General features: G+C 68.2%; 40 protein-coding genes and 4 pseudogenes (2 of these 44 running past the window's edge). 12 read left to right on the top strand and 32 right to left on the bottom strand.

The genetic code is table 11. The annotated features are described in order from the left end of the window. The 4 genes from sbnB to ACZ7L9_RS22175 all read right to left on the bottom strand — a co-directional run. Window positions 1–575 carry the 5' portion of a 2,3-diaminopropionate biosynthesis protein SbnB gene (gene sbnB / locus ACZ7L9_RS22190; RefSeq protein WP_471417282.1) on the bottom strand. 427 nt of this gene lie to the left of the window's left edge, so 575 of the gene's 1,002 nt are visible here — the first part of the coding sequence; it begins with the start codon at window positions 573–575; its stop codon lies beyond the left edge, outside the window. A 91-nt stretch (window positions 576–666) separates the two neighbouring features. Then, complete coding sequence (gene sbnA / locus ACZ7L9_RS22185) at window positions 667–1,638, bottom strand: 2,3-diaminopropionate biosynthesis protein SbnA (protein ID WP_471417280.1); 972 nt, start codon at window positions 1,636–1,638, stop codon at window positions 667–669. Continuing rightward, window positions 1,639–3,354: an ATP-binding cassette domain-containing protein gene (locus ACZ7L9_RS22180; protein ID WP_471417278.1), complete on the bottom strand. Its 1,716-nt coding sequence runs from the start codon at window positions 3,352–3,354 to the stop codon at window positions 1,639–1,641. It lies immediately after the preceding gene. After that, window positions 3,351–5,051: an ABC transporter ATP-binding protein gene (locus ACZ7L9_RS22175; RefSeq protein ID WP_471417276.1), complete on the bottom strand. Its 1,701-nt coding sequence runs from the start codon at window positions 5,049–5,051 to the stop codon at window positions 3,351–3,353. Before ACZ7L9_RS22175 ends, ACZ7L9_RS22180 begins: the two co-directional genes overlap by 4 nt. Before the next feature lie 513 nt (window positions 5,052–5,564). On the opposite strand from ACZ7L9_RS22175, the gene ACZ7L9_RS22170 reads away from it, so the two are divergent. From ACZ7L9_RS22170 to ACZ7L9_RS22160, 3 genes are all read left to right on the top strand, one after another. After that, the gene (locus tag ACZ7L9_RS22170) at window positions 5,565–7,232 is read left to right on the top strand and encodes a B12-binding domain-containing radical SAM protein (protein ID WP_471417275.1); all 1,668 of its coding nucleotides are present in this window, start codon (window positions 5,565–5,567) and stop codon (window positions 7,230–7,232) included. A gap of 361 nt (window positions 7,233–7,593) precedes the next feature. After that, window positions 7,594–15,747 carry an amino acid adenylation domain-containing protein gene (locus ACZ7L9_RS22165; RefSeq protein ID WP_471417273.1) on the top strand — a complete coding sequence of 2,718 codons (8,154 nt, stop codon included), beginning with the start codon at window positions 7,594–7,596 and terminating at the stop codon, window positions 15,745–15,747. Further along, on the top strand, window positions 15,737–22,777 hold the full coding sequence (locus ACZ7L9_RS22160) for an amino acid adenylation domain-containing protein (RefSeq protein WP_471417271.1): 7,041 nt from the start codon (window positions 15,737–15,739) through the stop codon (window positions 22,775–22,777). The genes ACZ7L9_RS22165 and ACZ7L9_RS22160 overlap by 11 nt, the downstream gene beginning before the upstream one ends. Before the next feature lie 54 nt (window positions 22,778–22,831). Here the strand turns inward: ACZ7L9_RS22160 and ACZ7L9_RS22155 are convergent, their stop codons facing one another. After that, the gene (locus ACZ7L9_RS22155; RefSeq protein ID WP_471417269.1) at window positions 22,832–23,527 is read right to left on the bottom strand and encodes a thioesterase II family protein; all 696 of its coding nucleotides are present in this window, start codon (window positions 23,525–23,527) and stop codon (window positions 22,832–22,834) included. 197 nt (window positions 23,528–23,724) lie between these two features. Here ACZ7L9_RS22155 and ACZ7L9_RS22150 point away from each other — a divergent pair, with 197 nt between their 5' ends. From ACZ7L9_RS22150 to ACZ7L9_RS22135, 4 genes and pseudogenes are all read left to right on the top strand, one after another. After that, window positions 23,725–24,174 carry a 4'-phosphopantetheinyl transferase family protein gene (locus tag ACZ7L9_RS22150; protein ID WP_471417266.1) on the top strand — a complete coding sequence of 150 codons (450 nt, stop codon included), beginning with the start codon at window positions 23,725–23,727 and terminating at the stop codon, window positions 24,172–24,174. 401 nt (window positions 24,175–24,575) lie between these two features. Beyond that, entirely contained in the window at window positions 24,576–24,746 is a 171-nt protein-coding gene (locus tag ACZ7L9_RS22145; protein ID WP_471417264.1) for a hypothetical protein, read from the top strand. An 87-nt stretch (window positions 24,747–24,833) separates the two neighbouring features. Then, window positions 24,834–25,961: a tyrosine-type recombinase/integrase gene (locus ACZ7L9_RS22140; protein WP_471417263.1), complete on the top strand. Its 1,128-nt coding sequence runs from the start codon at window positions 24,834–24,836 to the stop codon at window positions 25,959–25,961. A gap of 122 nt (window positions 25,962–26,083) precedes the next feature. After that, window positions 26,084–26,248: pseudogene (locus tag ACZ7L9_RS22135) on the top strand (pirin family protein); the annotation flags it as partial. A gap of 260 nt (window positions 26,249–26,508) precedes the next feature. On the opposite strand, the gene ACZ7L9_RS22130 reads toward ACZ7L9_RS22135, so the two are convergent. Beyond that, complete coding sequence (locus ACZ7L9_RS22130) at window positions 26,509–26,637, bottom strand: hypothetical protein (protein WP_471417261.1); 129 nt, start codon at window positions 26,635–26,637, stop codon at window positions 26,509–26,511. A gap of 238 nt (window positions 26,638–26,875) precedes the next feature. On the opposite strand from ACZ7L9_RS22130, the gene ACZ7L9_RS22125 reads away from it, so the two are divergent. Then, complete coding sequence (locus tag ACZ7L9_RS22125; protein WP_471417259.1) at window positions 26,876–27,841, top strand: S1 family peptidase; 966 nt, start codon at window positions 26,876–26,878, stop codon at window positions 27,839–27,841. A gap of 251 nt (window positions 27,842–28,092) precedes the next feature. On the opposite strand, the gene ACZ7L9_RS22120 is transcribed toward ACZ7L9_RS22125, so the two are convergent. The 17 genes and pseudogenes from ACZ7L9_RS22120 to ACZ7L9_RS22040 all read right to left on the bottom strand — a co-directional run bounded on the left by ACZ7L9_RS22120 (window position 28,093) and on the right by ACZ7L9_RS22040 (window position 45,241). Beyond that, a complete protein-coding gene (locus tag ACZ7L9_RS22120) occupies window positions 28,093–28,986 on the bottom strand; it encodes a serine hydrolase (RefSeq protein WP_471417258.1) in 894 nt (297 codons plus the stop codon). A gap of 53 nt (window positions 28,987–29,039) precedes the next feature. After that, window positions 29,040–30,296 carry an MFS transporter gene (locus tag ACZ7L9_RS22115; protein WP_471417257.1) on the bottom strand — a complete coding sequence of 419 codons (1,257 nt, stop codon included), beginning with the start codon at window positions 30,294–30,296 and terminating at the stop codon, window positions 29,040–29,042. A gap of 140 nt (window positions 30,297–30,436) precedes the next feature. Further along, window positions 30,437–32,092 (bottom strand): PucR family transcriptional regulator, encoded by a 1,656-nt coding sequence (locus tag ACZ7L9_RS22110; protein ID WP_471417256.1) that lies wholly within the window; start codon window positions 32,090–32,092, stop codon window positions 30,437–30,439. A gap of 76 nt (window positions 32,093–32,168) precedes the next feature. Further along, window positions 32,169–33,272, bottom strand: a complete 1,104-nt coding sequence (gene menC / locus ACZ7L9_RS22105) for an o-succinylbenzoate synthase (protein WP_471417255.1) — start codon at window positions 33,270–33,272, stop codon at window positions 32,169–32,171. Then, window positions 33,269–34,120 (bottom strand): GNAT family N-acetyltransferase, encoded by an 852-nt coding sequence (locus tag ACZ7L9_RS22100; RefSeq protein ID WP_471417254.1) that lies wholly within the window; start codon window positions 34,118–34,120, stop codon window positions 33,269–33,271. The genes menC and ACZ7L9_RS22100 overlap by 4 nt, the downstream gene beginning before the upstream one ends. Before the next feature lie 130 nt (window positions 34,121–34,250). Then, complete coding sequence (locus ACZ7L9_RS22095; protein WP_471417253.1) at window positions 34,251–35,363, bottom strand: M20 family metallopeptidase; 1,113 nt, start codon at window positions 35,361–35,363, stop codon at window positions 34,251–34,253. Beyond that, the gene (locus ACZ7L9_RS22090; protein WP_471417252.1) at window positions 35,360–36,835 is read right to left on the bottom strand and encodes an amidohydrolase family protein; all 1,476 of its coding nucleotides are present in this window, start codon (window positions 36,833–36,835) and stop codon (window positions 35,360–35,362) included. The genes ACZ7L9_RS22095 and ACZ7L9_RS22090 overlap by 4 nt, the downstream gene beginning before the upstream one ends. Window positions 36,836–37,622: 787 nt before the next feature. Next, complete coding sequence (locus tag ACZ7L9_RS22085) at window positions 37,623–38,657, bottom strand: NUDIX hydrolase (RefSeq protein ID WP_471417251.1); 1,035 nt, start codon at window positions 38,655–38,657, stop codon at window positions 37,623–37,625. Window positions 38,658–39,210: 553 nt separating this feature from the next. Beyond that, window positions 39,211–39,501, bottom strand: a pseudogene (locus tag ACZ7L9_RS22080) (PIG-L deacetylase family protein); the annotation flags it as partial. After that, complete coding sequence (gene fxlM / locus ACZ7L9_RS22075; RefSeq protein ID WP_471417250.1) at window positions 39,494–40,762, bottom strand: methyltransferase, FxLD system; 1,269 nt, start codon at window positions 40,760–40,762, stop codon at window positions 39,494–39,496. The gene fxlM and the pseudogene ACZ7L9_RS22080, both read right to left, overlap by 8 nt. A gap of 186 nt (window positions 40,763–40,948) precedes the next feature. Then, window positions 40,949–41,809, bottom strand: a complete 861-nt coding sequence (locus ACZ7L9_RS22070) for a bifunctional class I SAM-dependent methyltransferase/NUDIX hydrolase (RefSeq protein ID WP_471417249.1) — start codon at window positions 41,807–41,809, stop codon at window positions 40,949–40,951. Window positions 41,810–41,842: 33 nt separating this feature from the next. Beyond that, window positions 41,843–41,935: pseudogene (locus tag ACZ7L9_RS22065) on the bottom strand (M15 family metallopeptidase); the annotation flags it as partial. An 89-nt stretch (window positions 41,936–42,024) separates the two neighbouring features. Then, a complete protein-coding gene (locus ACZ7L9_RS22060) occupies window positions 42,025–42,333 on the bottom strand; it encodes a DUF7701 domain-containing protein (RefSeq protein ID WP_471417321.1) in 309 nt (102 codons plus the stop codon). Beyond that, window positions 42,330–42,737, bottom strand: a complete 408-nt coding sequence (locus ACZ7L9_RS22055; protein ID WP_471417248.1) for a RipA family octameric membrane protein — start codon at window positions 42,735–42,737, stop codon at window positions 42,330–42,332. The genes ACZ7L9_RS22060 and ACZ7L9_RS22055 overlap by 4 nt, the downstream gene beginning before the upstream one ends. Continuing rightward, window positions 42,661–42,879: pseudogene (locus ACZ7L9_RS22050) on the bottom strand (hypothetical protein); the annotation flags it as partial. The gene ACZ7L9_RS22055 and the pseudogene ACZ7L9_RS22050, both read right to left, overlap by 77 nt. Continuing rightward, a complete protein-coding gene (locus ACZ7L9_RS22045; RefSeq protein ID WP_471417247.1) occupies window positions 42,879–44,879 on the bottom strand; it encodes a hypothetical protein in 2,001 nt (666 codons plus the stop codon). The pseudogene ACZ7L9_RS22050 and the gene ACZ7L9_RS22045, both read right to left, overlap by 1 nt. A gap of 107 nt (window positions 44,880–44,986) precedes the next feature. Then, on the bottom strand, window positions 44,987–45,241 hold the full coding sequence (locus tag ACZ7L9_RS22040) for a hypothetical protein (protein ID WP_471417246.1): 255 nt from the start codon (window positions 45,239–45,241) through the stop codon (window positions 44,987–44,989). A gap of 149 nt (window positions 45,242–45,390) precedes the next feature. On the opposite strand from ACZ7L9_RS22040, the gene ACZ7L9_RS22035 reads away from it, so the two are divergent. Continuing rightward, window positions 45,391–45,624, top strand: coding sequence for a hypothetical protein (locus ACZ7L9_RS22035; protein ID WP_471417245.1), 234 nt, complete (start codon window positions 45,391–45,393; stop codon window positions 45,622–45,624). A gap of 48 nt (window positions 45,625–45,672) precedes the next feature. Here ACZ7L9_RS22035 and ACZ7L9_RS22030 read toward each other — a convergent pair whose 3' ends face one another. Then, window positions 45,673–47,274: a peptide-N4-asparagine amidase gene (locus ACZ7L9_RS22030; RefSeq protein WP_471417243.1), complete on the bottom strand. Its 1,602-nt coding sequence runs from the start codon at window positions 47,272–47,274 to the stop codon at window positions 45,673–45,675. Between the two features lie 433 nt (window positions 47,275–47,707). Here ACZ7L9_RS22030 and ACZ7L9_RS22025 point away from each other — a divergent pair, with 433 nt between their 5' ends. Both ACZ7L9_RS22025 and ACZ7L9_RS22020 read left to right on the top strand, forming a co-directional pair. Continuing rightward, window positions 47,708–47,881 (top strand): hypothetical protein, encoded by a 174-nt coding sequence (locus ACZ7L9_RS22025; RefSeq protein WP_471417241.1) that lies wholly within the window; start codon window positions 47,708–47,710, stop codon window positions 47,879–47,881. 534 nt (window positions 47,882–48,415) lie between these two features. Beyond that, on the top strand, window positions 48,416–49,927 hold the full coding sequence (locus ACZ7L9_RS22020) for an AAA family ATPase (RefSeq protein WP_471417239.1): 1,512 nt from the start codon (window positions 48,416–48,418) through the stop codon (window positions 49,925–49,927). Window positions 49,928–50,003: 76 nt separating this feature from the next. Here ACZ7L9_RS22020 and ACZ7L9_RS22015 read toward each other — a convergent pair whose 3' ends face one another. From ACZ7L9_RS22015 to ACZ7L9_RS21985, 7 genes are all read right to left on the bottom strand, one after another. Then, complete coding sequence (locus ACZ7L9_RS22015) at window positions 50,004–51,338, bottom strand: cation:proton antiporter domain-containing protein (RefSeq protein WP_471417237.1); 1,335 nt, start codon at window positions 51,336–51,338, stop codon at window positions 50,004–50,006. 132 nt (window positions 51,339–51,470) lie between these two features. Further along, on the bottom strand, window positions 51,471–52,346 hold the full coding sequence (locus ACZ7L9_RS22010) for a universal stress protein (RefSeq protein WP_471417235.1): 876 nt from the start codon (window positions 52,344–52,346) through the stop codon (window positions 51,471–51,473). 91 nt (window positions 52,347–52,437) lie between these two features. Beyond that, window positions 52,438–53,109 carry a CBS domain-containing protein gene (locus ACZ7L9_RS22005; RefSeq protein ID WP_471417233.1) on the bottom strand — a complete coding sequence of 224 codons (672 nt, stop codon included), beginning with the start codon at window positions 53,107–53,109 and terminating at the stop codon, window positions 52,438–52,440. A gap of 12 nt (window positions 53,110–53,121) precedes the next feature. Next, a complete protein-coding gene (locus tag ACZ7L9_RS22000) occupies window positions 53,122–53,430 on the bottom strand; it encodes a BON domain-containing protein (protein WP_471417231.1) in 309 nt (102 codons plus the stop codon). A gap of 243 nt (window positions 53,431–53,673) precedes the next feature. Beyond that, window positions 53,674–54,366, bottom strand: coding sequence for a CBS domain-containing protein (locus tag ACZ7L9_RS21995; RefSeq protein ID WP_471417229.1), 693 nt, complete (start codon window positions 54,364–54,366; stop codon window positions 53,674–53,676). Between the two features lie 28 nt (window positions 54,367–54,394). Further along, a complete protein-coding gene (locus tag ACZ7L9_RS21990; RefSeq protein ID WP_471417227.1) occupies window positions 54,395–55,264 on the bottom strand; it encodes a universal stress protein in 870 nt (289 codons plus the stop codon). Window positions 55,265–55,382: 118 nt separating this feature from the next. Beyond that, window positions 55,383–56,069: a CBS domain-containing protein gene (locus ACZ7L9_RS21985; protein WP_471417225.1), complete on the bottom strand. Its 687-nt coding sequence runs from the start codon at window positions 56,067–56,069 to the stop codon at window positions 55,383–55,385. 271 nt (window positions 56,070–56,340) lie between these two features. Between ACZ7L9_RS21985 and ACZ7L9_RS21980 the strand changes: the two genes are divergently transcribed. Next, the gene (locus tag ACZ7L9_RS21980; protein WP_471417223.1) at window positions 56,341–57,243 is read left to right on the top strand and encodes a universal stress protein; all 903 of its coding nucleotides are present in this window, start codon (window positions 56,341–56,343) and stop codon (window positions 57,241–57,243) included. 151 nt (window positions 57,244–57,394) lie between these two features. Here ACZ7L9_RS21980 and ACZ7L9_RS21975 read toward each other — a convergent pair whose 3' ends face one another. Further along, window positions 57,395–57,671 carry the 3' end of a CBS domain-containing protein gene (locus tag ACZ7L9_RS21975; protein WP_471417221.1) on the bottom strand. Its footprint extends 347 nt past the window's final position, so the window shows 277 of its 624 coding nt (coding positions 348–624); its start codon lies beyond the right edge, outside the window; it ends in the stop codon at window positions 57,395–57,397.

Below are 57,671 nucleotides of genomic sequence, written 5' to 3'. Positions count from 1 at the left end.
AAGCCGGCATTCTCCCCGAGCCCATCCTTCAGGTGGCCGACGAGCGCTTGCCCGGACTCGGCATGCAGGTCGTGCACCACGTACGCGTCGGGCGTGCACCCGGCGGCCTTGAGGTACTCGCACACGTTGCGGGCGATGATGCCCGCGCCGATCACGGCCACGCGTGTGCCTCGGTAGCCGCCCGGCCGTAGCGCGGTAGCTGCGACGGCCGCAGAGGCGGCAGTACGGGCAGCGCTAATCTGAGCCGCCTCCAGGCAAGCGATCGGGTAGCCCGTCTCGTAGTCGTTGAGGATCAGCAGGGCCGACGCACGCGGTATGGACTTCTTCGTGTTGGACGGAAAGCTGGAGATCCACTTGATGCCGGCGAGCTGCACATCCGAGCCGAGGAAGGACGGCAGGGCGATGATGCGCGCGTCGGGCTTCTCGGGGAAGCGCAGGAAGTAGCTATCGGGGTTGACTGACTGGCCGGCCTCATGGTCCAGGTAGGTCTGCTTCACGACGTCCAGCACCGCAGGGCGGTTGCCGGTCAGGATCTCGTGGACCGCCGGTCCGGGGACCAAATCGAACTCGAACATGCAGGTGTTCCCTCTCTGCGGTCGTAGTGGGATCGCCGCCGCTCGCGCGGGAACGCGGTTGCCGTCGCGGCCTTTGTGCCCTGGGTTGTTGTTACGAACTGGGCACGGATGCGAGCGCCTTCGGCCCGAAGTGTTCAAGGACCCAGGCGTCGTTGTACACAGTGTCGAGGTAGCGGTCGCCCATGTCCGGGGAGATGCACACCGTGCGCAGGGTCCGCTGAGGGTCGTTGAGTTCCAGCCAGGTGCAGGCGCCGTCGACGACGGTTCCGGTGGAGCCGCCGAACAGCAGACCCCGTGCCGAGAGAGCGCGGCACATCCGGAGTGCGGCTTCCTCGGGGACGAGCACCACGTCGTCGAAGGCGTCCGGGTCGAGCAGCGGTGGCATGACGCCTGCGCCGACACCCGGTATCAGGCGGTTTGCGGCGGGTGAGCCGAAACTGACGGACCCGACCGAGTCCACGGCGACGACGCGGGCGGTGCTGCCGATGTCGCGAATGTAGCGCACGCAGCCCATCGCAGTACCCGCGGTACCGACGCCGGCAAAGAGGACATCGAGGTCGGGAAAATGCTTGAGGATGCCTTGCGCCGTATTCTTGTAGTGGGCCATCCAATTGGCCTCGTTGCTGTACTGGTTCAACCAGACGTAGCGGTCGTCCTCGTCGCAGTGGCGGCGGACCAGGTCGAGCCGGGCCTTGAGATATCCGCCCTCGGCGTCCGGTTCGTCGACCACCACCACCTGTGCGCCGAGCGCCCGTATGACCGACGCGGTGAGGTCATTGCACCGGCGGTCGGTCACGCAGATGAAGGGGATCCCCTTCGCTGCGGCGATGATGCTCAGAGCGATGCCGAGGTTGCCGGACGAGGACTCGATCAGGATGGAGTCCTCGCGGATGACGCCGCCCCGCTCGGCGTCGGCGACCATGGCGGCCGCCGCCTTCATCTTGATGGAGCCGCCGAAGTTGAGACCTTCGCACTTGACGTAGAGGTCACGCCCCAGGACGGAGTTGAGGTCGACGTAGAGATCCGAGTCGACCAGTTCGTGCGGTGACCTGATGATGGGCACTTACGGCTCACTCACTCCCGTGGTGACGGACGGCTCGATACGGCGGGTGACGCGCACAACGGTGTCTGCGAGATCGAGCAGGTCCGGATTGTGCGACACCACCACCCATGCGCCTGGCCAGTCACGGGTCACGGTCTGCCAGATGTCACGTGCGGTGGGGCCGTCCAGTGACGAGTCGCAGTCGTCGACGACGTAGACCTCGGCCGGACGGCACAACATGCGGGCCAGGGCGAGGCGCTGCCGCTGACCGCCCGAGAGGCGGCTGGCCTCACCGGAGTCCAGCAAGGTGTCCAGCCCTTCGGGCAGTTCGGGGGTGCCGGGGCTCATACGGACCGCGGTCAGCGCCCGGTTCATGTGCTCTTCGGCGATGGAGTCGTCGCCGAGCCTCAAATTCTCGCGGACGGTGCCGGCGACGAAGCGGGGCGACTGACGGGCGTAGCCGATGTGCGGTGCGCCCAACCGGTCCCGCACACCGGTGACGGCGCTGCCGTTCCAGCGGACCTCCCCCGCCGCGTCGGGCTGCAGTGCGAGCATGGCGCGTACGGCGGTGCTCTTGCCTGCGCCGAGGGAACCCGTGATCGCCACGAGTTCGCCGGGGCGGACGGTGAAGTCGATCGGCTCGGGGGTGGGGCCGCCGTCCGGGGCCGTGCGGGTGAGGCTGCTGACCGTCAGCTCGCGCAGGGGCTCCACGACGGTGTCCTTCGCCGCGGCGGGTTCCGTACCGCTGCTTATGTCGGCCAGGCGCTGGTAGGACACCTTGCCGCCCTGATAGCGGGCGTAGATTTTGCCGAAGAAGGACATCTGCTGGCCCAGCCAGCTCGAGTACGTGATGAAGAGCACTAGCTTGCCGACGGTGAAGTCACCGGTCGTGATCCGCACGCTCGCGGTCAGCAGGACCACTGCGATCCCGATCATGACCAGGTTCCGGAACAGATCGGAGAGCAGGTCTGCGAAGACCTGGTGGTGCTGCTGGAGACGGCGCCGTCCGGCGAAGTCCTTCTCCAGCCGGGCCATGTTGCCGGAGATGGCGCCGGACAGGCGCAGGTCCCGGATCCCGGTCAGGGTGTCCGTTATCGCGCCGCCGATCCGGCCCTGCTCCGTACGGATCTGCGCCTGCAGGGTCGCCACCCGGCTCTTCAGGAAGACCGAGGCGAGCAACCCGCCGAGCAGCAGAAGCAGTGGAACGGTCATGACGAGGTCGGTGGTGGCGAGCACGGTGACGGCGATGACAAGCAGCACCGACCGGTAGGTGAGGTCGGTGGTCCACTCCAACAGACCGCCGATCTCCTCGGTGTCGTCGCGCAACCGGTTGATCGTCTCGCCGTTGCTCACGGCCTTGTCGCGCGCGACGGGGCGGTTGAGGAGGCCGCGCAGTACCCGTGTCTTGAGCCATGCGCTGGTCTTGAAGATCAGGACGAAGGTCAACTGGAGACCGCCCCAGAGCACGACGGCCCTTAGCGCCATCAGCCCGACAGCGACTGCGAGCAGCCGCCAGGTCACGGAGTCGACGAGGCCGTTCCCCGCACGGTCGATGAGCCGGGAGATGGCCAGGCCGATGACGAGCGGGAGGGCGTACATCACCGTCCAGGCCATGATGACGACCATGTAGAGGCCCTTCACCTGGCCGGCCGCGTGCATCAGGAACCGGCCGAACGGCTGTGACCCTAGGGTGTGTTCGTACGTCCCCGGCGCGGAAGGGGCGGTGTGAGGCGTCACCTGGTGACTCCTTCGCTGGAACGGTTGACGTACGTGATCCGGCCGCCCGCCATCGCGGCGACCCGGTCGACGCCCTTCAGGGCGGCTTGGCGGTGTTCGACCATGATGACCGTGCGGTCCTGCATCACGGTGTCGAGGAGGGCCGACCAGACCCGCTCCGCCTCCGGGTCGAGCTTGGAAACCCCCTCGTCGACGACGAGCAGGCCCACCGGGCGGATCAGAGCGCGGGCACAGGCGATGACCTGCATCTCTCCTTCGGACAGGGAGCGCCCGGCCGCGCCGATGACGGTGTCGAGCCCGTCGGGCAGCACGCGTACCCAGCCGTCAGCGTCGAGGTGTTGCAGAACCTGCCAGACCCGGTCGTCGTAGACCGAGTCGTCGAAGAGGGTGATGTTGTCCCGTACGGAGCTGGCGAAGATGTGTGCGCGCTGGCTGAGCACCGTGAGCCGCGTGGCGAACTCGGCGGGATCGATGCGATCGACGTCGACCCCACCGATCCGCACGTGGCCCTCATCGGGAGAGACGAGACCGCACAGCAGGTTGAGCAGGGTGCTCTTGCCGGCGCCGGTCTGGCCGACGATGCCGAGGCTCCGCCCGGCCTCGATCGTGAAGGACACGTCGCGGACCACCGGGACGTCACCGTAGCCGAAGCTGACGTGCTCGAAGACCACGTCGAGCGGTCCGTCGGGGAGGGCGCCGGGCGGCAATCTGTCCGGGCCCTTGTCGGCGAGGGGTTCACTCAGCGTGCGGGCGGCCGTGCCGAGGACGGCCATGGTCTTCTGCAACTCGCCCCACTGGGACGACATGTCCTCCACCGGAATCTGCAGCAGGTCCACGTAGAGATAGATCATCATCAGCGTACCGACGGACAAGGAGTCCTGCCCCAGGGCCTGGAGGCCGAAGCCGAAGCCGAGTCCGAATGCGAGGGCGAAGAAGAGCTGGGTCAGCGGCCAGAACGCCCGGCCGCTGATGTAGGCGCGGCCCTCGGTACGCAGCAGTCGGGTCAGCTTGTCCTGGATGGTGGTCATGGCCCAGCGGGACTTGCCCAGCGGCAACAGGTCCTCCCGCGCGGCCAGGGCGTCGCCGATGAACCCAAAGAGCTCTGCCTGTTGCTCCCGGGCCGATTCCCAACGGGTGACTGCCCGTCGGGCGAGGCGGGTGAGCAGCAGGCACACTGCGACGATGAGTACCGCGATGCCGGCACCCGCGGCGGGAACCGTGACGACCATGACGGTGAGCGTGCCGACGACGACCGCGACGTTGCCGATCAGCTGGAAGCCTGACTCGGCGATGGACCTGCCGACGATGTCGCAGTTGCCCTCCACCTTCTCCAGCACTTCACCCACCGGACGGCTCTCCACCTCGAGCACTGGGCGCTCGACGGCGGTCCGGCGCAGCAGTCGGATGCGCAGGCTGTCCGCGATCCGCCAGGCGCAGCGCACGGCCAGGTATCCGGCTCCCATGCGGGCCGCGCCTCCGACCAGGGCGACGGCCAGATAGATCAGCGCGATGGTCACGAGCGCCGACGAGGTGGCCCCTCCGGTGGCGCGATCGACGAAGTGCTGGACGACCAACGGGCCCGCCAGCATGGCGAGGACGCTGACGACCAGCACCCCCAGGGCAGCGGCCACGGCGGGCCGGACGGGCCGGATCTCCTGACGCAGCAGGCGCGTTGCCGTGCTGTCTGTACGCGTCATCCGGTCGACGCTTCGGCGTGCTGCGACGTCATGGCTACTCTCCCTGTCGCGGTGCGGGTTTCGGGACTGGTACCAGGTGGCTGAAGGAAGGAGAACAAAGTCGTTCTGCGGGTTTCAAATGCCATCGGGGATGCCTATCGAAGTGCCGTGGCCGTTGACCGGCCTGCGTGGGCCGGCGGAGCCTCAACACGCCCTCGGGCGGCCGGAACGAGGCGCTAGATCGAAGCTAGCGGTTCGCAGTTCGCACGTGTACTGTCGCCTCCAACTGTGCCGCCCGGCCTACCGGTTCGAGGTCTCCGAGCTCCTCAGGTGAGCATGGCGCGGGCTGATGGCGGTACAAATCAAGATTTCCGGCCCCGAGTGCGCGTTCGCTTGATTCGACTTCACCTCAGCCCATCCACCTGGCAGAGGGTTTCGCGTTCTCCTTTTCGTGCCGCGACGGATCGATTACCGAGTCAAGGTTTCGAACCGGATCCGTCCCACTCAAGCAATCTGGTGAGAGGCGTAGACACCATGATGAACCTTGAACCCGTTGAGGAACTGGTTTCGAGTTCAGACAGTCGCTACTTCTGGTGTGACCGCAAGACGTTCCCTGCCATTGAGGGCGGTACCACGAGGAAGAAGGTCTGGTATGTGGCACTTCCTCTCACCACCGCTCATCGCGGAAGCCATTCGGGTGGAGGCGCGGCCATAGCCGAGGCGGGTGACCAGTCGCGCTACGCGAACGAGGGAACGGTCTATCCCCACTCAGCACTGGTGGAAATGATCACGTACCAGGAGGTGTTCTTCCCCTCGCACAGTTGGGAATACATCGATGTCAGCCACACAGGATGGGAGGCCGTGCAGGAGCGCCTCGCCTCCGACCCGCCCGATGTCGTGGCGATGAGCGTGTACTCCGCCACGGCGACATGGAGTCTCATCCTGGCGGCCGAGCTGAAACGAGTGAATCCCGATGCCGTAGTGGTACTCGGTAACGATCACGCGGGCATCTTGAACCGAGAGATCCTCACCGGCGATTACGGATCTCGCATCGTCGACTTCGTCAGCACGGGGAACAATGGGCCCTTCACCATGATGGCCCTTCTGGCGGCCCTCGACGGGAAACTCCCCATCGAGAAGGTGCCCTCGATAGCCTACCGAAAAGACGGCCGGGTGCTCAATCAGTCGGCACCCACCTATCCGCTGAATCTTCGCATTCTCCCGGACTACAGATTGATCGAGCGAGAGCTGGAGTTGTACTACGACCCCGCCTTCGCCGTCTGGTATTCCTCGCACTACGAGATGCAGAGGATGGTCACGTTTCCGATCGACAGCGGCTGCAACTGGGGGAAGCGGCCTGGTCGGCGATGCCGGCACTGCTCCATCCAGGGCCTGACGCCCAAGGCTGCTGATGTCGCATCGATCATCGCGTCCATGGAGACCCTGGTAGGGGATCTGCAGGCGAATATCTACGCTGCAGGCGACTCGACCCTGGGCATGTCGAAGAGCCAGTGGGGTGGTGAATTCTCACTCCTCGACGACCTGGCCCTGGCTTGCAGCGAGTCGAGCATTCTGCAGAACAAGAGGTTCCTGCTCGCCTACGGCCTCGTCTACGAGTTCCTGAACTCTGCCGAACTCTGCAAGGGTTTCATCCGCACGTGGAACGTGGGCATTGAATCCTTCGACCCAAAACTGCTGAAGGGGAACTCGAAAGGGATCAACAAGGGTCCGGACAGGATCTACGAGGCTCTTGAGCTGGCGAAGAGTCTCGACTACAAGCTTTACCTTTCGGGCATCCTGGGCCTCCCCGGTACGACGATGCAGCAGTTGCGGGAGGAAGTCGACAACTGGCTGGCGATCGCAGAGACGTACGCCGGGCAGGTGACAACCATCTCGGTGGCTGCGCCGGCGATCATACCCGGATCACGAATGTACTTCGATTCATACAATTCGGATCCGAGAGTCAGGGAGTGGCACGGCGAGTTGCTGCCCACTCGGCGACTGTCCGAGCTCTACATCGAGCAGAACACCGAGGTGACGCTGAAGGACGTCGAGGCCGCCCTGCGTGAGCTCGGCAAGGGAGTCATCGCGCTGGACAATGCTGGAGCCAACATAAAATTCGGTGGCTACATGATGGGAGGGGTGGACGACGCGGAGGCTCGAGAGATGAACCTTCTGAATGAGGCGATGAAGCATCTCTAGTTCCCCGTAGCCGGGTCCCGTGCCCACGCGACACGACGACCGAGCCACCATCACGCCTGCGATCCAGCCCGCCAGTTCACCTGGCGGGCTGGATCGTCTTGCCGGGGGACTGCGACAGCCGGCCGGATTCCCGAGCCTCCGCGGAGGCTCAGGGCCGCGGCGTGGTGTTCGTGGCGCTCGTGCCCTTGAACAGCGGTCCGCGAGGACGGACAACCTCGTTTGATCGAGATGATCGATCTCAGTTGAAAGAGTCACCGAGGCTTTGCTGTCCTGGTGGCTACGGCGGCGGGCAATACGCCCCGCGGGCAACAGGTGACGCGCTGTTGCGCGCAGCCAGGTATGGACAGACAGAGGGGCCACCTTGATCGAGTCCAGTCGGTTGATACAACAGCTGATCGCGGAGCAGGCAACGGCCCGGCCCGACGATGTGGCCGTGGAGTACGGTGACGAGCGGCTCACGTACGAGCAACTGCTCACCCGCGTACGGTCGCTGGCCTGGCAGCTGCGCGTGGAGCACGGGGTCGGGCGGGACACTCTCGTGCCGCTGTTGTTCGAGCGCTCTCTGGAGATGGTCGTCGGCATCCTCGCCGTCATCGAGGCGGGCGGTGCCTGCCTGCCCCTGGACTCGAAGCACCCCGCCGCGCGGCACCGGTTCATCCTGGAGGACTGCGGGGCGCGCCTGCTGCTGGCGAACATCGACACGGACCCGGGCATCACCGAACTGGTCCACGTCCTGGACCTGCGCAAGGAACCCTCCTGGCCGGAGCGGGCCGCAGAACTATCGGTCGTCGGCACCGCCGACGACCTCATCTACTGCCTGTACACGTCAGGTTCCACGGGCGAGCCCAAGGGGGTGCTCCTCGAGCACCGCGGGGTGCGCAACGTGCTGCGGTGGGGTGAGGAGTACTTCAAGATCACCCCCGATGAACGGGTGCTGCAGAAGACGACCTACACCTTCGACATCTCCATCATGGAGCTGCTCCTCCCGCTGGTCAGCGGGGCCAGGCTCGTCCTGCTGGAGTCGGGCGCGGAGACGTCGCCGCACGCGATCCGCGATGCCGTTGCTCGGCACGGCATCACCCTGATCCAGTTCGTGCCGTCGGGGCTGGCTTCGTACCTGGCTGTCATGGACACCGTCGATCCGTTGCCGGGTGTGGTGCGCTGCCTCGTCGCGGGCGAACCCCTCAAACCGGGGCTGCGCACGGCGTTCTACGACGCCATCACCGAATGCGACCTGTTCAACCTGTACGGCCCCACCGAGACGTCGATCTACGCGACGGCCTGCCTCGTGGATCGGGAGGGACCCGTGACGGCGGGCCGGCCGCTCGCGCGTACGAGGCTGCTGATCGTCGACAAGGACAACGTGCCCGTCCCGGTGGGTGCCACCGGCGAACTGCTCATCGCGGGCGACGGACTGACCCGCGGCTATCTCAACCAGCCCGAACTGACCCGTGAACGCTACGTCCAGGCCCCGGACGGCAGCAGCGTACGCGTGTACCGCACCGGTGACCTGGCGATCCTGCTGGAGAACGGCCAGATCGACCTGGTGGGTCGCATCGACCACCAGGTCAAGATCCGCGGTTACCGCATCGAGCTCGGTGAGATCGACAGCGTGTTGTCCGCCCTGCCCGGTGTGCACAACAGCGCGGTGGTCGCCGCCGAGGTCAACGGCCGGAAGGAGTTGGTCGCGTACTGGGTCGGCGACGACCGTGCCGGCACCGCGTCGCTGCGCGCCGGTCTGTCCGCGTCGCTGCCCGCCTACATGGTGCCCGCCCGTTTCATTCGCCTGGACGCCTTCCCATTGACCTCCAGCGGCAAGATCCAGCGTGCGGCCCTGCCGGCGCCGGATCTGGACGCCGACTTCGACGGCACCGCCTACGTGGCGCCGGTCGACGAGGTGAGCCGCGAACTGTGCGCCGTTCTCCAGGACGTCCTCGGCTGGGGGCGGGTGGGCATGAACGACCGGTTCCTCGACCTGGGCGGCGACAGTCTCAAGGCCGTCCGCGTCGTCCTGACGACCCGCAAGCGTCTGCGGCGCGAGCTGGGTATGGACGCCCTGCTGCGCAACGAGACCGTCGCCGAACTCGCCGCCCGTATCTACGAGTCCGGGCTCCCTGACGCTTACGACGCGCTGCCAGAAATCACTCCCGTGGATCCCGCACCGTGGCACCCTCTGTCCTCCGGTCAGCTGTCGATGTGGCTCCTGGCCCAGGCAGGCGCCTCCTACGCGGCGTACACCGTGCCCGCCGTGTACGAGTTGCGGGGCACCCTGGACCGGGAGGCTCTGCACGGTGCGCTCGTGCGACTCCTGACCCGTCACGAGTCGCTGCGCACGGCCTACGGCGAGGTCGCCGGAGTTCCCATGCAACAGGCGCGGGAGGACTTCTCCGTCGACTGGGAGGTCGAAACAGTCGACGACGAGGACACGGCACAGAGCCTGATCACCGGGTTCGTCCAGCGGGACTTCGACCTCGCGACGGGCCGCCTCGTGCGCTTCCTGCTGGTCGAACGCTCCCCGGATCACCATGTCCTGGTCGTGAGCGCCCATCACATCGCCGTCGACGGCTGGTCGCAGACCGTGCTGACCGACGACGTCATCAGCGGTTACAACCACCTGGTCGGCGGGCGACGCTCCGAAGAGGCTCCGCGGAGCCTGCAGTACAAGGACTACGCGCACTGGCAGCAGCGGACGCTCGACCGGCCCGCCGCCGAGGAGTCGCGCGCCTACTGGAGCCGGAAGCTCGCCGACGCCCCCGAGCCCCTGGGCCTGCCCACCGACCGCTCGCGCCCCGCCGTACGCAGCTATCGGGGCGCCGTCCTGCGCCGCACGCTCCCGACCGAGGGCCTGCGGGGCCTCAGGTCGCTGTGCCGCGAGGAGGGTTCGACCCTGTACGCGGGCATCAGCGCGGCCCTGCGCGTGCTCTTCTTCCGCTACACCGGGCAGCGGGACGTCGTGCTCGGCACCTCGGCGCTCGGCCGGCCGCTGGAGTCCCTGCACGACCAGATCGGCTACTACGTCAACAGCCTCGCCCTGCGTGAGGAGGTCGCCGCCGGCACGACGTTCCGCGCGCTGCTGCGTACGGTGCAGGACTCCCTCGCCGAGTCCCTCCGGCACGGCGAGTACCCCTTCGACCGGGTCGTCCACGAGACCGGTGACGTCACCACGAGCAGTCACAACCCCCTGTTCGACGTCATGGTGATGATGGATCCCGCATGGGGCACGCCCACCTCCGAACCCGCCGGACTGCGGATCCGGCACCTCGACCACCCCGTCCAGCACAGCAAGATGGACCTCACGCTCTACTTCGAGGAGACGGACGACGGGCTGAGGGTCACCGCGGAGTATGCGACGGATCTGTTCGACGAGGTACGCGTCGAACGGCTGCTGACCCACTTCGAGACACTGCTCACGAGCGTCACCGCGGCCCCCGAGGCCCCCGTGGAGGAGCTGGAACTGCTGACCGGGACCGAGCGTGCGCTGGTGCTGACCGGTTTCAACGCCACGGACAGCGCGTACGAGACGGACACCCCGGTCCAGCAGCTCTTCGAGCGGCAGGCGGCCCGCACTCCGGAGCGCACCGCCACCGTCGACGAGCACCGCGCCCTGACCTTCGCCGAGCTCAACGCCAAGGCGAACGCCCTCGCGTGGGCGCTGCGCGAACACCATGGGGTCGGCGTCGGCACCCTGGTCGCCCTGCACCTGGACCGGAGCGTCGACATGACGGCCGCGGTCCTGGGTGTGCTCAAGGCGGGCGGCGCCTATCTGCCGCTGTCCACCACCGACCCGGCGGACCGCGTCGCTGCCGTCCTGCAGGACTGCGGTGCCACGGTCGTCCTGGCCGACACCGCCCGCGCCGGGGCGATGGCCGCGCCCGGCCGCACCGTCGTCGACGTCACGGCCTTCTTGGGGGACGCCGCCCGCGCCGACAACCCGCCGCCGCTGGCCGGGCCCGACGACCTCGCTTACTGCATCTACACGTCCGGCTCGACCGGTGTGCCCAACGGTGTCCTCGTCGAGCACCGCGGCCTGGTCAACCGGCTCCGGTGGATGGTCGAGCACCTGGGCCTGACGGACCGGGACGTCGTGCTGCAGAAGACGCCCTACGTCTTCGATGTGTCCGTGTGGGAGTTGCTGCTGCCGGGCGTGATCGGCGCCCGCCAGGTGATGCTCGCGCCCGGGGGTCAGTCCGACCCGGGGCTGATCCGCGACACCGTCGAGCGCCACGGCGTGACGCTGCTGCACTTCGTTCCGTCGATGCTCAGCCAGTACCTGTCCACGGTCGACGGGGGCTTCACCGACGTACACAACGTCGTGTGCAGCGGTGAGAAGCTCAGCAGGGACCTCGCCGACCGGTTCTTCGCGGCCACCGGAGACACCGGTACGCGGCTGCACAACTACTACGGCCCCACCGAGGCGACGGTCGACGTCTCCCTTCTGGAGGTCACCGACACACCGGGCCCGGTCACGATAGGCGGCCCCGCCGCCAACACCCGTTTGTACGTCCTCGACGACAGGGGCCGGCCCTGCCCCGTCGGTGTCCCCGGCGAGCTGTACATCAGCGGTGTCCAGGTGGCCCGCGGCTATCTGAACCGGCCGGAGAAGACCGCCCTCAGTTTCACGGCGGATCCGTTCCGGCCCGGGGCGCGCATGTACCGGACCGGCGACGTGGCCCGCTGGCAGGAGAACGGCGAGGTCCTCTACATCGCCCGCCGTGACCGCCAGGTCAAACTGCGCGGCTTCCGCATCGAACTCGGTGAGATCGAGGAAGCGCTGGCAGGCCAGGAGGGCGTCGGGCGTGCCGTCGTACTGATGCGGAAGGACGCGAACGGCGCCGACGCCCTGTGGGCGTACGTCGAGAACGCCGTGCCCGGCGCGCCGGCGGCTCCCGCGCAACTGCGGGAAGCCCTCGGTGCGTGGTTGCCGGAGTACATGGTGCCGACGTACTTCGTCTTCACCGACGCCGTCCCGGTCACGCGCAACGGCAAGGTCGACCAGCGTGCCCTGCTCGCGCTGAGCCACACGGCGCAGGTGTCCAGCAGCCGGTACGTGGCCCCGCGCACCGCGGCCGAGGAGCGGCTGGCCGCCATCTGGACGGAGCTTCTGCACCTGGAACAAGTAGGTGTAGAGGACGACTTCTTCGCCCTCGGTGGCAACTCACTCAGCGCGTTGCAGCTGTCCACCCGCATCGGCAAGGCCTTCGGTGTCGAGCTGAAGCTCGCCTCGCTGTTCACCCACCGGTCGATTGCCGCCCAGGCCGACCTGATCGCCGGCTCGGCGGCGTCGGCGCCGTCCGCGTCGCCGCTGCCGCGCGTCCCGCGCGGCGAACGGCACGTCCTGTCGTTCGCCCAGGAACGCATGTGGTTCCTGCACATGCTCGACCCCGACAGCGGCTCCTACAACATCCCTGTCCTGGCCCGCCTCAGCGGCCCGGTCGACGCCGGCGTGATGGAGCAGGCCGTCTCGAGCCTGGTCGCACGGCACGAGATGCTGCGCACGACGTTCGTCCAAGAGGGCGGCGAGGTCTTCCAACGGGTGCGTCACGACCTCCCCCTCCCCTTCGAGGTACGAGACCTGGGTGCTCTCCCGGACGAGGAAGCGCGCGACGAGGCTGCGCGACAGGTGCGGGAGACCAGCGCCGTACCGTTCCGTCTCGAGCAGTCCTCGCCGCTGCGTGTCGTGCTGTTCCGGCTCGGTGACGAGGAGTGGCAGCTTCTGGTGGTGGTGCACCACACCGCCGGCGACGGCTGGACGCTGCGCCTCATGATGCAAGAGCTCTCCAGCCTGTACGCGGGGCACGCGTCGGGCGAGGGAGACACGCTGCCTGCCCCCTCGGCGCAGTACATCGACTACGCGGCCGCCGTACGCGACCCCGCACACCGTGAGGACATCGAGGACGACCTGGCGTACTGGGTGGACCGCCTCGCCGACGCGCCGTCCCTGGACCTGCCCACCGACGAGCCCGGTGCGGTCGCGCGGAACCGGTCCGCGAGCCTCACGGTGCGAGTCGACCCCGGCACCGGCCGCGGACTGCGGGAGCTGGCGGCACGCACCGCGACGACCTCCTTCGAGATCACGATGGCTGCCCTCAACCTGCTCCTGTCCCGGCTGGGCGACCAGCAGGACGTGGTGGTGGGATTCCCGGTCGTGTCCCGACCCGGCATGGCCCTGGAGCGGACCGTCGGGCTGTTCCTCAACACCCTGGTGCTCCGCACGGACCTGACCGGAGCACCCCCCTTCACCGAGCTTCTGGAGCGGGTCAGCACGGGAGTGCGGCAGGCGTACGAGCACCAGGCCGCACCGTTCGAGCTGCTTGTCGAGCGCCTCAACCCGGAGCGCGCCCTGGACCGCAGCCCGGTGTTCGACGTACTGCTGAACTACCTGGGTGACATGGCTGAGGACCTGACCATCGACGGGGTCACCGCCGAGGTCGACGACCACGCGTTCGACCTCCAGGCCAAGTTCCCGCTCACGTTCTACCTCCGCGACAAGCCGGACGGCGGGATGCTGATCGAGCTGGTCTACCGGACCGATCTGTTCTCGCCCGAACGGGCCGAAACGATGGCCGCCCAGCTGGTCGAGGTGCTCGAACTGGCCGTGACGGACCCCGGGCGGCCCATCACGTCGTACGCCCTGGAGGCCGGGGCCGCCCGGCACCAGCGGGCTCAGCTCGCGGCACCGGTGGAGCAGCCCGACCAGCAGCCGGTGCCGGAGTTGATCGACCGCGTCGCCGCACGCCATCCCGACCGTGTCGCCGTCCGGCAGGGCCGCCAAACCCTGACGTACGGCGAACTGGTCGCCCGGAGTGAGGATGTCGCCCGTCGGCTGGTGGCACGTGGTCTCGGCGTCGGCGACGTGGTCGGGGTGACCGGCCCGCGAGGGATCGGTTTCGTCGTCGGCCTGCTCGGCGCGCTGCGCAGCGGGGCCGTCGCCTTCCCGGTGGACCCCGCACTGCCCGAAGGGCGCATCCGCCACCTCCTGGAGATCGGCAGGGCCGCCCTGTTCGTGAGGGTCACCGACGGGGCCGGCGGCGGCGCGGTGGTCGGCTTCGAAACGGTCGAGGTCGACGCCGACGGACTGTTGCCGCTTCCCGAGGACGGCGACGGCACGGCACCTTTGCCGTCGGTGTCCGCGGCGGACCCGGCATACCTGTTCTTCACCTCCGGCACCACCGGCCTGCCCCGCGGGGTGCTGGGCCGGCACGGCGGGCTCAGCCACTTCCTCACCTGGCAGGCCGCCGAGTTCGCCGTTGGCGAGGACGACCGGTGCTCGCAGCTCACCAGCGTCTCCTTCGACGTGATGCTCCGCGACACGTTCCTCGCGTTGGTCTCGGGCGGCACCCTCGTGGTGCCGGAGGAGGCGGACGAACTGGGCGGCAAGGCGATCTTCCGCTGGCTGGAGCGCGAGCGGATCAGCATCCTGCACGCCGCCCCCACCGTCCTGCAGACCTGGCTCCTGGACGCCCCCGACGACGTCCGCCTGGACAGCCTCCGGCTGGCGATCTGCTCGGGCGAGCCGTTGAAGGCGGCTCTGGTGGAGAACATCCGCCACCGCTGCCCGAGCACCGAGGTGGTGTGCCTGTACGGGACGACGGAGACGACGCTCGCGAAGTTCTTCTACCGTGTCCCGGACGGGCCGCCGCCCTCGGTGATCCCGGTCGGCCCCCCGCTGCCGCAGACACAGGTCTTCGTGATGCGCGACGGCGGTGTGCTGTGCGGTGTCGGCGAGACCGGCGAGATCGCCATCCGCACCCCGTTCCGTACCTTGGGCTATCTGCACGACCCCGAGTCCACACGCGCGAGCTTCTTCCCCAACCCGCTGCGCGAGGACGAGGACGACCTGCTCCACCGCACCGGTGACATCGGACGGCTGCGCCCCGACGGCCTGCTGGACGTCCTCGGACGCGCCGACCACCAGGTGAAGATCACCGGGGTGCGGATCCAGCCAGCGGAGGTCGAGAACACGCTCACCGGGCATCCGGCCGTCTCGACGGGCATCGTCATCGCCAACAAGGACACGAGCGGTGAGGCCCACCTGGTCGCCTACGTGGTGCCCAAGGACCGCGACCGGGACGAGCAGGATCTCGCCGAGGAGCTGCGCGCCTACCTGACGGGCCTGCTGCCCAGGGTGATGGTCCCCGGGGAGTACATCGCCATGGAGCGCATCCCCACCAATGCCAACGGCAAGCCCGACCGCGCCGCCCTGCCGACGCCACGCTTCGCACGGACGTCGCTGCCGAACGCGTCGGCCGCCCCGCGGACCGACGTCGAGCGTCGCATCTGTGACATCTGGGCGACCGTCCTGGACCGTCCCGTCCTGGGAGTCGAGGACAACTTCTTTGCCCTCGGCGGTACGTCCTTGAAGTTGCTGCGCCTGTACGCACTGCTCGACGAGCGCTTCCCGGGTACCTTCCGCGTCGCCCAGTTGTTCACCCACCGCACCATCGCCAGGCAGGCGGCGCTGGTCGCGCCCCTCCTCACCGAGCCGGAAGACGGGGTCACCGAGCATGAGTTCTGAGACCAACGCGAGCGGCGCGGCCGGCGCTGCCGGGGGCGCGGCGCGTGCCACCGGGCTCTCGGCCGACACCGGCCGGGACATCGCCGTGATCGGCATGGCGGCCCGGCTGCCCGAGGCGGACGACCTCCAGCAGTTTCTGCGCCACCTTCGTGACGGCCGCGACAGTGTCCGTGAGCTGAGCGCTGATCGCATCGCGCGGACCTCGCTCCCCCCGGACGAGGATTACCAGCTGTGCGGCTTCCTCGACGACATCGACACCTTCGACCACGCGTTCTTCGGCATCTCCAAGGGCGAGGCCAGGAACATGGCGCCCGAGCACCGACTACTGCTCCAGGTCGCCTACGAGGCGGTCGAGAACGCCGGTTACGCCCCTGGGGCGCTCGAGGGCGTGCGCGCGACGGTGTACGCCGCCGACACGAAGATCGAGTACGGCGAACTGGTGCTGGAGCCCGAGCCGACCACGAGGATGGGTACGCACCACTCCGCCATGGCTGGACGACTGTCGCGCTTCTTCGGCCTGCGCGGTACGGCCACCATGATCGACTCGGCCTGCTCGTCCTCCCTGCTCGCCGTTCACCAGGCGGTGAACGACCTGCTGCTGGGCGATTCCGAGCTGGCGATGGTGTGCGGGGCCAGTATCAATGTGCTGGCCGACCACAAGACCGGCGACCTGGACATCGGCATCCGCTCGGCCGACGGCAAGGCCCGCGCGTTCTCCGCCGAGGCCGCCGGCACCGGCTCGGGCGAGGCCGTCGCCGTCGTCCTGCTCAAACCGCTCGACGCGGCGCGGCGCGACGGTGACACGGTGCACGCCGTCATCAAGGCCACCGCCGCCAACAACGACTCGTCCCGCTCCAGCACCCTGACCGCTCCGGACAGCACCGCCCAGGCCGAGGTCATCGAAGCGGCCTGGCAGAAGGCGGGGATCGACCCGACGACCATCTCCTTCATCGAGGCCCACGGCACGGGCACCCCTCTGGGCGATCCGATCGAGATCGAGGGGATCGACCTGGCGTTCGGACGGGTCACCGATCGGAAGCACTTCGTCGCCCTGTCGACCGCCAAGTCCAACATCGGCCACACCTGGAGCGTGTCCGGCCTGGTCGGCCTGATCAAGACGGTCCTCTCCCTGCGCACCCGGCAGCTGTTCCCGACCCTGCACGCCGCCGAGCTCAACCCGCTGATCGACTTCGCGAACTCGGCGGTGTCGGTCACGCGGGAGCTGACACCGTGGGAGCCGGCTGTCGGGATACGCCGCGCGGGCGTCAGCTCGTTCGGGGTGATAGGCACCAACGTGCACGCGGTTCTGGAGGAAGCGCCCGACTCGCCCGGCTCTCCGGTCGGGAGAGTGCGGGACTCCGACGGGACGTACTTCGTTCCGTTGTCGGCGAAGACGCCCACCGCCCTCGCGGCCAACGCGGCCGCGCTGCGCCGCTGGGTCCAGGAGCGGCCGGAGCTGGACCTGGCGGACATCGAGCGCACCTTGACGGCGGGGCGCGACCACCACCCGTACCGCATCGCCCTGACCGTGTGCAGCCTGGCCGGGCTCACTGACGCTCTCGCTGCGGCGCCGCCGCCGCCCGCCCCCGCCGGGCAGCTGACGACGGTGCTGCTGCTGTCGGATGCCTGTGAGGCCACGCCGGAGCTCACCGCCGGGCTCAGGGCCCGTCACCCGCACTTCGACAGGCTGTACGGGGAGGTCCTGGCTACCGCGGACCGGCTCGGCCTGCGGGACGAGCGGTTCGCGTTCCAGTACGCCTTCGTGGGCCTGTTGCGCCACATCGGCCTGGACTTCGACCACGTCGTCGCCCAGAAGGCGGGCAAGTTCGCCCTGGACGCCGCCAACGGCCGCGTCCGGCTCGACGAGGCGCTGCCCGGCGCGGCAGCCGAGGAACGGGCCGTGCCCGCGGACCTCGACGCGCGTGTGGACCGGCTCCTGAACAAGTTCACCGGCCCGCGACGGGTCCTGTTCGTGGAGGCCGGCCCGCTGTCCACGATCTCCGGGGCGCTGGCCGGGCGCGCGTGTGAGGGCTATGACGTGGTGGCCCTGAACACGACCGGTCTCCCCGGTCTGCTGGCCGGTCTGTACACGGCGGGCGCCCGGTGGCGGTGGGACGCCGAAATAGGTCCGGGACGCCGCGTCGAGCTGCCGTCGTACCAGTTCGACCGCATCCGTTGCTGGCTGGAGGACAGCAACATCCGCACGAGCTCCGCCGCGGCCACGCCCCTGCCGGCCGTGCCGACCACGGTCGACCCGCTGGAGGCCGTGCTGGAGGTGTGGCAGGACGTCCTGGGCGAAACGCCCGACACCGAAGCCTCCTTCTTCGACCTCGGCGGCGACTCCATCAGCGCCATGCAGGTCATGAGCCGCCTCAGCACTCTCTTCGCTGTCGAACTCGACGAGTACGCCGTCTTCGACCACGAAACCCCGAGACAGCTCGCCGCCCACGTCCAGGACGCCCGGTCCACCCCCGTTGCAGCGCCCGAGGTGGGCACCGCTGCGTCGGAGCCGTTCCCGGCCTCCCCCGCCCAGCTGAACATCTGGGTCGCCTCACAGTTCGAAGGCGGGTCCACCGCCTTCAACCTCACCCGCAGTTTCCGGCTGGACGGGCAGGTGGACAGGGAGGCCCTGCGGCAGGCCCTGGACGCGCTGGCCGGGCGTCACGATGCCCTGCGCACCACGTTCGCCTTCGCCGACGGTGAACTGACCCAGACCACGGCCGCCGCCGAGGGGTTCACGGTCCCCCTCCACCTGGAGCAGTCGGCCGACGGCCGGCCCGACGACACCGGCATCACGGCGTACGTGCGTCCTTTCGCGGCCGCTCCGTTCGACCTAGCGGCCGGTCCTCTGGTCCGCGCTCAGCTGGCCTCCTTCGCCGACGACGAGCACGTCCTGACGCTCAGTACGCACCACATCGTGGCCGACGGCTGGTCCCTGGAGCTGCTGGTCCGCGACCTGTCCGCGTTCTATGCCTCCTTCTCGCAGGGCGTCGAGCCCGGACTGCCCGCAGTGGAACTCGGCTACCGCGACCACCACATCGAGAGCAGGCAGCGGGCCGACGAGCACAGGGAGGCGGCATCCGCGTACTGGCTGGAGCAGTACGCGGACGTGCCCGCGGGGATCGACCTGCCGGTCCGCTCCGGTGTAGGCGGCGAGGCGTTCAGCGGCGCCTACCGCGACTACGCGCTTCCCGACGGGCTGTGGGAGCAACTGCAGCGGTTCGCGAAGGCCGAGGGCGGCACCGCCTTCACCTCGGTCGTCAGCGCCTTCGCCGCGCTGCTCGCCCGCTACACCGACCAGGGCGAGCTGGTGGTCGGCACCTCGCTGAGCGGTCGTGGCAAGCCGGGCGCCGAGCAGCTCGTAGCCATGCTGGTGCGCACGCTGCCGCTGCGGGTGCGGATCGACGACGAGGCCGACTTCCGGACGCTGTTCGCCCAGGTCCGTTCCCGGTTCACGACCGGCGCCCGGCACAGCGACTACCCGTACGAGGAACTCGTCCAAGAGCTTCAGCGGCGCGGGCTCACCCACTCCGCGCACTTGTTCGACGTACTGATCGAGTTCGAGCAGTTCGCGGGTGACGACGAGCAGGCCCTGCAGACGATGGGCAACGACGACCTGCGGGTGCAGCCTCTGGACGTCACCCTGCAGACCAGTGTGTTCCCGCTGAACGTCATGCTCGCGGAGCAGGCCGGTACCCTCGGGGCGGTCATCCGCTTCGACACGCGCCTGTTCGACGCGCACACCGTCGACCAGCTGTGGCAGTCCTTCGCCGGACTGCTCGGCGCCGTCCTGGACCGTCCGGACGTGGCCCTGCGGCAGATCCCGCACCTGACGGAGGCCGAGCAGCGCGGCGTACTCGCCATCGGCGCGCACGACTTCCACTTCGACGCCTCGCTGAAGATCCACCTGGCCGTGGAGCGGTTCGCCCGCACAAGCCCGGACCGCGTCTGCCTCGTGGCCGGGTCCGAGCAGCGGACGTTCGCCGAGCTCAACGCCCGCGCCAACCGGCTCGCCCGCTTCTTCAGGGACGAGCTGGGGGTGGGGACCGAAGAGGTCGTGGCCCTCGTCATGGACCGTTCGATCCTGACGGTAGAGGCGATCCTCGCGCTGTGGAAGTGCGGCGCCGCCTACATGCCGGTCGACCCGGGCTACCCGCCGGCGTACGTGCGGTCGATGCTGGAGTCGTCACAGGTGCGGGTCGTCGCCGTCGACCCGGCACGGATGACGCCCGGGCTGCGCGCCCACATCGGAGACGAGTGCACCGTGGTCGAGCTGACGGACGCCACCGGCACGGACCTCGACGCCGGCGACCTGGACGTCACGACCGGTGACTCGGCGCTGTCGTACGTGATCTACACCTCCGGCTCGACAGGTGTGCCGAAGGGCGTGATGGTCGAACACCTCGGGATGCTCAACCACCTCCACTCGAAGATCAACGACCTGTCGCTGACCGAGCGGAGCGTGGTGACGCAGAACGCGTCGAACAGCTTCGACATCTCCGTCTGGCAGATGTTCGCGGCTCCGTACGTCGGCGGTCGGACGGTGATCTACGACACCGCGCTGCAGCTCGATCCGGTGCGCTTCGCCGAACGCCTGGACACGGACGGGATCACCGTCCTCGAAGTCGTCCCCTCCTACCTCGACACCATGCTCGACGCCTGGGAGCGCGCTGGCCGCCGCTTCGGTCTGCGCAGCCTCGCCCATCTGATGGTGACCGGCGAGGCGGTGCTGCCCCGCTCGGTGAACCGCTGGCTGGCCCACTACCCGAGCATCCCGGTCGTCAACGCCTACGGCCCCACCGAGGCGTCCGACGACGTCACGCACCATGTGATGGCCGAACCCGTGACCACGGACACCGTGCCGTTGGGCACACCGATCCACAACACCCTGATCTACGTGCTGGACGAGCACCTGCGGGTGTGCCCGCAGGGGATGAAGGGCGAGATCTACGTCTCGGGCATCGGTGTCAGCCGTGGGTACCTCCACGCTCCCGAGCAGACCGCCAGGGTGTTCATGCGCGACCCCTTCCAGCCGGAGCGGCGCATGTACCGCACCGGCGACGCCGGACGCTGGACGGCGGAGGGCACCCTGGAGTACCTGGGCCGCACGGACAGCCAGGTCAAGGTGCGAGGCTTCCGGATCGATCTCGGGGAGATCGAGCGCCGTGTGGACGCCTGCCCTGGTGTGAAGGCGGCCGCGGTCGTCGTCCGCGCCGACGCCAAGGACCGGCTGTGCGCGTACGTCGTGCTGGAGCCCGGCACCACGGTCGCCGAGTGCCGTACCGTGCTGCACGGCGAGCTGCCCCATCACATGGTCCCGGCCGACTTCGTCGAGATCGACGCGATGCCGCTGACGTCCAACGGCAAGATCGACCGCAAGTCCCTCACCCGCATCGATCTGCCCCGGCCGAGCGCCTCCGGTGTCACCGGGCCGCGCACGGAGTCGGAGCGCGCCCTCGCCGGGATCTGGCGCGAGGTGCTCGGCACCGAGGAGGTCGGCGTCCACGACCCGTTCTTCGAGATCGGCGGCAACTCCCTGCGCGCCGTGCAGGTCCTGTCCCGGATCCGCAGTCAGCTGGGCGTGAACCTGGACCTGGAGGTGCTGTTCTCGCAGCCCACCATCGCCGCGCTGGCCACGGCTCTCGAGCAGGCGGACGGCCGTGCGGACGGGGACGAGGTGATCGTCGGCCTGGGCGGCCCGGGCGCCTACCCGGTCGCGCACACGCAGAACCTGCTGCTCAGCCTGGAGGACAGGTACGACCGGCCCGACGGGTTCAACCGCAACGACCTGTACGAGCTGCATGGCGACGTCGACGCGGTGGCGCTGGAACGCGGCTTCGCCCGACTCGTCGAGCGGCACGAGACGCTGCGGACGACGTTCGCGAAGGAGGGCGACCGGTGGAGGCAGATCGTCCACGCGCCGGGAGCGCTGCCGCTGCCGTTCGCGGTCCACGACTTCTCGGGACGGCCGGCCGCCGACGCCCGCGCCTTCGCCGAGGACCGGATCCGGACGGCCTTCTTGGTGACCGAGGAGCCACTGATGCGCGTCGACCTGCTGCGCACGGATGAGGGCTGGCTGATGGTGACGTCCATGCATCAGCTCGTGTCGGACGGGCGGACGGTGGACGCGCTGGTCGAGAACTGGCTGAGGTTGTACGACGCCGAGGTGGAGGGTCGCGACGCGGGACTCGAACCGTTGGCGGTGCAGTACAAGGACACGGCCCAGTGGCGCAACTCCCGTATGGCAGGTGAACGGGCGCGGGAGCACCGCGAGTTCTGGCTCCAGGAACTGGCGGGCGCCAGTTCCGTCGTACCGCTCGCCACGGACCGGACGCGGCCGGCCCGGACCGCTTTCGCCGCGGGCCGGCTGCGCCGCACAGTGCCGGAGCTCGCCCCGCGCCTCGCGAGCCTGGCGGGCGACCACGGGGTGACGGAGTTCGTCGTCGCCAAGACAGCGGTCAGCCTCCTGCTGCTGGCCGAGACCGGCGGCAGCGATGTCACCGTCGGCACGTACACCCGAGGCCGCAACCGTCTCGATCTCGAGAACCAACTGGGCTTCTACATCAACACCGTTCCGCTGCGCACACGGCTGCAGCCCGACGACACGGTCGCCTCTGTGCTGCGCACCGCACAGCACGACGTGCTGCGCGCCTTCCAGCACGAGGAGTATCCGTACGGGTGGACAATGCGGGACCTCGGCTGGGAACGGGGCCCGGAGCGCAGTCCCGTCTTCGATGTGATGGTGGCCATGGACATGGCCGAGGCCCCGGAGCCCTCCGGCGCGGACGCACACCAGGTGGAGTTCCGCCGGCTGGAGCTGCCACGCCGTGCCAAGGAGGCCGACCTGCAGTTCGTGTTCGACCGGGCCGCCGACGGCGGGATGGAGATAGCGGTGACGTACAACTCCGAGATCTTCGACGACTCCCGCGTCGAGCGCTTGGCCAGGCGGCTGGAGGAGACCGTCCAGGGTCTCGCCGAGAACCTGCCGCTGGTCGAGATCCTGAAGAGGGAGCCCGGCTCGGCCGCGTAGTTGCGGATCCGTGGGGTGCTGCCGCGCCGTCACCACGGCGCGGCAGCACCTGTGTCAAAGCCGGGAGCCGATCGCCTCCGCTATGTACGGCAGGTGCTCGTCGACGAAGAAGTGACCGCCGGGCAGGACCTGCATCGCGAACCCGGCCTGGGTCTCCCGCTCCCACCGGGCGACGTTGTCGACGGCCACCCGCGGATCGCGGTCCCCGGCCAGGGCGACGATCGGGCAGTTCAGCCCCTTTCCGGATACGTAGGTGTAGTCCTCCAGCATCCGGTAGTCCGCGCGCAGTGCCGGCAGGGTGAGCCGCAGCAGTGAGGGGTGGTTCAGCACATCTGCGTCCTGACCGGCCAGGAGGCGCAGTTCCTCCACCAGCATCGCGTCGTCGGCATCCCTCAGCGACAACGCCCCGGGCGGGGGCCAGGGCAGCGACGGCGCCTGACACCCGGACACGACCAGGACGGTGGGCCCGCGCCCGCGCCCGTCCCCCTCCAGCCGCCGCGCGGTCTCGAACGCCAGCACCGCGCCCATGCTGTGTCCGAAGAGCCCGAACGGCAGCCCGTCACCGAGCCCCGGGCGGAACTCTGTGGTCACGGCATCCACGAGCAGGTCCACCCGCTCGACACAAGCCTCACGGAAACGCTCCTGCCGCCCCGAGTACTGAACGGCCCAGACCTCCACGCCCGCCTGGGCCAGAGCGGCGGACAGGGAGTGGAACGCACTCGCCGAACCCCCCGCGTGCGGAAAGCACACCAGCCGCGCCCGAGCCTGAAGAACGGGATGGAAACACCGTGCCCACCTACTCACCAACAACCTCCACGCCAGCGCTTTTCCGCCACGCTACTGACCCGCCGCCACTCACCCCCAGCGGGGGTCCCCTGCTCCATCTCGTAGACTCCAGGGAGCATGCCTTCACCGCTGCCCGCCTCGCCCCCGACATCCTCTCTCCTGTGGAACGGAGCCGAGCCGCCTCCTTCCACCATCCCCGGGACCGCGACACCTACGTCAGCGCTCACATGGCCCTGCGCACCCTGCTCGCCGCCCATCTCGGCATCTCTCCTGCCGAGGTCCGCATCGGCCGTGCTCCCTGCCCCGAGTGCGGCGCCCTGAACGGGCGTCCCGTCACGGGCCGCGACGATCTCCACTTTTCCCTCTCCCACACCGGTCCGCTGACGCTGCTGGCCATCGCCGCCACCCCGGTCGGCGTGGACCTGGAAGCGGTACCGCTGCTGAAGGCCGTCGAGGAGACCGTGCCAGTGCTCCACCCCCGCGAGACTATGGAGCTCTCCCTCCTCTCCCCGCACCACCGTCGGCAGGCCTTCGCTCGGGCCTGGTCACGCAGGGAGGCCCTGCTCAAGGCGATCGGCACTGGCCTCGCCCATGACATGGCCCGCCACTAGTGTCTCGTGATTCCGTCAGCGTTACTTGATCTTGTGTGGCAGGGTCTCTTGGAATGGAGCTCTCCGTGGAACAGGCCGACGAGTTGCGGGAGTTGGTCAACAGCAGGGACGTGCCTGCGGATATAGCCACGCGGGGTCGGATCGTGTTGTGGTCAACGCGAACTGACATGAACATGATCACGGCCACTAGTGGACGAGATGGGGGAGGTTCGGAATATCAAACAACTCCGCCGACGGGCATACCGGATCATGGCGCTGCTGGGGCTACGTCAGGTGCGCCTGTACGACGCTCGAGCGTCCTGCTTCACGTACCTCGCCAACAAGGGCGTGCCGGACCATCTTCCCTTGCCAGTCCCAATAGTTTGGTATCTGGATAGGAGGAACGCATGGAGTCTCGATTTATGGACGCCCAGCAGACGGCGCAATATCTGAATACGTCGCTCACTTGGATTTACTGGGATGCTCGACGCTGCGGCCTGAAGGCGTACAGATTCAGCAACGGGAAGAATGCGAAAATGCAGTTCAAGATCGCCGATGTCCTGAAATGGCTTGAACAGCGGCAGATTAGTTGAGCGCTGGCGGACTTATTTGTTGCGCATCGGAAGTTTCAGTCGGTAGGGGGAGTTAGGGCTTTGGCGACCAGAGGTCTCGTCAGGGGAATGGGTACCTTTTTCAAAGAGTGCGGTCATTCTGAGTCGAGATGGTCAAAGTTTCCCCACGCCTACAAGATTAGGTATCGCAATGCTGCGGGCAAGCAGACCGTCGAGTCCGGTTTTGCGACCCAGGACAAGGCCATTGCGCGACTGATGGAGGTTTATAAGGAGCGGAAGGAGGCACCTCGCAAACAGAGTAGAGCCGAACGCATCCAAAAGTACGGATCCATGCCATTCGACGAGTACGCCGCCGGGTGGAAGGGAGGCCAGCGGGATCTGGCTGCGTCGTCGATACGCCACCTCGATTCCTTGCTGAACCACCACATTCTTCCGGCACTCGGTAGTCGCCGAATGGATTCGTTCGATCACAAGGTCGTGGACAGATTCATTCAGACCTTGGAGCGCAATGGTGTCGGTCTAGCGACTCAGGCCAACGCGTATGACAAGCTGAAGGCGATCCTTCTCGATGCGCACAGGCTAGGAATATTTGGAGAAAACCCGCTGGAGGGAGTAAAACCTCCCCAGTATGATCCCGAGCGTGCTGTTATTCCCTCTGTGATGCAACTCCGGCAAATACGCACTGCTGGTGACGACGCCTTCCGTTTGATAGCGGATCTCATGAGTGGTTGCGGGATGCGCAACGGAGAGGCGGCGGCGGTAAGCATAAAAAATATCGTTGCCGACGACGTATACCGAATCACCGAGCAAGTGAACCAAACCACCAGGCAATACGGGCGACTCAAGCACCGCAGGGTTGGGGAATACCGTGACGTGCCGTTGCCGTCGAGGATAAAGGAAACCATCGAATGGTACGCGGAGAAGTACGGAACCGTGGATGGCTACCTTCTCAGGCACCCGGCGGATCCCGCAAAGACATTCCCGTACTACTACCTTTCGAACCAGTGGCAGAGGATAAAGAGGGCCGAGGAGGCGGATATACCTGAGGGGATGGTCATGTACGGGTTCCGACACTTTTTCGCCTCAAACTGCCTGTCTCATCGCATTCCGATCACCGACGTGGCTGAGTGGATGGGGCACAAGAGTATCGACGTCACGTTCAAGATCTACCGTCATCTCATGCCCGGGTCGATAGGCAAGGCGGCCAAGCTTCTGGACGTCGGCCTGACCGTCTGAGGTTGGGCGGGGCGCTGCAGCACCAAGGTCGCAGGGAACCATGCCGTCGCGATGCTGACCTTTTGCTGACCCCTCGCGGACTTGAATGCGTCTGACCTGGGGAAACGCTGAAGCGGTGTGAGATGTGGTGGAACTTCATCGGGCGGTCCCACGAGGAAATCGAGGAGGCCCGGCAGGCGTGGGCGGAGGGCTCCCGCTTTGGTGAGGTGCACGGCTACGACGGTGGCCGGCTGCCTGCTCCCGCACTGCCGCCGGTGGCGCTGAAACCGCGAGGGCGGGTGCGCTGACCTGGGGTGATGTGCCCCCCAACGTACGCAGCGATCCGGGCGTGACCACCGCGCGAACATGTCAATGTGAGCCCTGGAGCGACAGCAGCCAAGGGCCATCTCCACCCTCTGGAACGAACTGGCCGCTTGAGAACCTCCGACTTCAGACACAGCTGCCCCGGCCCAGGGCCGCAGCGGATGTTGCGGAGCGGCGTGAGGGCACGGTTCCCCAGCCGACTCGGTCGTTTGAAGTGTTTGGCCAACTGAAGCCCGTGTATCCATCACACTGCGGCCATGAACGCGACGTGGTTCTTGCCGATCGCGGCAGGGGCGGGTCCGTCCAGCCGTCGGCGGAGCCTCCGCCGCTCCGGCCGTTCCGCGTCGCAGCCGGTTTCCAGTACGGCATGCACGAGCGCGAGTAGGGCGTACGTCTGCGTTTCGGCTCCCGGGTCGGTGACTCCCTCCGGGGGTCTTCTCCGGCGCTCTGCGAAGTCCTTCGCCGGGCAGCCACACTCCGGGCCCCGAGTTTCACCAGTACAGAGGGGGGCTGGCCCCACCATCGGCCGACCCGTTGCCCGGATGGTCCGGCGGGCCTCGAACAACGAGGCTGAATGCATAAGATCCACCAAGCAAAAAAGGGAAACCTCTGTGTTCAGCTTCAAGCCGCTGCACCGCCGTACCGCCCGCACCGCTGCCGTCGGTGCTCTCGCCGCCGCGGCCTGCGTCACCGTCATGGCCGGCAGCGCCGGCGCCATCGTCAACGGGTCGGACTCCACCGAGAGCTACCCGTTCATGGCAACCATCCCGGAGTCGGCCCCCAAGCACGGTCTGTACGACGGGACCTGTGGGGCATCGCTGATCCATCAGCAGTGGGTGCTGACGGCGGCCCACTGCGTCAAGGGCGACGGCCTCGAGCTGGACGGCATCGTGCGCGTCGGCAGCGAACACCGCAAGTCCGGCGGCACCGTCCGGAAGATCGACCGGACCTTCATCCACCCCGACTATGTGAACGGCGCCGGCAAGGCCGCCAACAACCACGACATGGCGCTGATACGCCTGGACCGCCCGGTCGCTGAGAAGCCCATCGAGATCGCCGAGCAGGCCGGGCGGCCCGGCACGCCGACCCGGCTCCTGGGCTTCGGCACCACCGTCGACACCGAGTTCAAGTTCCCCGACCGGCTAAAGGAGTTGAACACCCGCAGAGGCGCCGAGTCCGAGTGCGCGCCCGGCTACGCGGACCGGACCCGGCTGTGCACGATCACCACCGTGCCCAAGGCCATGGCGTGCTTCGGGGACTCCGGCGGACCGCAGGTCCAAAAGGGTCGGGACGGCCGCTGGGAGCTGATCGGCGTCACCTCGGGGCCCGGCGCCCCGAAGGTGCCGTGCTCGCAGGGCCCCGGCCTCTACACCAGCGCGCCCGCCTATGCGGGCTGGATCAACAAGACCATGAAGACAAACAGCGTCCCGTCGACTGCGGCAAAGGGCTCTGACCTCGCCGAGACCGGCACGAACGACAACACCGCGGCGATTGCCGGCGTGGCCGCCGCGCTGATCGCCGCCGGTGGCGGCACCGCCGTCGCAGTGCGCCGCCGCAAGACCCGCCACGCCGCCTGAGCGAAACGGCCGCAATCCAAAGGCGGCCCCCTCGCCAGGGGGCCGCTGCCCTTCGCCGCGTCCTTCCCGCCCTCCAGGCTGGGGTCTGCGCATGGAGGTGGTCGACGGCCAGCCGGGCGGCCGTGCCGATGGACGAGTCGGAGAACGGGTGGTTCCGGGAGGTTATGACCTGCGCGCTCATGGCCGATTCGTGAGAAACGACGAGAACCGGCGAAACCCTCATCGACGAAACACCCGGCCGCCGGTATTGGCTACCGCCGAAGCCAGTCCACCGCCTGGGCGGCGGCGAACCCGATGAAGGCGTCACGCTCGGGAACTCTCGATCGGGCGTCGACGGCCCTGGTGAAGACGCCGACCGCGTACCGGCCGCCGTCCGGGTACTCCACCACGCCGATCTCGTTGCGCAGCGAGGGCAGCGTGCCGGTCTTGCCGCTGATCCTGACGTCGTCGTCCGCGAAACCGGAGCGCAACCGGTGCGGCCACACCTGCAGTTCCAGCCAGCGCCGGACGTCGGCGCACGCCGCCGCGGGCGCTGCTTCGTCACGCCAGATCAGGCCCAGCAACCGGGTGCTTTCCGCGGCGGTGGTCCGGCAGGTCTCTTCGGGCGTCATCGCACGCAGCTTGAAGAGTTGTTCGGTCGGCAACGCGGCCAGGATCCGTTCGTCGTCCTGGTAGTCGATCCCGAGGTCCTCGCCGATCGTGCGCAACAGCTCCCCGCAGTCGTGGGGGACGGCCGTGTGCGGGAGGTCGAGCCGGCGCAGCGTCTCGGCGACCGCGGCCTTTCCCACTTTCCCGAGGATCAGGTCTGTGGCGACGTTGTCGCTGATGCCGATCATCAGGACGGCCAGGTCGTACCAGGACATCGTGACGTCATGGCGGAACGTCGCGAGGCCGTACGGACTGGCGGTCGGATGTCCCGACGGCACCGTGATCCGCTCGGCGAGGTCGACTTCGCCGTCGGCCGCCTGCCGGGCAAGTTCCACTGCTACGGGAACCTTGAACACGGAGGCGGTGACCACCGGCTCCTCGGCGTCGATGCACACCTGTCGCGGGCCGTCCAGATCAGCTGCGTGCAGCCAAACCTGGACGCCGACTTCCGCCGCTCGGGCGGTGATTGTCCCGACCAGTTCCGATTCGTTGACCATGGAGTGGTCCCTTCTGTCTGTCCGGTGTGGACTGTCTGCTCGGTTTCGGCCGGCTACTTGGTGGCAGCCGACGGGAAGTTGAACTGTTCGGCGTGCTGCGGGACCCAGAACGCGAGCACCGCGGTGAGCAGTGTGGTGCCGATCAGGAAGCCGAACGCAGCGGTGTAGGAGAACGCCTCCGCCAGCCAGCCCATCGCCAGCGGGGCGATCACGCCGGCGACCTGGCCGCCGAAGTTCGTCATCCCGGAGCCGAGGCCGGCCACCGCCGTGGGAAGCACCCGCAGCGGGAGTCCGAAGACACACATCGTAGCCATCCCGAACACCCCGACGGCCAACGTCTCGTAGACGGTGAATGTCGCCGCGCTGCCCGCCGACACCATCAGGACGAGCAGGACCGCGGTCACCGTCGCGATGGACACCAGGTACCACCTGGCCTTGTCATGGAAGTACCGGTCGAACAGCCAGCCGCCGAAGATGGTCGTCGCGAAGCCCACCAGACTCGGGATCGCCGACAGCAAGCCGGTCTCGTTCAGCGACAGGTGTCTGGCCTCGAGCAGATAGCTGGGCACCCAGATCACCAGGCCGTAGCTGAGCATGTTCATCGCGCAGAACAGCACCGCGAACTTCCACACCGCCGGGGACTTCAGCACTTGTGCCCGCGAGATTTCGGGCGTCGTCCCCGCCGTTTGCGGGAGCCGGCTGAGCCGGTCCGGCAACGCCTTGGGCAGGAGCGCCCACAAACCGATGCCGATGACCGCGCCACAACCCGCCATCCAGAGGAAGGTGTGCCGCCAGCCGATGCCCGTCAGCAGGGGGGCGACGAGCAAGGGGGCAAGGCCGGCGATCCCACTGGCGGACAACATCACGCTGGTGGCGGTTCCTCGTCTCTCCGGTGTCGTTCGTTCCGCGATCGCTTTGAACGACGCCGCCGGGAACACGCCCTGACAAGCACCGAACAGGCCACGGAACAGCAGGAGCAGACCGAACGTGCCGGCCATCCCGGTCAGCGCGGTGAACAGCGACCACAGCAAAAGCGTGATCAGCATCGGTTTGCGGGAGCCGTACCGATCGGCCAGGAAGCCCGCCGGTATCTGGCAGATCATGTATACCAGCGCGAAGACAGTGACCAGCGAGCCCTGTGCGGTCTTACCGAGATGGAACTCCTCTCCGATCGACGGCAGAGCCATGCTGATGGAGAACCGGTCGATGTAGTCGATCGACCAGGCGCACAGCATGACCACCATCGTGATCGTTGCTGTCCGGTTGACCCGCATCGGTGTCCAGGTGTCCTCGGTGACCACCGCCGTCATGGTTACCTCCGTACCGCTGCGTCGTGGTTGATGGCCCATCCTGGACATCAGGTGACGCAGCGGGTTCGTGGAGTTCCACAAACCTTCAGGTGGTGTTCGGGCGGTGCGGACGAACGTTGTCCCGTTGCGGTGTCCGGCTCCTACTCGCGGTGCCGGGCCGGGTGGAGCCGGAGTTGCAGCATCGCCGCGAACCGCTCGCCGGGGTCGTCGAGATTGATCTCACCGACCTCCGCGACCCGTCGCAGTCGGTACCGGAAGGTGTTGGGGTGCACGTACGCCGTGGCGGACGCGGCCCCCACGTCACCGAAAGCGTCCAGCCAGCACGACAGCGTGTGGACGAGCTGCGACTGGTGCCGGGCGTCATAGTCGAGCAGACGGGCGACGGGCCCGGTCGCCACGTCCCCGCGCGCGGCGGCCAGATCGGCGAGGTCCAGCATGAGCGCGTCGACGTGGACGTCCTCGGCCGTGGCCACCCGTCGGGTGCCCCCGTTGGCGAGCAGCACCCGCAGCGCCCGGTCCGCGCCGTCGCGCGAGCGGCTGAGTCCGGAGCCGTCGAGTGCGGGCGGGCCGATTCCGATCGCCGCATCCACGCGCTGCCCGGTGCGCTCCAGGAAGGTCGACGCAACGCGGATCGACCGCTCCTGGCAGTCCGCCTGGCTCCCCGGCATCGGCACGATGCCGTAGGCAACGTCGCCCACCAGCGCCACGGCCGAACGCGCCTGGACCGCACTCAGGTGCATGGCCAGCGCGTCCGCGACCCGCTGGCGGTCCGCGACCCGGCGCAGACCGTCCTCCGTCGACGGATCGGCGTCCGAACTGCCGAACAGACCCAGTGCCAGCACGATCGCGGGCTGCCCTACCAGCCCGAGCCGCGCAATCGCCTCCGGTGCCCCCGTGCCGCCTTCGAGCGCGGTGCTCACCAGGTCGGCGCGCAGGCGGCGTTCGACATCGGCGCCCGCACGCAAGCGCAACATGTGGAGCGCGACGAGCTTGCCGGCGTCGATCAGCGCCTGCGTGCGCTCCTTGGACAAGGGCCCGGGCACCGCCGCCCAGATCGAGCCGAGGATCTCGTCGCCGGCCCGGACCGCTAGCGCCACGCGGGGAACGGTCATCGTCTCGTCGTGGAGCGGATCGACGTACACGGGCGCATGGCCGCGATAAAGTCGCTCGAAGACGCCGTTGCGTGCCAGGCCGAGGGTGAAGCGTTCCGGTACCTGGCGGCCCAGGATCGTCTCCACGCGGGACTGGTCGGCCTCGTCCTGTCGGCCGGAGAAGGCGAGCACCCGTGAGCTGCGGTCCTCGATGGTGACCGGCGCGTCCAGCAGCGCGGCCACGGCGTTGGCCAGCGCGAAAAGGTCGCCCGACGGCATGCCGCCCAGCGTCTGCGGTGAGATGTCGCCGATGTCTCCCTCGACGAGCAGGGTGCGGAGCATGGCGGCGACCTGCGCCCAGGAGGCTCCGCGGGTGAGTCCGAGCAGTGCGACGCCGGACTCGTCGGCGGCCCGCCGGATTGCCACGGTCGCGGTGAAGGGTGACCGTACGACGAGCGCCGCCGCGCCCTTGCGGCCGAGGTCGTGCAGGAGGCGGACCACGTCGTCCGGTTCATGGACGCCCACCCCCAGGACTACCGCCTGTGCGGGGAACTGCGCTTCGTCGAGCGGGTCGTGGATGACTACACCGCTCAGTTGCCGGCGCGTGCTCCCGCCGCCGGCGATCGACTCCAGCAACACGTCCCCGAGGTCTTCGAGAACGCGCGCCAGGCTTGTGTGTGGCTTGCCAGACGTCGGTGTCAGCACCGCCCAAAGGTAACTCCGGCCGCACCGGAACCCATTGGTCCGATCCGACCGGATTTCACGGCGAATTCGTCGCGTGCTACGAACCGAGCCACACCGTCGAGGTGGTGACCTCCGCCAGCAGGTCGGGAATCGGGGTGACGCCGAGACCCGGCCCCTGGGGCACGGGCAGGTGTCCGTCCTTCAGGACGAACGGTTCAGTGATGTCGGTCCGGTAGAACCGGTCCGACGCCGAGGTGTCGCCGGGCAGGGTGAACCCGGGCAGCGAGGCGAGCGCGACGTTGGCCGCCCGCCCGAGCCCAGTCTCGATCATGCCACCGCACCACACGGGGATCCCGTGGGCGGCGCAGACGTCATGCACCCGCCGTGCCTCAAGGTAACCACCGACCCGGCCCGGCTTGATGTTCACGATGCGACAGGCGCCCAGCGTGATCGCGTCGGCAGCGGAACGGGCTGACACGATCGACTCGTCGAGGCAGATCGGCGTGCGGATGCGACGGGCCAGCTCGGCGTGGCCCAGGAGGTCCTCCTCGTCCAGGGGCTGCTCGATGAGGAGGAGCTCGAAGGGGTCCAGACGGGCGAGCTGGGACACGTCGGACAGCGTGTACGCCGTGTTGGCGTCGACCTGCAGCAGCACATCGTCGCCGAAGCGCTCCCTCACCGCTCGCACCGGCTCGACGTCCCAACCGGGTTCGATCTTCAGCTTGATCCGCACGTAGCCGGCGTCGAGATAGCCGCCTACGACGTCCAGGAGTTGTGGGACGGAGTCCATGATGCCGACCGAAACCCCGCACGGCACCAAGTCCCGGGTGGACCCGAGCGCGGTGGCGAAGGACAGGTCGTGTGCTCGGAGTTCAGCGTCGAGCACGGCCATTTCGAGTGCGGCCTTCGCCATCCGGTGACCCTTGAACCTGGCCAGCCGGGGCGCGACGCGGCTCGCGGTGACCTCGCCCTCCATCAGGGCCGGGACCAGGAAGTTCCGCAGCACGTGCTCGGCCCCGTCGACGTATTCCGAGGAGTAGAGCGGCTCTCCCATCGTGACGCACTCGCCCCAGCCCTCGCCGTTCGGCGTCACGACTCGTATGAGCAGCAGTTCCCGTACGTTTTGGGTACCGAACGACGTCCGGAACGGTGCCACCAAAGGCATCTGGACGCGCAGAAGTTCCACACCGCTGGGCTTCATGATGACTTCTCCCTTGAGACCACGTACCAGCCGGCACGATCGAATCCGATGACCCTGGCTTCCTCCGCCATCAGGCCTCCCAACACCTCCCGCAGTGCGACGCGCCACGCCTGGCCCTGATCCGGGTCCGTGCGCCGGAGTGTCTCGATGTCGGGCGGCACGGCGACCAGCACGAGCGGCCCGTCGGTCCCGGCGGTCAGCGGGCCCCCGTCGGGTGCGACCGACAGCGCGGCTGCCGCACCGCGCTGTCGCAGCGCGGCGGCGTCGACTCGGGCATCCCCACCGAGCGAAGCGGCGGACGCAGCCGGGCCGGCAAGCTCCCAACGGACCATCAGCCGGTCGGTGTCACCAGCGCCGTTGATGCCGTCGCGCATCGGCCCGTAGAAGTCGGGCAGGTAGCGCGCCGGGCCGGCGCCGAGTTTGGCCAGGTTGAAATACGCGTTCCGCCGCACCAGGGGATCGAACGTCCAGGTGACCAGCGAGATGTCCTGGCGCAACGCCCAGGCGCGCTGGTGCAGTTTGAGGGCGAATCCGATCCCCCGCCCGAGCCCTCGCGGTGCAACGCCGGCGATGTGGCTGTGCAGGCTCGCCTTGGCCGGGCTGCCGAAGAAGCCGAAACAGGCTCCCAGAAGCTCGTCCCCCTCATACGCGCCCGCGACATAGTTTCCCGCCGCGGCCATCGCCCGCAGCAGCTCTGCCGTCACCGGTTGGGCGCCGGCGCCCGGCTGCCAGATCGATGCGAAGAGCCGGCAGACATCGGTGAGGTCGGACACCTCGGTCAGGTCCCGGATTTCCACACGTGAGGCGGCGGCAGCAGCGGTCGCGGCGGCCGGCGCGGCTGCGCTCACGGCTGGGGAAACCAGACCTGACTCAGGTGTCGCAAGATCTGTCACGGGACTGTCCTTTCCGGGCTTACCGGGCCGGTCACCGTGGTGCCGCACCCGGGTTGTCCGCCGCGTTCGTCGTAGCGCACAGAGTTCACTTCGCCAGCACGGCGTCGATCAGGGCGGTGAGCAGGGCGGTGCGCCGTGGCAGTTCGGCGACGACGATGTGTTCGTCGTCCGCGTGCGCACCGCCGCCCACAGCGCCGAGGCCGTCGAGGGTGGGGATCCCGAGGCCGGCGGTGAAGTTCCCGTCCGAGGCACCACCGACAGCGGCGGCAGTGAGCGCTCCGAGGCCGAGTTCGCCGGCGACCGTCGCAGCGAGGTCGAACAGCCCCGACGACGCGTCCGCCTGCAGCGGCGGGCGGTTGATGCCACCCGAGATCCGGATCCGCGAGCCCTCGAGTACGGGGCGGAGGTCCCGCACGGCCCGGTCGACCCGCCACTGCTCCGCCTCGTCCCACACACGTACGTCGACCGCCACGCCGGCATGGGCGGGAACCGTGTTGGTCGTGGTGCCGGCGGAGAGGGCCGTCGGCACGACGGTCGTGCCCCGCTCGGCGTCGGCCAGTGCCGCGACTGCGAGGATCTGGTGCGCCGCCTCCACCCCGGCGTTCACCCCCTTCTCCGGTTCGAGCCCGGCGTGCGCGGCCCGGCCGTCCACTTCGATCCGGTACAGGGAGGCGCCTTTGCGGCGGCACTTCAACGCTCCGCCGCCTGCCGACGCCTCCAACACGAACACCGCGTCGCAGCCGCGAGCTTCTTCCTCGATCAGCCGCCGCGACGACGGCGAGCCGATCTCCTCGTCACCGGTGAAAAGGATCGAAAGACCCGACCGGTTCCCGGCGGCAGCGGCGGCGTGCAGCGCCATCACGACACCCGCCTTCATGTCGAAGCAGCCCGGCCCGCGCAGCACTCCGTCCCGGAGGGAATACGGGTGTGTCTCCAGCGATCCGGTGGGCCACACCGTGTCGTGGTGTCCGAGCAGCAGCACACGCGGTGCCTCGCCGAACCGCCACCTCAGGTGCGTGCACCCGTCGATCACCACGCGATCCGGTTCCGTGTCCAGCAGCCTGCGCCCCAGTGCCGCCACGACGTCTGCGCTGCGGGCGACGGCTTCGTGATCGGACGACGGCGACTCGCACCGCACCAGGGTCTCGATGTCCGCGACGAGGGCCTCCACCGCCGCTTCGGCGCGCGTCGCCGTCATCGCGGCTCACCTCGCAGCGGCTGTCCGGGAAGCGCGTCGACCTGCAGCTGCCCCGCACTGACCACCGGGACACCACCGACAAACAAGTGCCGCACGCCCACAGAGGGCCGCGTGGGGTCGAAGTAGGTCGCGCAATCGGTGATCGCCACGGGGTCGAGTACGACGATGTCCGCGTCCGCGCCGACCCCGAGGTGTCCCTTCGCCCGAGCGCCCGGCGCCACCTCGTCGAGGACTCGCGCCGGCAGGTGGGCACACCGCCGGAACGCCTCCGGCCAGTCCCAGGCACCGCTCTCCCGCACCATCACGCGCAGCGTCTTGGTGAACGTTCCCGCGGTGCGCGGATGCGTCGTTCCCCCGGTCGGCAGGGGCCACTCCGTGCTGTCGCTGCTGCCGTCGGGCCAGAAGACGGGCATCGCGTCACTGGCGACAATCGCGTCCGGAAAGGCCAGCGCCTGGTGCAGCATCGCGAGCTCGCGCGGGTTGCCCTCGTCGAGGAACTCCAGAACGCAGGGCGCCCCGGGGTCGCTGTTCCGCAACTGCCGCAGGCGCCCCTCGTCGGCGATGCGCTCCCCCGATTCGAGCATCACGACGCTCGACGGGGACAGGCCCTTCATCCGCAGGTGCTCGGCGTCGAGGAAGGCCGCTCCGATCGCCGTGCTGCCGGCCCCGTACGGGTAGGCCTCGACCGTCACCCGGGATCCCGACCGCCGTGAACCGTCCAATGCGCCGAGTACCCGGTCGATGTGGTGGCCCGAAGTGCTGTTGACGTGGCAGTGATGCATGGCGGCGCCGGTCTCGGCCGCGGCGATGACGATCTCCTCGGAGCCGTCTGCCGGAGTGCCGGGATCCACCTCGACCAGCTCGCGGACGTGGGTGTACGTCGGCACGCCGGCCTTCGCGGCAAGGCGGGCGACAGCGAGGAACTCGGCAGGCTCACTGTGGGGCGCGTACCCGAGGAGGACTCCGATGCCGAGCGCTCCGGCGCTCAGCTCCCCCTCGATCAGGGCCAACCACTCGGCGAGTTCACGATCGGTGGAGGAGCGCTGCCATGCGCGGTTGCCGAGCACCGCGAGGCCGCTCCCGATCTGTGCGTCGGGCTGGATGCCGGCGAGCACCTGGGCCCGGGCACCACCCCACGAAGCGGAGAAGCCGTAGTGCAGCGGGCGTCCGGCCGCGGCGGCCTCGGCGTACGCACGCCCGATGGGCATGAGGCCCGCTTCCAGGTCGAGGGCCGTCGTCACGCCGTCCATGGCCTGCAGCCGCTGCCCGGCGATGGAGTGCACGTGGCTGTGCAGGTCGACGAACCCCGGACCGACGACCAAACCCGTGACGTCGACGACCGCGCATCCCGGTGGCGCGTCGAGCCCTGCTGCGACGGCGCCGACCATGCCGTCGGACACGAGGACGTCGGCGATGCCGTCGAACCCTGTTCCCGGATCAATGACACGGCCGCCACGCAAAAGTGTCTGCATGCCTTCGTCTCCTCGTCGAGGACGCACTGGAGCACCTGCTGGTCTCCAGTTCGACCCTAGGAGGGAGGCCGGGCATCGCTGTTGGTCCAGGCCGACGAATCCGTGACGGCTCGTTCATGCACCCCGACGAACCCGGCACGACGTACGGCTTCTTCTCCAGGCCGGAGATGCCGGACCAGGACGATGCGGGGTAGGGAGAACCCCCGGTCCGAGCTCGGACGGAGGCAGTCGCGATCGCGTGTGGGTGTGCCTGTGGCCTGGGCCGATACGTGAAACACGCCGCTTCCTGTGATCCTTGAGGTGTCTGGGCTCAAGTTTGATCAAGCAGAGAAACGGCGTGTCTGTCTTCAGCATATGGAAGCGGACCGTGACGGCGGAGAACACCGTGGTCCAGGGCGTTCGGATCGATGAGAACGAACAGTGTGTGGTCGTGTCGGTACGGCCCGATGCCCGCCGTCGGCAGCGGTGCGGCCGGTGCCGACGGCCCTGCGCGAGGAGCTCGACCGCCTCAAGAAAGCTGTCCAGCGCTCTCTGGGAGCCCAACTCGACCAGGTCGGCACCAAGGAGCTGACCGAACGGGTCAACGAGCTCCTGGCGGCCGTGGAACGGCTCACCCTAAACGCGATGAGATACGCGCCGAACGGGACGACCTCAGGCGCAAGCTCATCGAGACCGAGGACAACCTGACCGCCGCCCGCGAAGCGGGCAAGGAGATGTTCAAGCGGATCAACCGCACCTGACCCGGCGGCGATATCCAGCGGCCCGGCGGCTTCAGGGAGGGGAGGAATCAACACGCGATTCCCTCAGCGGGGAGTTCCGTGATGGGGGACGGTGCTGCGAGCGGGATGCCCCATTGTTTGCGGGCCAGGTGGGCGGCTCGGGCTGCCTGTTGGTAGCCCTGATCGCCCCAGCCGAGCAGGGCGGCGGCCTGCTCGGGTGCGGCCAGGAGCCGGGCGAACTGTCGGCCGGTGGCAGGGTCGATCGCGGCTGGGCCGACCGCTGTGATCGGCGCGGCCAGTCGTAGCCGCGCGCATTCGCCGATGCCGCCGTAGACATCACCGGTGGCGTCGTAAACCCATCCCAGCCGTTCGGTCTTTCCCGGGGCCAGGGTCAACTGGGCTTCTTCGGCGGCCTTGCGTGCCAGCGCGGCCTCCGGGGACGCATCTGTGGGCTCGACCGTGCCGCCGGGCAACGTGGCCAGCGGTTCAGCGGGGTCGATGACCAGGACGACTCGGCCGTCGGGTGCGAAGAGCCAGCCCCAGGCTTGGGGGACTGGGAGTTGGTCGGGGACGCGGTCGGGGTGCCAGGGCCACTGGCGTCCGTCCCGGGGGCGTGTGTGTACCTGGTGCAGGTCCAGTGGTGGCACTGCCCCGACGTGGCGGCCGCCTTCGAGGTGGGCGGTCGTGCCGGCCAGGCGGGCGCGCAGCGCGGCCAGCATGATCTGTGCGTCCACGGGGATCATTCGCTCGGCCGCTGCCCGGGAGTCGAGGAACTCGTATCCGTGCAGCTCGTCTGCGGGCAGGCGGAGGGCGGCGATGTCCGGCTCGGTCAGGGTCCCGCCGTCCAGCACGTAGCGCACCTCGCCTGGGAAAGGCAGGTCTGGGGCGACGTCCGGATGTCCAGGGGCGAGCCAGTTTACGGCCAGCACCCTCCCGGACGTCCTCATCAGTCCGAGTTCTTCGTGTACTTCGCGACGGCAGGCCTCTTCGGGGCTTTCACCCGGCTCGACACCGCCACCCGGGAGCAGCCACTGCCTGCGATAGGTCGGCTTGACCAGCAGGACACGACCGAGCTCGTCCGTGAACACCGCCGCTGCGCTCAACCAGACAGAGTGACGTGATCGGGCGTAGTCCTCCTGGGACATTTTCGGCTGCTCGGGTACGGCGGCCGTGCCACTGTGCGCGGGGGGATTCATTCCTGCTCCCGTCTGTTGCGTTCGTGGTGCATGGCATTGGTGTGTTTTGCGAGCTTGGCGGGACGGACCCGGACGCGGTTGCCCGTGCAGCGGCACCGTCCCACAGTCGGGATGAGGGTCGGCCTTGGGCAGAGGGCGTGGCTATGGTGATTGCAATGTGTACGGACAGCGTGTCGGCGCGGGCTTCCAGATCGGCAAAGCCTCTGCCCGGCCAGTGATCGTTCGCGCGCGACGCTGTTCACCAGGGTTCCCCGCCTGGGCCAGTCAGCGATCATGTGGACTGGTCGGAGCGGTCAGTTCGGTCGGTGTGACCCCTCGCGCGGCCCAGAGAGCGGGGCGCTGTGCGGCTAGGGGACGGAGCGGGTCGGGAGCGAGGGTGATGGACACCCAGGGCACGGCGTCCTTGCGAAAGGAGTGCCCGACGGGCTCGATGCCATGTGGGTCGTCGAGGCTGAAGCCGCCGGGGACGGCCAGGGGCCGCCTGCGGCTTGCGGGCGTCGCCATACCCGAGCATCCGCGGGGTGCCCGCGCCCAGTACGTGCAACGCGTCGGCGAGCTCGACCGCGCGCGGGCTGTCGGGCGACCACGTCATGGTGACCACAGCAGTGTGCACGTGCGAGGCAGCGTGCTGGGCGAGCACGCCACCGGCGAGGAGGCTCTCGTCGTCGGGATGGGCGAACACGCCGAGCAGGGACGGACCAGCGGAGGATGTCACTGGCTTCGCGGGGATCAGCTCGTTGGAGTCAGGCACGCTGTCCGCCCGCCGTGAGCAGGTGCTGCGCGGCGGCGGGGGTTCGGCCCGGCCACTGGAGGACGAGTCTCGAGCTGGGCTTGTCGAGCACATCGCCGGGCGGCAGCCGGTCGTCGGGGGTTCTGGCCGGGTGGACGGTCATCGGCGGATAGCCGCTCTCGCGCACCTCGCGGTCCCAGACGCGGACGCACTCAGCGAAGTGCTCCGCCAGGCCCTCGGCAGCTGGGCCGTAGGCGTGGATGAAGAACTCGGTGAGACGGTCGGCCGGCTTCGGGGCGTCCTTGACCTGCCTGTAGGTCAGGTAGGCGAGGGAGCCGTTCGCCAGGATCGCTGCCGCGTCCTGCTGCGCCACGAGCGTGGACCTCTTAGGCGCAGTCAGCCGGCAGAACCCGCGCAACGTGGTCGCGGCGTAGACCTGCAATGTCTCGAAGTTGAAGATTCCTCGGACGACGAGGCCGGTGGAGAGCTCATACCGAGGCCGGAGCAGAGCCTGGTCGAGCCCGGCGGTATCGCCGGGCGCCCCGTCCTCCCACCGGACCGTGACTGCGCCGTCGGCCAGACGCACGGCTGGGGCTGTACGAGCGGCGGCACCGCGGTCCCGCACGAAGCCGCAGTACGTCCAGTGCTCGCAGTGCAGCACGTCGCCGCGCCGGACCAGAGTGAGGGAGCGGGTGTAGCCTCCCATCTCCAACGGCACGACCAACCGGGCCCCCTCGGCGAGTTGTTCCCGCCAGGCCGGAGCGATGTCGGCCGCGTTATGCGTGATCATCACACCGTCGAACCCGTCGGCGGGGACGTGGCCGGGCGCGGCGAGTCCGCCGTCGCCGAGGATGGCGGTGACCCGGCCGCTGCCGGCTTCCGCGCACAGCCGCCGAGTGCGGTGCACCACGTACGGGTCGACGTCTACAGTCACCACCCTGCCGCGTTCGCCGACAATGTGCGCGAGCAGCTCCGCGTTGTACCCGCCCGACCCGACTTCCAGCACGGTCATCCCCGGCTCCAGCCGGAGTTGCTCGGCCATGTCGGCCTGCAGCCAGGCGGCCGAGACGGAGCTGAGCGCGGTCTCGGGCGACTCCCGGACCGTCACCACGGCGAGGTCGTCGTGATAGGCCTTCTCCAGCGGGGCCTCGGGGACGAAGCGGTGCCGTGGGACCTCGCGCAGCGCGGCCTGCACCCGCGGGGAGGGAGCCCAGTCCTTGCCGATCACGGTGTCCGCCATCCGTTCGCGCAGCCGTGCGGCTTCCGCCGGCTCACCGGGCACCGGCGGGGCAGCGGTGTCGCACGTATAGGAGTGGACAGGCGGCAGCCCGGGCAGCACCCCGGGCCACACCGCGGTCAGTGCCTGCGCGCTGGGCGCGAAGATTCTCCCGAGGGTGGCCAGGGTGTGCAGATCGTGCCACTCCCAGCGCAGGAAGCGGTGCGGCTCGGGCAGACCCAGTTCACCGCCTCAGCGGGTCACGCGGACCACGGGGGTGACACGGCGCACGTCCAGGCGATCGTCGTGGAGCACGGTGACGACATGAGCGTCCGCCTCGCACGCCGTCAGTCCGCTCTCCTCCTCCAGTTCCCGCACGGCAGCGGCCGAGGCGGCTTCACCGGTCTCGATCCGGCCCCCGGGCAGCTCCCACATGCCCCGGGTCGAGCGGCCCAACAGGACCCGCCCGAACGCGTCGGTGACCACCACCGCAGCACCGAGGATCGCCTGCGGGTCGGGCCGCAGCTTCTCTTCTCCGCTGAACGACCCGCCCGGCCCGCGCAGAACCAGCACCGCCAGGCCCTCCGCGTCGAAGCGCTCGACGCTGTCGAACCCATCGGTGAGCGTGGTGAGTTCGTCCTCATCCAGCGCGATGTGGCGCCGCTCCTGGGGAGTGTGCTCCGCGACCGGCGTGATGACGACGAGCGCCCCGCCTGTGCGCAGCCGCGCGGCCAGACGGCGCAGCACCCGGGAGCGATCGCGGATGAAGGCGACGGAGAGCCGCAGGGCGATCAGGTCGTAGCCGTCGTCGGCAAGGCCGGCCAGGTCGTCGTGCTCGATGTCCAGACACAGCCAGCGCACCCCCTCCACTCCGGGGTGCTCCTGGCGGGCCCGTTCCAGGGCGCCTTCGGCGAAGTCGGCGGCGTCGACGGTGTACCCGAGCGAGGCGAGGTACGCGGCCATCTCGCCCGTCCCGCAGCAGGCGTCGAGCGCGCGGCCGCCCCCGGGAGCCGGGGCGTGCTCGACGAGCAGGCCCCTCTCCTCGTCCCCGAGCGGCCGGAAGCCGCGCCCGTCGCTGTAGTGCTCGGACCAGTCGGCCCGGGTGTATCCCACAGATCGCTCCTTGCTCATGAAAAGGGGGTGGTGTTACGGCAGTTCGACGGGGCCGTAGAGAGCGGCCGACTGCTTGGTCTGCAGCGCCCAGTACCTGTCGCCGAAGGTCCAGTGCCACCACTCGGTCGACGGTCGACGGTTGACGGTCGACTTGCGGATTACGGGGCTGATCCGGGCCTGTCCGGCGGCTGGGAGAGAAGGGTTCTCCCGCACGTTCACAGATGTTTGGCGTCGATTTCGTACCGGCGGGCAGCGGCATGAATAGCGTCGGCATATGCCTGATCCAGCGCCTGGACATCGGCGGAGAGGTCCTCGAAGGGCACCAATGCGCGGTGGTCGTGGCCGCGGCCCGGCATCCATGCCACCCAGGCGTCGTGGACGTCGGAGGTGGTCGTCCGCGTGCCCTTGGCCCGCATGAGCACCGCGTACCCGAGGAACAACGACTGGTCGTCGCCCGGCGGCCTTGCCGTGGGAGGAAGCAGGCTCCGGATGAGTTCGGCTGCCTCGGTGAGGTAGGTGGTCACCCGCTGAGTCTTCCCACGAAGCGCAGGACATGCAGTGCCGCCAGGAGCAGGGGGACAAACCGCTCTGTTGTGCCCAACTCGAGATACCTGAACCGACGCGATCTCCGAACCTGCTTCAGGCTCGTCCACTCGTCGGTGTAGATCTGGGCGGGCAGTTGCTCCTCCAGCTTGTTGATGACTTCGAACTTGGCCTGGTTGAGGAGTTGGTAACTGCGCAACTGCAGCCACCGGGAAGCGGAGATGGTGCAACCGGCCAAGGTGACGGACAGAGCTGCGTACCAGCTGACGTTGTGAACAGTGGAGTCGGTCAGGCCGACCGACAGCGGCCAACAATGTGGTCTGGATGCCCAGGAAGAAGCTGTTGGTGGCGCCGCGTCGGGCCGAGACGCGATCGGCCGTCTCAACCGCCAGTGTGTAGCTGGTGATTACTTCCCGATCCCTTCTGGTGTCCGGCGTCTGCGACAGTGCCACCATGAGGTTCGGCTGTTCAGGGACTACTGGATCCGCCTGACCGAACGCCGCACCCTGCCGTGAATTCTCTGTCATCACTTCTGCCCCGACACTGTGGGTGGTCCGCCTGGTCCGCTGTTTCGTAACTGCTCCAAGAGGGGACTCAGTTGCCTCTTGGCGGCTGCGTTGTCCACCCGGAAATTTCCGCTCACCGTCGATGTGTTCAGAGAAACCATGTGCGGTTCGCAGTCTTCGGTGAAGTAGACCATGGACTTGAACCAGAATGCCCGGTCGGCGCGCGAAGATGCGTAGTTCGGCAGTTCAGGCAGAAGAGGAGTATCCCACGATTCGCCGTAGCGGGCCTTGAGTTCGTACAACACGCCTTCCGCCTCTGCGATGCTCGATGCCTTAAAGCGCCGGTACTCGACGGGGTCCGTCACCAGGAGGATGAGTCGCGTGGGATGACTTCGGCGGAGCACCTCGGTGTACTCCCACAGCGTTCCCGGCCCGGGGCCGGTTCCCAGGACGATCAGTCCGGCGTTCTCGATGAGTCTGCCGACAGTGCCCTTCCAGTCGTCGATCGGCAGGTACATGCGCGACGCCCCTGCGCCGCCCGGCACCTGCTCACCCGGGCTGCCGACTGCCAGCAGTGGCCCGAATTCGGAGAACACGGCACTGAGGCGCTCCTCGTGACTGCGGTTCGACTGCGCGATCCACGTGGCAGGGTTGTTGAAGAAGTTCAGGTTGCCGTGACGAGGCGTGAGTGCGGATGCGCCGGCGTCCTGAGAGAACGGGCGAAGATAGAGGACGTACGAGCCTTCGGACATGTCGGCCGGCGAAGTGATGATGTTGGCCAGATACCGATTCCCCGCCATCGCCGGGATGGCGGCGAATCGGATAACGGCGGCACCGGCGATTCCGACCATGAGGAACGCGACGAGAAGGACGTACCACGGCGGCCCGTCATACCCTGGCCGTTCCGGGATGCTGCCTACCAACCTCAGTCCCAGGAATGCGAGAACGAGGACCACGGCGCCCCCGAGACGCATCACCCAGCCTGCTGTCCGCAGTGCCCAGCCATGGACCCGACGCCTTCGGGGAAGAGGTGCCAGGCTGGCCACAGGCGCGTCCAGCCCGAGTGATCGCCGGGCAGCTCGCCGAGCGGTCAGTGCCGTCCAGATGACCGCGCCGCCGAGGCACGCGATCGCGATGTCGAGAAGAAGTGCGTGAGGAGAGGGACGGTCACGCGCAGATGATGCAAGCCTCACAAGGTCACCCAGTGTGAGACGTAAGCCCCCCAAGGTCACGGTGGTGCCGATCACACCCATCACGACGCTTGTGACCTGGAGAAACCTCGCCCGGAACTGTTGGGTCCCGTGCAGGGCCCTCGAGGTCATTGGTGTGGCCAGTCCGAAGTGACGCCGGGCGGCATGCCTGGCGATCGTCCCTAGACGGAAGAGCATCGCGCCGGCGACCGCGATTGACATGTAGAAGGCAAGAGCGATGAAGAATGAGGGGCGGTCGGCGCCTGGCCGAACCCAGGTGATCGCAGTCGAGAGCACATAGAGGGCGGCCACTGCGGCGCCGATCACCCTGAAGAGCCAGCAGACCGCATGCAACGTCCAGCCGGCCATGGAGGCTGCTCGTGAAGCAGCCTTCGTCGGGCGTCTGGCTGCGTCGAGCACCGCCCATCCTGCGAAGAAGACCGGGAAAGCGCAGAACGCCAGGCCGAGGTTGACCAGCCATATGAAGGCGGTGTGCAAAGTGACCACGGACATCTGGAATCCCATGATCAAGAGGCAGACGCTGAGCCAGATCAGGGCGCTCCCCACAATCCGCAACGGCATGCTGCTGGGCGGGGCGTCCGTCCTCTTGTGAATGGGCCGGATGGCAAGCGCGTTGGCGAGCCGGGGTGAGGCGATGCGCGCACCCAGCGAGAGCAGAGTCAGGGACAGGATCGCGAGTGCGTGGTCCAGCAGAAAGACTTCGGGGAACGAAGGCTGCGCGCTGTGATCACCGGGTGTCGGCTCAGGTGCGGTCAGGGAGAGGAAGGGAACGACAAGCAGCGTGGCAAGAGCAAGAACAGCCGCGCACATGTAGCAGGTTCTACTGATGATCGTGGGCGCACGTCGATGGATGACTCTTTGGTTTTCATGGGTCCGCCCGTTCACCGTATGTAGCCCCCTCAACCACGTAGGTGAGATCAAGATAGAGAGCACCTCGAAGCGTAGGCAATCGCTCCGGCAAGAAACATGCCGCCCACCAGCGACATCACTTTCGCCGCGGGGAAGGCACCGGTGCCGTCCTCCGAGGCCGGCAGACGAATGTACTCCCCGACCAGTGCGGGCAGACCGCACCGCTCGGCCAACCGCACCACCGGCCCCAGGCCGCCGTACGCGATCAGGTCCGGGTCGTCGAACGCGGATGAGACCGCCGCTGCGGCATGGGAAGCTTGCATCTCGGAAGTGCCTTGCTGATTTTGCCTGATGTGGTCCTAGAGAAACCCCATCATCGCAGGTCACAATGCACTTCTTCGTTCCCCGCGAAACTGTCCACAGACATCAAGCCGGTGGATCCGGGCTGAGCAGCCCGGCGACGGGAATGGGGGTGCTGTTCGGCTCCCTCTTCATTCTGTGGGTCCTGATGACCGACGCGATGAAGATGTTGCCGCAGGCGGGCATCTTCCAGATCGTGCTGATTCCGGCCCTGCTGGCGTCGATTCCTTTCGGGCTGCCGCTGTCCGCCACGCTTCTCTCGCTGTGGGAACTGCGCCGACTGGGCACTCATTTCGTTCTGACCGTGCGCGGTGCGCTGCGGCAGGACGATCGTGTGCCGGCATAGCTCCGGCGAGGTGCGCGGGGCCCTGCGCGCGCAGGGCCCCGCGTCACTTCAGCAGCCCGTACGGTCCTCCGTCAGGGTGCCCTGCTCGGTCCGCAGTGTGCGGTCGTAGCAGCCTTCCGACCCGTCCAGCCGGTAGCGCTCGCTCGACGTGCCGACAGCATGGCGCTGGTCACGCGGGACATCCAGCGTCCAGGCGGCGTCGCCGGTGTAGGTGTCGTCGAGCCGCGACCAGGAGATGCGCTTGCCGGCGCGGACGACCGAGGTGTCGGCGCGGTCCCCGAGCTCGAGGACGGTGCGCAGCCGGTTGTCCGTGCCGATCGTGATCTCGCCGTCCATGGTGTAGACGCGGTGGGTGTGCGCGACGCGCGCCGGCCCCCGGCCGTCCACGGTCACCGTCTCGTCGTCGTCCCAGCGGGCCGTGAGCCCGTCGGTGTTCTCGTCCTCCGTCCAGCGGTGGACGGAGGTGTTGGCGAGGGTGCGCGAGACGGTGGTTTCGACGCGCCCGTGCGAGGTGTCGACATAGCCGGCGACGGTCAGCCGGTGGCCGCCCTTGGCGTCGAGCCGGTTCAACGAACCGGTCGTGACCGTCGTCGAGTTGGCCAGGTCGCTCTGATCGTGCTTCGTGAGCGCCCCGGTGACGTGCTCGCTGCCCTCGTCCTGCCAGACCAGCACGTTGGCGGGCGTGCTCCAGCCGCTCTGTCCGGCGGGCAGTCCGGCGACGGACACCTCGACGCGGTGCTCGCGCCCGTCGTTGAGGATGCCCGCGAACGGCGTCAGGTCGTACTCGATCGGCTTCACGTCGAAGGCACGCGGCGCCGGAACGACGTACCAGAGGAAGGGGTTGGACCATCCTCCGGTCCATACGTTCGGGAACGGTGCGGCTATTCCGGCGAGTTGGCCGTCGACCTTGATCTGCACCTCACGGTACGGGCCGTTGTCCGCCTTGCAGGAGTACGGAGCGGAGTCCGGCACGGTGAGGTACCAGAACTCCTCGCAGCCGCCGCCCGAGCCGGTGGCGTACACCTCGGCGACGATGCGCTCCGAGTTGCGCGGTGTGGTGAGCCGGGCGCCGTCCAGCGGGATCACCTTGTCGGGCGTCGCCGCCGGCTTCGTACGCCCCTCGGCGGCGTAGAAGGTCAGCGTGACCTTGACGTCGATGACGCCGGTGTACGTCTCATCGACGACGTTGCCGATGAGCATGTCGACGTCCTGCCCGCGGCGAAGCGTGTCGCTGTAGTGCGTGACGTCCTTCTCCACCGACCAGTTGATGCCGTCGACCGAGGGCTCGGGCGTGGACGTACGGAACATCTCCACGCCGCCGATGCGGAGGTAGCCGAGCCGGTCGAACTGGCGCCCCTTGATCTTTCCGTCGAGGCGCAGCACCACCTTGCTCCAGCGGTCGCCGCACTCCTCGGGCGGCGTGTAACTGCCCCTGTACGGCGTGAAGTCGCGGAACTGTGCCTCGGCGACGGTGACTTGGCAGGAGCGGGTCGGGGGCTTCGCGACGGGCGGCGCCGCGGTCAGCGGGTCGTGCCAGTCGGTGCCGAACTCCGTGGCGACCGGCTCGGCAGCGACCGCCGGGCTCGCGCCGAGCGCCGAACCGGCGGCCAGCACCAGTCCGGCGAGCATGGACGTGATCTTACTCTTCATGGGTCAGGAGTGAAGCGCGGGACGAACACGTGCGCCAGAGGCGAAAATTCGACCTTGGCGCGTTTTGTTCCCTCATGCGTAAAAATCAATTGCGGCGACTGTCGACGGAACGCAAACCTTGCACGGTTTGACCCACTCGCCACCCCCTCGGCGAGCCGTTGGTTCATGCCGCCTCCGTCCGGCCGCGCGCACGGGCGTAGTGCCGCAGCTCCCCCAGGTTGCCGGCGATCGGCCCGCCTCCGTCCAGAAGCGGTGACCGGCCAGACGACACGACAGAAGGATCAGGCGGCGCCGGAGCGCCGTCGTGCCGGTCGCAGGGGAGCGGCGGGCGAGGCTCCTCGTAGGTGCGGACCCAGTCGCTCTGCATCTGCACCAGGTCGTCGGGGAAGCCATTCGCGCCATGGATCGATTAGAGCACGTGTTCGATTTCTGTTTGGTCGTTCAGACCCTGCTCTGGGAGGACGAGTTGCGTGAACCCGGCGATCTGGCTCCGGCGGCACCGGTCACGGACCGGGAGCTGGAGCTCGCCGAGGTGCTGATCCGGGAGCTGACCGGCATCGAGGAACGCAAGATCCATGACGAGTACGGACCGCCCTGGAACAGCTGATCGCCGCGAAGGCCAGCGGCGCTGAGCCGGCCGAGCCGCCGGAGGCGGCGCCAGCGGTGGACCTGATGTCCGCGCTGGAGGCAAGCGCACGAGGGGCCCAGGCCGAGCGTGGCAACTGAGAAGCCGCGGCGTGGACCCATGGACCGTCCGATCCGGGACCGTCGGCCGCCCGCCGAGGCCCTCCAGGTATCACCAGGCGCGAATCCTACGGAACGCCGGAGTACTGCGAAGAACGGTCATCGGCACCAGGACATCCGTGTCCGCCTGCTACCGGGCCGGTTGGGGATTCGGGTCCCCCACTCCCGATTCACCCCCGTCTGCGCGTGTGTCTGCCAGTGAGCGGCTGGTGACCGTGGCCACGGGTGAGCAACGTTGGTTCCGTGAGCCCGTGAGCCCGTGAGCCCGTGAGCCCGTGCGCTGGCCCCTCGCGGATTCCGCACGCCCCGCCGCGACAACGAGGGCCGCCACAGCGCGCGCCCGAGGGTCACGAGTCCGAGAATGAAATTGCCTCAGCTGGTTCCGGAGGTGCATGGTGTGAATGCCGTACACGGACAGCGACAGACCTCGATCGTGGACCCCGAGCGGTCGGCCAAGCCCGATCGGCTCTTCGACAGGGATGACGAATGGGCAGCCCTGATGTCCTTTTCGAGAGATCCGCACCCGGGAACAGACCTGGGCGTCGTCATGGGGCGCCCTCGCCAGGGCAAGACGCTCCTGCTGGAATCGGTGGCACGAGCCACGGGAGGGTTCTATTTCTGCGGCCAGCAAGCCACCGAAGCCGAGTCCTTGCGCAGGGTGGGCGAGGAGTACTCGCGATACCGGCAGGTCGCACGGCCCAGTCACTGGCGTGATTGGAAGGAGGGCCTCGACGCCTTGCTGGCGCTGGGTGACACCGGGCCGCTGCCCGTCATCATCGACTCGTTCCCGGACCTCGTGGCCGCGAGCCCGGCCTTGCCGTCCGTCATCCACGGTGCCCTCCGGCACCTCGACCGACCGCCGCTGGAAAACCGTGCGCGACTGCTGCTCGGTGGTGAGACCACACCGGTCATGACCCGGCTGTTCGCCTCCTCCTCGCCCTTGCGTGCTCTTGCCGCTCTGAAGCTCGACATCCAGCCCCTGGACTTCCGTAGGGCAGCGCAACTGTGGGACATCGACGACCCAAGGCTCGCCTTTCTCGTTTACACGGTCGTCGGCGGTACGCCCGCATACCGGCACGACTACGTGGGGGACGACGTTCCCGTTGATCGTGACGACTTCGACGCCTGGGTCTGCCGCACCGTCCTGAATCCGTGCACGCCGTTGTTCCACGAAGCCCGCCACCTCCTCGACGAGGAGACCGGGCTCTGGAGCCGCGGGGCTTGCCATTCCGTACTCGCCGCCCTGGCCAGAGGCTGCACGACCCATGGCGAAATCGCCACTTTCCTGGGGCAGCAGCTCACTGATGCCTCGCGCGCTCTGGCCGTCCTCCGTGACCACGGCCTGCTCCGATCCCAGACGGACGGACTGCAGCCGGGGATCACACGCCACCACATCGCGGACCCGCTCCTCGCCTTCGAGTACGCCGTGGCACGTCCGCGTAGGGCCGCTCTCGAACAGAGTGACACCGAGACGGTGTGGGCGGACGCGGAAACCGATTTCAACACCCTCGTCGCCGGGCCCCGGTTTGCTCAGATCTGCCGGGACTGGGCGGCCTGCTTCGCCGACTGGGCTGCTCTCGGCGCCGAACGTGGCACGGCGTCGTACGGGTCCCTCGGCGACCCGTCGGCAACTGCCGGGCTCGACGCCGAGGTCGTGGTCCGCCGTCGGGACGGCCGTATGAGAGGCCCCCTTCTGTCGGTGGGGCTCGCACGCTGGCAAACCAGCATGGACATCCACCATCTTCAACGCCTGAGGCACGTACTGGACGCGCTTGGTTCCCGTGAAGATCTCAGCCGCGTCCGACCGGCCCTCTACGGAGCTTCGGGATTCAGTCCCGAGCTGCATGCGGCGCACGCTCGCGGCGAGGTCCTGCTTGTTGACCTCGAACGCCTTTACCGGGGGGCTTAGGGATCCGTTCGCGCGCCCGGCAGGACGCCGAAACCGGCACGTACAAGTACTGGCAGTGGACAGTCGTACCAGAGCGTCATGGTGTGCGACCAGGGTCAGGGGCGGTGCCTGTCGCCATGCCACGGATGGGCAGTTCGTTCATGGCCGGGCCTGCGGTGGGCGCGCCGGTGGCCGCTGATGCTCTTCCGTAGCGTCGGGCGAGTGGAGCGGACGTGATGCCGTGCGCGAGGACACTGAGCAGCACGGTGCAGGTGACCACCGGGACGATCGTCGGTGAGGCCGACGGGTCCAGTTCCTCGACCGCCAGCAGAGCGAAGATGACTGATGCCAGCCCACGGGGGCCGAACCAGCCCATGAACAGGACGGTTCTTCTGTCCAGACCGCTGCTGATCAGGGACAGGGCTACTGGCATCATGCGTACCGCCGTCAGGCTCAGCACCGCGTAGAGCACTGCCTGCCAGGTGAGGTGAGCCCCGGCGGCCGGTACCAGTACAGCACCGAAGAGCAGCCAAACCAGTACGGATAACAGCGAAGCAGACTGTTCGACGAACGACAGTACGCGCTGTGGGGCGTTCTGCGTCGACCCGAAAGCCAGACCGGTGGTGAAGGCGGCGATGAAGCCGTTGCCGCCGATCGCGATGGCCGAGGTGTAGCCCAGAAGGGCCAATGCCAGGACGCCCGACCCGGTGCCGGCCTCGGTGGCCCAGCCTCTGCGCAGGGCGGAGCGCAGCAGCCCCCCGGCCATCAGCCCGAGCACCGTGCCGTGGACCAGGCCGATGGCGAGTTCTACCAGTGCGTCTCCGGACGCATGGGTGTTCGACGTGCTTCCGGCCGCGCCGACTCCGGCGAGGGCGAGTACGACGAACGGGGTGGCGATGCCGTCGTTCAGGCCGCTCTCGACGTTGATGAGCCGGCGGATCCTCACGGGCACCACTGGATTGACCATCATCGTGGCGCCGAGCGCGGCGTCCGTCGGAGCGAGTGCAGCCGCGACGTACAGCGCAGCCCAGCCCGACACCCCGGGGAGCAGGCCCATGGCCAGAAGGGTGCCGAGGCCGATGCACATCGGCAGACCGAGCAAGAGAAGTCGCACATACAGACCGAGCTCCGGGCGCAGGGCCCGGTAGGACAACCGCGCGGCGTCGGTGAAGAGCACCCAGGCCAGTGTGACCTCGGCGAGCGTTCGTACCGTCCCGGGTGAGGGGGCCAGGTCGAGTACGCCGAGTCCTTCCGTCAGCAGCAGGCCCAGCAGCACGAACGCTACGGGGGCGGTGAGTTCGACGCGTGCCAGCCGCTGCGAGTACAGACCCCAGAGGAAGAGAAGGAGCAGAATCAGCGAGAGGGATCCATCCACCGTGCACTCCGTGATCGTGGCCGCATGGTCGGCGGAGGGCCGATTCTCGGTGGTCATGGCGCCACGAGGATCCAGCCGGAGGGCGTGACCGCAGCTTTCACCCGAGCGGAGGACCGTGCAGACGGTGTACTGCTGCACGCCACTGGCTGCCGGGAGGGGCCGGACTTCGGGGCGCTGCGCTGCGGGACCCTATTCGTGAGCGACGACGGCGACGGGCGCGATGGAGTGGTGGAGGATCGCGTGAGTGATCGGGCCGATATGTGTACCGATCGAGGAGCGGCGGATGCGGCGGCCGACGACTACGAGGCCTGCTTCGGCGCCTGCCTCCAGGAGTTGCTCGGAGGCATGTCCGACCCTCACCTGTGCGTCGAGACCGACCGTTGGGTACATGTCCTGCCAGGGCTTCAGCACGTCGTCCAGGCCGGTGTTCATGCTCTGCGCGATCTGCGCATTGACCTCCGGGTTGTACGCGGCCCCGGACCCCGCCAGAGGGGGCAGCATCCAGCTGTGCAGCGCATGGAGTGTGCAGCCTCGCCGTGCTGCCTCATCGAATGCGAAGGCGAGCAGGGCGTCGCACGGCCGGCCGATGTCGACGCCCACGACGATGTCACGGTCCCAGTGCTCTGCCCGGTTGTGCGGCACTGCGTCGTCTGTCGCGCGCACCAGGACCACGGGCTCCTCCACGGCGTGGATGACTGCCATACCGATGGAACCGAGGACGAAACCCGTGAGCGTGCCCAGTCCTCGGGAGCCGAGGACCAGCATGTCCGCGCTTGCTGTGACACCGGCCAGTGCGTCGGACGGTCGGCCGTCGAACGATTCGGCGCTGATTTCCAGTTGGGGGTGTTTCTCCAGCAACTCCTCGGACGCCTCGCGAAGGAGGGCCTGCGCCCACTGGTGGCGCAGATCGGACCTGGCGGCAGGAATACTGAGGGACGAAAACCATTCCTCGGCATGCACGAGGTGCAGCGGCGCGTCGCGAAGGAGCGCTTCCCGCGCACCCCAGTGGGCCGCCGCGACACTTTCTGCGGATCCGTCGAGGCCGACGACAATGGATTGGTTCATGATGGCCTTCCTTCGGCGGGCGTTGCCTGCGGTCAGGGAATTCGTCTCCTGCGAATGCCTGAAGGCGACGTTCCCGGGACGGCGACGAAGCTCACGGGTCATGAACTCGTGTATGTGCCGAGGCGTCGGTCGTCCTCTGTCGCTGGGTGTCCGTTCGTTCGTCGACCGGCAGGTCGTCCTGCTCGTAGTCGAGCCTATTGATCACGTCCACGACTCCGTCGACGCTCCGGCACAGACGCAGGACGATGGGGACGAGACCATGGCGGCTCACGGTGCCGCTGAGGGTCACGAGACCGTCGGCGACCTCGACGGTCAGTGACGAGGGACTGAGCCGGAGCGTATGGGTCAGGACGTCTTCGAGGATCTCCTCCTGGATGGCGTGATCCCTGCGCAGGAAGAGTCGCAGGAGGTCGCTGCGGCTCAGGACCCCGATCAGCCTGCCGTCGCTGTCGACGACGGGGAGCCTCTTGACCTTGTGCTCCTCCATGACGCGAGCGGCGCGGACGGCGCTCCACTCGGGTGCCGCGGTGATCGCAGGGTGGCTCATGAGGTCGACTGCGGCGTTCATGCCGCTCCCGGAGTCGCGCCTGCGGAGCAGGTCCGCTTCGGAAACGACGCCCACCGGGCATCCGTTCTCGTCGACGACAGGCACCGCGGTGACACCGAATTCGTCGAGGAGCCGGGCGATCTCCTTGAACGTCGTGCCGCGCTGGACACTGACAGCTGTGGGCGTCATGAGGTCGGAGACGCTGCGATGCCTCATCGTCGTTCTCCTTCACGCCGGAACGTCGGCGTCGCACCGGGCCGTCACATCCACGACTCCCGGCACTGTGCGCGCGATACGAACCAGCACGTCACCGAGTGACGGATCGGGGATGGTGCCGTTCAGGCGGACGATGCCGTCGGACACGTGGACGTACACGGCTGCCGAGCCCGCCGGGACCCACCCGTCCCTCGAAACGACGGGCAGGGCGCTGATAGGCGATTGCCGCATGGCCCTGAGCACGTCCTTGAACGGTGCTCCGCGGTTGACCGGGATGACGGCGTGCGTCATCACGTCGTCGACGGTACGCAGCTGCTTCATGGTTCCTCCAAGAACCAGGCCCTGTATGTCCGAGCGTCGGCATCCTTCTCTGCTGGCGGTAGGACCACTCGGGGTCCGCAGGGGACTGTTCGGCCCTGTTGCCCGGGCAGGAACAACTGCTTTCGTGGAATCGACGGGAGGAGTCATTTGCGAGGATGCGGAGAAGCGGCTGATGGCCGTGCACCGCACGATCGGGAACCGCGAGAAGTGGTTGGCTCTTTCCGTCCCATTGCGCGTGAGCGCTCAGGAAGTGCCGGCGCCGGGCGCCGGGCCGGGATGCGGTGCCAGATCGTCCACGGCGTATTCGAGGGACTGGTCGACGCTGACGACGCCGTCCACGGAGAGGCACAGGAGTTCGGTGATCGGAATGGTTGAGCGCTCCTGGACCACACCGGTCAGGGTGACGACTCCTTCCTGGACGGTTACCGTCACGCCACCGGGCGTCATGCGGAGAGTACGGCCCAGTACCTCGTCGATGATTTCATCGCGTATGGCGTCGTCCCGTCGGAGCATCGGGCGCAGCAGGTCGGAGCGGCTGACGATGCCCACGAGTGCGCCGGTGTCGTCGATGACGGGGAGGCGCTTGACGCCGCGCTCGTGCAGGAAGCGTGCTGTCTCGACGATGCCCCACTCGGGTCGGGCCGTCAGCACGGGGGTGGTCATCAGGTCACCCGCGGTGCGGGCGTCCATGGTGTGGCGATCCACGGCCGCTGTCCCGCGCAATTGATCACGGCCTTCGGCGTCCGGGAGGCAGGCTTGCCTTCGGAGCAGGTCGGCTTCGGAGACGATTCCGATGGGGTGGTGGTGCGTATCCACGACGGGCAGGGCCGAAACATCGTTGTAGGCGAGGCTCCAGGCGACCGTCTTGAGTGTCGCTTCGGGGCTGGCGGTGGCCACGTCCCGGGTCATGACTTCGGCCACAGTGCGGTGCATCATGGTCCGATTCACCTTTCGTGCGGGGTCGTCAGTCGTGGGCGACGACGGCCACTGGGACGTCTGCGTGATGCAGGACCGCGTGCGCCACAGGTCCGAGGTGCGCGCCCAGGGGAGAGCGGCGCAGGTGCCTGCCGATGACGAGGAGGTCCGCGCCCGCAGCAGCGTGGACGAGTTGACTGCTCGCGGGCCCCATGAACGCCGTCCGGCTGACGCTCACCGCAGGGAATCTGTGGTGCCAGGGCAGCAGCAGGTCGGCGAGTTTCTGCACGGCCTCCCGGCCGGGTTCCCGTTCGCCGTCGGAGTCGAGGAACGGCCAGGACCTGTAGGCGGGAGGAAGTGACCAACTGTGGACAGCCCGCAGGGCACAACCGTGACGGGCGGCCTCTTCGAAGGCGAAGGCGAGAACCTTGTCGGGAGCTTCGTGGATGTCGACACCCACGACTATTTCGCCGTACCGGGCGGGCCCGCTGCTCGGCGGTTCTTCCGCGGCCCGTACAAGGGCCACGGGCGTTTCGGTGGCTACGAGGGTCGCTGTGCCCACCGCGCCGACGAGGAATCTCGTCAAGCCGCCCAAGCCGCGTGAACCGAGGACGAGCAGGTCGGCATCGGCCGCTTCGACGGCCAGGACACCGGCCGGTCTGCCGGAGAGCCTTCGGGTGGTGATCTCCAGATGCGGGTGCCGATGGCGTACGTCCCCCAACGTGTCGGCAAGTGCCTCATCGGCCCATCGGCCGGCTGTCTCGCGGTCCAGTCGCGGGACAGCCGGGCTTATGGGCCAGTCGATGACGTGGACGAGCCTCAGCGGCACCTCCCGCAAGGACGCCTCCTGGGCCGCCCATACGGCGGCCGCACGACTCTCGGGAGAGCCGTCGACACCGACTGTCACGAGGCGTGGCATGGCGGGAACCTCCTGTGCGCTGCACATCTGCGATCTGTTCTCAGACCGTCCTGCGGGGCAGGACCGTGGGAGGGGGCCATGTGGGCCGGTCAGCCCCGTTAGGCCCGGTCCTGGGGATTCACGGCTCTACGGACCGTCCGTGCGCGGCACACGGCGGGGAATCGGGCACGGGGCCGTCCACGTGTGTGCTCACATGGCTCACGACCGCGACCACCCCGTCGAGTTGTTCGGCAAGGCGTGTCAGGATCAGGATCTGGCTTCGGTCCGCCAGTCGGCCTTCCAGGGTGACGACGCCGTCCACCACATGGATGGTGACTGCGGCGGATCCGATCCCCATGGTGTCTTCGAGCACGTCCTCGACGAGGCGTCGTCGTATCTCCGCGTCGGGTCGCAGGAAGAGACGCAGCAGATCCCGGCGTGTGACGATGCCGACGAGCCGCTCCTCGTCGTCCACGACCGGGAGCCTGTCCACGGCACGGCGGGTCATCAGACGGGCGGCGTCCGGTGCGGTCCTCTCCGCGTGGACGGTCACGGCCGGCGTCGACATGACTTCGGCAGCGGTGATTTCGGTCCCGGACGAGACCATGGTTCTGGTGTCGGCGCCAGGAGCGTCGCCCCCCGTCGCCTGTCGGCTCAGCAGGTCGCTCTCGGAGATGACGCCGATGACCCGGTCCTCGTCGTCGAGCACGGGAAGTCCGCTGATGTCATGCTGCGCGAGCAGCTTCGCGACCTCCTTGAAAGAGGTTGCCGAGACGACCGAGACGACTTCGTCGGTCATCAGGTCTCCCACTCTGATGTGCCTCATGGAGGCTCCTCCTGCTCTCTCACGGGGACCCGCACGGACCAATGCGGGCGACGTGTTCAGAAACCACGATTCACGGGCTGTATCGGGATGAAGAGGGCCGAATGGGCCTGTGTCGGGACCAGTCGGACCGGCTCGGAGGTTCGGTCCCGGCAGGATTCTCTCGACAGGGACCGTTGGGCCCCCGGTCGGCCCTGACGGTCCCTCTTCATTCGGGGCTCGCGGTGCCAGAGTGAGAGCTGCCCCTGTCAGTGGCCCTCGGCGAGGAGGAACCATGAAAGGCACCGCAGGCAGCCCAGAACTGGGCTGCGTCATCGTCGGAGTCGACGGCTCCGAGCCGGCCCACCGGGCAGCGCTATGGGCAGCGGCCGAAGCCGCACGCCGTCACAGCACGCTGCACATCGTTCACGCAGCCGACACGGACGGCCGGACTCTCTACCTTTCGGCGGAGAGCATCCAGCGGGTTCGCAACGCGGGCCGCGAACTACTGCGGGACACCGCCGCCGTCGTCGGGGAACACTGCCCAGGCCTGCACATCACCACGGAGCTCAGCCACGGCGCACCCGTCCCCAGCCTGCACCGGACCGCGGGCCTCCGCGGCACTGTCGTGGTGGGCAACCGTGGTCTCGGCGGGTTCGAATACCTCATGCTCGGATCCGTCGGTCTGAAGGTCGCCGCCGGCGCCACGACGCCCGTCATCGTGGTCAGGGGCATTGACGACGGGGCCGAGACCGGGGTAGTGCTCGTCGCAGTCCGTGACGAGCATGACACCGAATGCGCCCGCTACGCGGCGCGCGAGGCGGAGATCCGCAAGGCGGCCCTGCGGCTGCTGCACGTGTGGAACGTCTTCGAGTTCACCGGGACGGCCGTGACCATGCTCGACGATGTCGGGACTCTCGTCGGTGAACAGGTCCATCACCTGACCGCCGTGGCGAACCGGATCCGTGACGAATTCCCGGCCCTGACCGTGCAGGCGGATGCCGAGAAAAGCCTGACCGTGGCCGGAGTGCTGGTGGAGGCAACGCGCCACGCGGATCTGCTCGTGATGGGCGGGCGACGGTCGCCCGGTTACATCGGCCCCACTCTCGGACGGGCGACGCACAGCCTTCTGCACCACGCGCACTGTCCTGTGCAGCTCATTCCGCGGCGGGTTTCCGGGCACGGGAGCGAGTCATGACGGGCGTCGGAATGCCGTGAACTCGTCGCCGATCGACCCGTCGAGGAACTGGCACCTGTCATTGGCCTGGGCGGCGGACGAAGCACAGCGACGCGGGCTGGAACTCCGGCTCGTCGTGGCTGTACCTCCACTGCGCGACACGCATGCCTCTTCAGTCAAGTTCCATCCGCACATCCACGACGCCTTCGACCGCGCGAATCGCCCGAGCCAGTAGCGGCACCAGGGAGCGGCTACGGAGAGGCCCTCGCAGGGTGACGACACCATCCAGCACAGAGAATTCCACGCGGTCCGCAGGAGAGAGTTCGGCGACAACAGCGGATCGGATCTCCTCGTCGAGCTCCTCGTCGGGGCGCAGGAACACCTTCAGCAGATCGCTGCGGCTCACGACGCCCTCCAGCATGCCGAGGCCGTTCACGACGGGCAGACGC

The organism is Streptomyces sp. NPDC111516, from assembly GCF_055635345.1.
This window is presented reverse-complemented; position numbering and strand designations above follow the sequence as displayed.

What these genes read in the sequence shown, in the direction of transcription:
- ACZ7L9_RS22175 (WP_471417276.1), bottom strand. Translation starts at nt 5,051, where the DNA reads ATGACGCGTACAGACAGCACGGCAACGCGCCTGCTGCGTCAGGAGATC.
- ACZ7L9_RS22170 (WP_471417275.1), top strand. Translation starts at nt 5,565, where the DNA reads ATGATGAACCTTGAACCCGTTGAGGAACTGGTTTCGAGTTCAGACAGT.
- ACZ7L9_RS22160 (WP_471417271.1), top strand. Translation starts at nt 15,737, where the DNA reads ATGAGTTCTGAGACCAACGCGAGCGGCGCGGCCGGCGCTGCCGGGGGC.
- ACZ7L9_RS22145 (WP_471417264.1), top strand. Translation starts at nt 24,576, where the DNA reads ATGGACGCCCAGCAGACGGCGCAATATCTGAATACGTCGCTCACTTGG.
- ACZ7L9_RS22140 (WP_471417263.1), top strand. Translation starts at nt 24,834, where the DNA reads ATGGGTACCTTTTTCAAAGAGTGCGGTCATTCTGAGTCGAGATGGTCA.
- ACZ7L9_RS22120 (WP_471417258.1), bottom strand. Translation starts at nt 28,986, where the DNA reads ATGGTCAACGAATCGGAACTGGTCGGGACAATCACCGCCCGAGCGGCG.
- ACZ7L9_RS22115 (WP_471417257.1), bottom strand. Translation starts at nt 30,296, where the DNA reads ATGACGGCGGTGGTCACCGAGGACACCTGGACACCGATGCGGGTCAAC.
- menC (WP_471417255.1), bottom strand. Translation starts at nt 33,272, where the DNA reads ATGAAGCCCAGCGGTGTGGAACTTCTGCGCGTCCAGATGCCTTTGGTG.
- ACZ7L9_RS22095 (WP_471417253.1), bottom strand. Translation starts at nt 35,363, where the DNA reads ATGACGGCGACGCGCGCCGAAGCGGCGGTGGAGGCCCTCGTCGCGGAC.
- ACZ7L9_RS22090 (WP_471417252.1), bottom strand. Translation starts at nt 36,835, where the DNA reads ATGCAGACACTTTTGCGTGGCGGCCGTGTCATTGATCCGGGAACAGGG.
- ACZ7L9_RS22045 (WP_471417247.1), bottom strand. Translation starts at nt 44,879, where the DNA reads ATGTGCGCGGCTGTTCTTGCTCTTGCCACGCTGCTTGTCGTTCCCTTC.
- ACZ7L9_RS22040 (WP_471417246.1), bottom strand. Translation starts at nt 45,241, where the DNA reads ATGCAAGCTTCCCATGCCGCAGCGGCGGTCTCATCCGCGTTCGACGAC.
- ACZ7L9_RS22030 (WP_471417243.1), bottom strand. Translation starts at nt 47,274, where the DNA reads ATGAAGAGTAAGATCACGTCCATGCTCGCCGGACTGGTGCTGGCCGCC.
- ACZ7L9_RS22015 (WP_471417237.1), bottom strand. Translation starts at nt 51,338, where the DNA reads ATGACCACCGAGAATCGGCCCTCCGCCGACCATGCGGCCACGATCACG.
- ACZ7L9_RS22010 (WP_471417235.1), bottom strand. Translation starts at nt 52,346, where the DNA reads ATGAACCAATCCATTGTCGTCGGCCTCGACGGATCCGCAGAAAGTGTC.
- ACZ7L9_RS22005 (WP_471417233.1), bottom strand. Translation starts at nt 53,109, where the DNA reads ATGAGGCATCGCAGCGTCTCCGACCTCATGACGCCCACAGCTGTCAGT.
- ACZ7L9_RS22000 (WP_471417231.1), bottom strand. Translation starts at nt 53,430, where the DNA reads ATGAAGCAGCTGCGTACCGTCGACGACGTGATGACGCACGCCGTCATC.
- ACZ7L9_RS21995 (WP_471417229.1), bottom strand. Translation starts at nt 54,366, where the DNA reads ATGATGCACCGCACTGTGGCCGAAGTCATGACCCGGGACGTGGCCACC.
- ACZ7L9_RS21990 (WP_471417227.1), bottom strand. Translation starts at nt 55,264, where the DNA reads ATGCCACGCCTCGTGACAGTCGGTGTCGACGGCTCTCCCGAGAGTCGT.
- ACZ7L9_RS21985 (WP_471417225.1), bottom strand. Translation starts at nt 56,069, where the DNA reads ATGAGGCACATCAGAGTGGGAGACCTGATGACCGACGAAGTCGTCTCG.
- ACZ7L9_RS21980 (WP_471417223.1), top strand. Translation starts at nt 56,341, where the DNA reads ATGAAAGGCACCGCAGGCAGCCCAGAACTGGGCTGCGTCATCGTCGGA.